At 56.9% G+C, this 57,671-nt stretch carries 45 protein-coding genes and 3 pseudogenes (2 of these 48 cut by a window edge); 16 read left to right on the top strand and 32 right to left on the bottom strand.

What is annotated here, in order from left to right:
• The 3 genes from RBB80_RS22070 to RBB80_RS22060 form a co-directional block, all read right to left on the bottom strand.
• On the bottom strand, positions 1-506 hold the 5' portion of the coding sequence (locus tag RBB80_RS22070) for a carboxypeptidase-like regulatory domain-containing protein (RefSeq protein WP_433964519.1). 187 nt of this gene lie to the left of the window's left edge; only the first 506 of its 693 coding nucleotides appear in the window; its start codon is at positions 504-506; the stop codon falls past the left edge of the window.
• A gap of 188 nt (positions 507-694) precedes the next feature.
• Positions 695-1,000, bottom strand: a complete 306-nt coding sequence (locus RBB80_RS22065) for a hypothetical protein (protein ID WP_433964518.1) — start codon at positions 998-1,000, stop codon at positions 695-697.
• Positions 1,001-1,185: 185 nt separating this feature from the next.
• Positions 1,186-2,994 (bottom strand): sigma 54-interacting transcriptional regulator, encoded by a 1,809-nt coding sequence (locus tag RBB80_RS22060; protein ID WP_433964517.1) that lies wholly within the window; start codon positions 2,992-2,994, stop codon positions 1,186-1,188.
• Between the two features lie 781 nt (positions 2,995-3,775).
• Here RBB80_RS22060 and RBB80_RS22055 point away from each other — a divergent pair.
• The 5 genes from RBB80_RS22055 to RBB80_RS22035 all read left to right on the top strand — a co-directional run bounded on the left by RBB80_RS22055 (position 3,776) and on the right by RBB80_RS22035 (position 12,123).
• Positions 3,776-5,062 carry a radical SAM protein gene (locus RBB80_RS22055; RefSeq protein WP_433964516.1) on the top strand — a complete coding sequence of 429 codons (1,287 nt, stop codon included), beginning with the start codon at positions 3,776-3,778 and terminating at the stop codon, positions 5,060-5,062.
• A 61-nt stretch (positions 5,063-5,123) separates the two neighbouring features.
• A complete protein-coding gene (locus tag RBB80_RS22050) occupies positions 5,124-6,908 on the top strand; it encodes a hypothetical protein (RefSeq protein ID WP_433964515.1) in 1,785 nt (594 codons plus the stop codon).
• A gap of 45 nt (positions 6,909-6,953) precedes the next feature.
• Entirely contained in the window at positions 6,954-10,667 is a 3,714-nt protein-coding gene (locus RBB80_RS22045; protein ID WP_433964514.1) for a BadF/BadG/BcrA/BcrD ATPase family protein, read from the top strand.
• Positions 10,668-10,885: 218 nt separating this feature from the next.
• Positions 10,886-11,695 (top strand): hypothetical protein, encoded by an 810-nt coding sequence (locus tag RBB80_RS22040; RefSeq protein WP_433964513.1) that lies wholly within the window; start codon positions 10,886-10,888, stop codon positions 11,693-11,695.
• Positions 11,650-12,123: a hypothetical protein gene (locus RBB80_RS22035; protein WP_433964512.1), complete on the top strand. Its 474-nt coding sequence runs from the start codon at positions 11,650-11,652 to the stop codon at positions 12,121-12,123. The genes RBB80_RS22040 and RBB80_RS22035 overlap by 46 nt, the downstream gene beginning before the upstream one ends.
• A gap of 284 nt (positions 12,124-12,407) precedes the next feature.
• Here the strand turns inward: RBB80_RS22035 and RBB80_RS22030 are convergent, their stop codons facing one another.
• Positions 12,408-15,230: a TonB-dependent receptor domain-containing protein gene (locus RBB80_RS22030; protein ID WP_433964511.1), complete on the bottom strand. Its 2,823-nt coding sequence runs from the start codon at positions 15,228-15,230 to the stop codon at positions 12,408-12,410.
• Positions 15,185-16,090, bottom strand: coding sequence for a carboxypeptidase regulatory-like domain-containing protein (locus tag RBB80_RS22025; RefSeq protein WP_433964510.1), 906 nt, complete (start codon positions 16,088-16,090; stop codon positions 15,185-15,187). Before RBB80_RS22025 ends, RBB80_RS22030 begins: the two co-directional genes overlap by 46 nt.
• Before the next feature lie 858 nt (positions 16,091-16,948).
• On the opposite strand from RBB80_RS22025, the gene RBB80_RS22020 reads away from it, so the two are divergent.
• The 4 genes from RBB80_RS22020 to RBB80_RS22005 all read left to right on the top strand — a co-directional run bounded on the left by RBB80_RS22020 (position 16,949) and on the right by RBB80_RS22005 (position 21,529).
• Positions 16,949-18,091: a tetratricopeptide repeat protein gene (locus RBB80_RS22020; RefSeq protein ID WP_433964509.1), complete on the top strand. Its 1,143-nt coding sequence runs from the start codon at positions 16,949-16,951 to the stop codon at positions 18,089-18,091.
• 375 nt (positions 18,092-18,466) lie between these two features.
• The gene (locus tag RBB80_RS22015; protein ID WP_433964508.1) at positions 18,467-19,072 is read left to right on the top strand and encodes a sensor histidine kinase; all 606 of its coding nucleotides are present in this window, start codon (positions 18,467-18,469) and stop codon (positions 19,070-19,072) included.
• 226 nt (positions 19,073-19,298) lie between these two features.
• A complete protein-coding gene (locus tag RBB80_RS22010) occupies positions 19,299-20,057 on the top strand; it encodes a LytR/AlgR family response regulator transcription factor (RefSeq protein WP_433964507.1) in 759 nt (252 codons plus the stop codon).
• A 383-nt stretch (positions 20,058-20,440) separates the two neighbouring features.
• Positions 20,441-21,529, top strand: a complete 1,089-nt coding sequence (locus RBB80_RS22005) for an oxidoreductase (protein ID WP_433964506.1) — start codon at positions 20,441-20,443, stop codon at positions 21,527-21,529.
• Between the two features lie 501 nt (positions 21,530-22,030).
• Here the strand turns inward: RBB80_RS22005 and RBB80_RS22000 are convergent.
• From RBB80_RS22000 to RBB80_RS21990, 3 genes and pseudogenes are all read right to left on the bottom strand, one after another.
• Positions 22,031-24,339, bottom strand: a pseudogene (locus tag RBB80_RS22000) (GH92 family glycosyl hydrolase).
• A gap of 101 nt (positions 24,340-24,440) precedes the next feature.
• A complete protein-coding gene (locus tag RBB80_RS21995) occupies positions 24,441-27,968 on the bottom strand; it encodes a carboxypeptidase regulatory-like domain-containing protein (protein ID WP_433964505.1) in 3,528 nt (1,175 codons plus the stop codon).
• A 109-nt stretch (positions 27,969-28,077) separates the two neighbouring features.
• Positions 28,078-29,253, bottom strand: a complete 1,176-nt coding sequence (locus RBB80_RS21990) for a phosphatidylinositol-specific phospholipase C1-like protein (protein ID WP_433964504.1) — start codon at positions 29,251-29,253, stop codon at positions 28,078-28,080.
• A gap of 326 nt (positions 29,254-29,579) precedes the next feature.
• On the opposite strand from RBB80_RS21990, the gene RBB80_RS21985 reads away from it, so the two are divergent.
• The 3 genes from RBB80_RS21985 (at position 29,580) to RBB80_RS21975 (ending at position 32,736) form a co-directional block, all read left to right on the top strand.
• Complete coding sequence (locus RBB80_RS21985) at positions 29,580-30,980, top strand: hypothetical protein (protein WP_433964503.1); 1,401 nt, start codon at positions 29,580-29,582, stop codon at positions 30,978-30,980.
• A gap of 309 nt (positions 30,981-31,289) precedes the next feature.
• The gene (locus RBB80_RS21980) at positions 31,290-31,787 is read left to right on the top strand and encodes a hypothetical protein (RefSeq protein WP_433964502.1); all 498 of its coding nucleotides are present in this window, start codon (positions 31,290-31,292) and stop codon (positions 31,785-31,787) included.
• Positions 31,788-31,884: 97 nt separating this feature from the next.
• Entirely contained in the window at positions 31,885-32,736 is an 852-nt protein-coding gene (locus RBB80_RS21975) for a hypothetical protein (protein ID WP_433964501.1), read from the top strand.
• A gap of 207 nt (positions 32,737-32,943) precedes the next feature.
• Here RBB80_RS21975 and RBB80_RS21970 read toward each other — a convergent pair whose 3' ends face one another.
• Positions 32,944-33,519 (bottom strand): TetR/AcrR family transcriptional regulator, encoded by a 576-nt coding sequence (locus RBB80_RS21970; RefSeq protein ID WP_433964500.1) that lies wholly within the window; start codon positions 33,517-33,519, stop codon positions 32,944-32,946.
• Positions 33,520-33,639: 120 nt separating this feature from the next.
• Here RBB80_RS21970 and RBB80_RS21965 point away from each other — a divergent pair, with 120 nt between their 5' ends.
• Both RBB80_RS21965 and RBB80_RS21960 read left to right on the top strand, forming a co-directional pair.
• Positions 33,640-34,077, top strand: coding sequence for a hypothetical protein (locus RBB80_RS21965; RefSeq protein ID WP_433964499.1), 438 nt, complete (start codon positions 33,640-33,642; stop codon positions 34,075-34,077).
• Positions 34,078-34,233: 156 nt separating this feature from the next.
• Positions 34,234-35,151, top strand: a complete 918-nt coding sequence (locus tag RBB80_RS21960; RefSeq protein WP_433964498.1) for an NAD(P)H-binding protein — start codon at positions 34,234-34,236, stop codon at positions 35,149-35,151.
• 735 nt (positions 35,152-35,886) lie between these two features.
• Here RBB80_RS21960 and RBB80_RS21955 read toward each other — a convergent pair.
• The 7 genes from RBB80_RS21955 to RBB80_RS21925 all read right to left on the bottom strand — a co-directional run bounded on the left by RBB80_RS21955 (position 35,887) and on the right by RBB80_RS21925 (position 41,028).
• Entirely contained in the window at positions 35,887-36,366 is a 480-nt protein-coding gene (locus tag RBB80_RS21955) for an SPOR domain-containing protein (RefSeq protein WP_433969812.1), read from the bottom strand.
• A gap of 108 nt (positions 36,367-36,474) precedes the next feature.
• Complete coding sequence (locus RBB80_RS21950) at positions 36,475-36,630, bottom strand: PAAR-like protein (RefSeq protein ID WP_433964497.1); 156 nt, start codon at positions 36,628-36,630, stop codon at positions 36,475-36,477.
• Complete coding sequence (locus RBB80_RS21945; protein WP_433964496.1) at positions 36,579-36,860, bottom strand: DUF4280 domain-containing protein; 282 nt, start codon at positions 36,858-36,860, stop codon at positions 36,579-36,581. The genes RBB80_RS21950 and RBB80_RS21945 overlap by 52 nt, the downstream gene beginning before the upstream one ends.
• A 33-nt stretch (positions 36,861-36,893) precedes the next feature.
• Positions 36,894-37,505: a toxin-antitoxin system YwqK family antitoxin gene (locus RBB80_RS21940; RefSeq protein ID WP_433964495.1), complete on the bottom strand. Its 612-nt coding sequence runs from the start codon at positions 37,503-37,505 to the stop codon at positions 36,894-36,896.
• Between the two features lies 1 nt (position 37,506).
• Positions 37,507-39,402 (bottom strand): type VI secretion system Vgr family protein, encoded by a 1,896-nt coding sequence (locus RBB80_RS21935; RefSeq protein WP_433964494.1) that lies wholly within the window; start codon positions 39,400-39,402, stop codon positions 37,507-37,509.
• A 56-nt stretch (positions 39,403-39,458) separates the two neighbouring features.
• Positions 39,459-40,553, bottom strand: coding sequence for a type VI secretion system baseplate subunit TssG (tssG, locus tag RBB80_RS21930; protein WP_433964493.1), 1,095 nt, complete (start codon positions 40,551-40,553; stop codon positions 39,459-39,461).
• Between the two features lie 16 nt (positions 40,554-40,569).
• Positions 40,570-41,028 (bottom strand): eCIS core domain-containing protein, encoded by a 459-nt coding sequence (locus tag RBB80_RS21925; protein ID WP_433964492.1) that lies wholly within the window; start codon positions 41,026-41,028, stop codon positions 40,570-40,572.
• A gap of 202 nt (positions 41,029-41,230) precedes the next feature.
• Here RBB80_RS21925 and RBB80_RS21920 point away from each other — a divergent pair, with 202 nt between their 5' ends.
• Positions 41,231-41,833, top strand: coding sequence for a hypothetical protein (locus RBB80_RS21920; RefSeq protein ID WP_433964491.1), 603 nt, complete (start codon positions 41,231-41,233; stop codon positions 41,831-41,833).
• 22 nt (positions 41,834-41,855) lie between these two features.
• On the opposite strand, the pseudogene tssF reads toward RBB80_RS21920, so the two are convergent.
• The 12 genes and pseudogenes from tssF to RBB80_RS21860 form a co-directional block, all read right to left on the bottom strand.
• Positions 41,856-43,608: pseudogene (tssF, locus tag RBB80_RS21915) on the bottom strand (type VI secretion system baseplate subunit TssF).
• Positions 43,601-44,128, bottom strand: a complete 528-nt coding sequence (gene tssE / locus RBB80_RS21910) for a type VI secretion system baseplate subunit TssE (RefSeq protein WP_433964490.1) — start codon at positions 44,126-44,128, stop codon at positions 43,601-43,603. The pseudogene tssF and the gene tssE overlap by 8 nt, the downstream one beginning before the upstream one ends.
• On the bottom strand, positions 44,098-44,580 hold the full coding sequence (locus RBB80_RS21905) for an Hcp family type VI secretion system effector (RefSeq protein WP_433964489.1): 483 nt from the start codon (positions 44,578-44,580) through the stop codon (positions 44,098-44,100). Before RBB80_RS21905 ends, tssE begins: the two co-directional genes overlap by 31 nt.
• An 86-nt stretch (positions 44,581-44,666) precedes the next feature.
• Positions 44,667-46,139 (bottom strand): type VI secretion system contractile sheath large subunit, encoded by a 1,473-nt coding sequence (tssC, locus tag RBB80_RS21900; RefSeq protein ID WP_433964488.1) that lies wholly within the window; start codon positions 46,137-46,139, stop codon positions 44,667-44,669.
• Positions 46,132-46,644 (bottom strand): type VI secretion system contractile sheath small subunit, encoded by a 513-nt coding sequence (gene tssB, locus RBB80_RS21895; RefSeq protein ID WP_433964487.1) that lies wholly within the window; start codon positions 46,642-46,644, stop codon positions 46,132-46,134. Before tssB ends, tssC begins: the two co-directional genes overlap by 8 nt.
• Before the next feature lie 15 nt (positions 46,645-46,659).
• On the bottom strand, positions 46,660-47,817 hold the full coding sequence (gene tssA / locus RBB80_RS21890) for a type VI secretion system protein TssA (RefSeq protein ID WP_433964486.1): 1,158 nt from the start codon (positions 47,815-47,817) through the stop codon (positions 46,660-46,662).
• Positions 47,814-50,735, bottom strand: a complete 2,922-nt coding sequence (locus RBB80_RS21885) for a hypothetical protein (protein ID WP_433964485.1) — start codon at positions 50,733-50,735, stop codon at positions 47,814-47,816. Before RBB80_RS21885 ends, tssA begins: the two co-directional genes overlap by 4 nt.
• 35 nt (positions 50,736-50,770) lie before the next feature.
• Positions 50,771-52,018: a type VI secretion system protein gene (locus tag RBB80_RS21880; protein ID WP_433964484.1), complete on the bottom strand. Its 1,248-nt coding sequence runs from the start codon at positions 52,016-52,018 to the stop codon at positions 50,771-50,773.
• Positions 52,015-52,773 (bottom strand): DotU family type IV/VI secretion system protein, encoded by a 759-nt coding sequence (locus RBB80_RS21875; RefSeq protein WP_433964483.1) that lies wholly within the window; start codon positions 52,771-52,773, stop codon positions 52,015-52,017. Before RBB80_RS21875 ends, RBB80_RS21880 begins: the two co-directional genes overlap by 4 nt.
• A 25-nt stretch (positions 52,774-52,798) precedes the next feature.
• Positions 52,799-53,734 carry a type VI secretion system baseplate subunit TssK gene (tssK, locus tag RBB80_RS21870; RefSeq protein ID WP_433964482.1) on the bottom strand — a complete coding sequence of 312 codons (936 nt, stop codon included), beginning with the start codon at positions 53,732-53,734 and terminating at the stop codon, positions 52,799-52,801.
• Positions 53,735-53,853: 119 nt separating this feature from the next.
• A pseudogene (tssK, locus tag RBB80_RS21865) lies at positions 53,854-54,099 on the bottom strand (type VI secretion system baseplate subunit TssK); the annotation flags it as partial.
• Between the two features lie 105 nt (positions 54,100-54,204).
• Positions 54,205-54,612, bottom strand: a complete 408-nt coding sequence (locus RBB80_RS21860; RefSeq protein WP_433964481.1) for a hypothetical protein — start codon at positions 54,610-54,612, stop codon at positions 54,205-54,207.
• A gap of 199 nt (positions 54,613-54,811) precedes the next feature.
• Between RBB80_RS21860 and RBB80_RS21855 the strand changes: the two genes are divergently transcribed.
• The gene (locus RBB80_RS21855; protein WP_433964480.1) at positions 54,812-55,339 is read left to right on the top strand and encodes a hypothetical protein; all 528 of its coding nucleotides are present in this window, start codon (positions 54,812-54,814) and stop codon (positions 55,337-55,339) included.
• Here the strand turns inward: RBB80_RS21855 and RBB80_RS21850 are convergent.
• The 4 genes in view from RBB80_RS21850 to RBB80_RS21835 are tightly spaced (at most 7 nt apart) and all read right to left on the bottom strand, a layout consistent with a single transcriptional unit that may run on beyond the window.
• Positions 55,326-55,874, bottom strand: coding sequence for a Mov34/MPN/PAD-1 family protein (locus RBB80_RS21850; protein ID WP_433964479.1), 549 nt, complete (start codon positions 55,872-55,874; stop codon positions 55,326-55,328). The two genes, RBB80_RS21855 and RBB80_RS21850, sit on opposite strands and share 14 nt — an antisense overlap.
• Positions 55,867-56,361, bottom strand: a complete 495-nt coding sequence (locus RBB80_RS21845; protein ID WP_433964478.1) for a ubiquitin-conjugating enzyme E2 — start codon at positions 56,359-56,361, stop codon at positions 55,867-55,869. The genes RBB80_RS21850 and RBB80_RS21845 overlap by 8 nt, the downstream gene beginning before the upstream one ends.
• Before the next feature lie 5 nt (positions 56,362-56,366).
• A complete protein-coding gene (locus RBB80_RS21840; protein WP_433964477.1) occupies positions 56,367-56,615 on the bottom strand; it encodes a ubiquitin-like domain-containing protein in 249 nt (82 codons plus the stop codon).
• Between the two features lie 7 nt (positions 56,616-56,622).
• Positions 56,623-57,671, bottom strand: partial view of a HesA/MoeB/ThiF family protein gene (locus RBB80_RS21835; protein WP_433964476.1) — the 3' portion only. The gene runs 148 nt beyond the window's last position; the window shows 1,049 of its 1,197 coding nt (coding positions 149-1,197); the start codon falls outside the window, past its right edge; the stop codon is at positions 56,623-56,625.

The following is a 57,671-nucleotide window of genomic DNA, read 5'->3' as shown; positions in this document are numbered from 1 at the left end:
CCCGAATCGTCGTACACGCTTCTCATCGCATTCACCGAAATATTTGGAAGCGGGGTTCCATCGGGAGCCAGCACCACGCCGGTAAGCAGCGCTTCCGGATAGATTCGAAGCTCAAGCGGAGCTGCTAGTTCGGGGGATTGTAGATAAAGATTACCGAGGTCGCCATACTCCGGACTCACATAAAACCCGGGCTTGGTAATCAGAATGTTCACGCTGCCCTCTTCGGTCTGTTCGAACCGAAACCTCCCTTCGCCATCCGTCAATACTGCTCGGTTATTCAACCGAACCAAGGCTCTCCTAACCGGTTGATCAATGGCAGCATTTATGACCGTGCCCGACACAAGGTCTGGAGCCCCTGAACTCGTATTTCGGCGCGCCTGCCCCTGTAGCGCCCCCACTTTGGCGCGGCAAGGCGCCTGCTGACCGAGCAAGGTAGAAACCAGAATCACAAAGAAAAGCATCGAATCGTTGCGTCGATCAGGGCAGACCATTCGGTTTGTGGACACGAAATGTCACCTCACCAAAAATAAGACGTCTCAGATTCCTATTAGTGAGAACGGAACCCTTATGCTGAATCCGTGCCTGAGCCCGAAAAGATCCAGTCCAGACCCACGCAACTATCGAGCCCTGGCGCCAGCCATGAATTTTGGATTCTGCTGAAGGCAGTTCGAACACCCGACATCTCACCCTCTGCTTACGCTTTTTTGGACTCGATCTGAGAGTTCGCGCTGCTTTTTGAAAGTGATTCCAGCAGGTGCTTGGTATACAACCCGCTTGCTACGAACCTTGCTCCATCCCCAATCATCATGAGGAGGACCTGTTCACCGTCTTTATCGATGCACGTAACCTCGTCAAGATCAACAACACGGTTCAAAGTCGGCCGACGATCTCGATTGGCGCGCCAACTTGCTATCAGTTCTTGAAGAAACGATGCTGTCAGCCGACCTTGAAGCACCCACCGCTGCTCCGACTTGTCCTCGGTCATCGTGATTCGTAACATCTTGCTCGTCCTTACAACCCGATGTGTCGGTGAGTATCTTCCAGATTCACTACATCACTAATTCTCCGATCCGGATTGCATGCCCGAGAGTTGGCGGCGTCCTGACACACCTGGTTTTTCCCGATCTCGCAGGTCATACCTTGCATCTCCCTGTAAGCAATCCGCATACCTAAAATGCGATCACTCTATTGATGTTGGCAGTTGAGGCGATTACTAACAAATCGACATGTCGAACGATCCCGGGCAGATGCCGATACGTCGGCACGATGCCAGATCGTTGGCACGCGTTTCACGGGCTTCTTTCGTCCCAACTTCAAAGTGTCAGAGCTTTCTAGGGCGAGTGATTCCCAACTTTTGCATCCGAAATTGGAGCGTGGGACGCTTAATTCAAGTCGTGCGGCAGCTCCGTTCGGACCCGCAAAGACCCAATTAGTCTGCTCTAGGATCGACAAGATATGCTTTCTTTCAATCTCTTCCAGGGTCATAGCGCCATTCGCCTGACCGTTCGCATCGACCGTTTTCGTCTTCAGTCCCGCGAGCGGGACCTGAAGTTCAGGCCCCTTCGATAGAATGACCGCCCGCTCGATGACGTTCTGGAGTTCACGTATATTCCCGGGCCACGGATAACTAACCATCGAATTCATCGTCTCGGTCGAGATCGTATCGATCTCCTTGGACATATTGCGAGCAAAATGCTGGGCAAAGTGCCTGACGAGAAAAGGGATATCTTCCTTACGCTCTCTAAGTGGCGGAACATTGATCGGGAACACATTCAACCGGTAGAACAAGTCGGATCGAAAACTTTGTTCTTCCACCATCGCATTTAGATCGCGGTTCGTAGCTGCAATGAGACGGGCATCGGTGCGCAGGGTGCGTGAGTTTCCTAACCGTTCGAACTCCCGCTCCTGCAGGACACGCAAGAGCTTTGGCTGAAGGTCGAGCGGGATCTCACTTACTTCATCGAGAAAGATCGTCCCTTGCGACGCCAGTTCGAAACGGCCCATCCTTTGAGCGATGGCGCCCGTGAATGCTCCCTTCTCATGCCCGAAGAGTTCGCTCTCGAGCAAACCGGTCGGAATGGCAGCGCAGTTCAGCTTCACAAAGGGATGGGCGCGACGGCGACTAAGGTTGTGGACGGCACGAGCGATCAGTTCCTTTCCGCTTCCCGTCTCTCCTTGGATAAGAACCGTTGAGTTAGTTGGCGCAACTGCTTCAACCTGGCGTAACACCTGTCGTAGCACAGCACTATTCCCAATAATCTCCTCAAAGTTGAGTTCGCTGCGGATCTCATCTTCAAGGTAAAGCTTTTCCTGAGTGAGTTTGTCTGAAAGCTCGGTAATGCGTTGATAGGCAAATGCATTGTCGATGGCAATAGCCACCTGGCCTGCGATCTGCGAGAGAAATTCAGTATCTTCCCTCGTAAATCCGTTCTTCTGGGCCCTCACCAAACAGAGGACGCCCAATACATTCTTGCAACGGATTAGCGGGATCATGCAGATGGTCACCCTGCCATCGCCCAGGCTGGACCTGTTCTCAGAACCAGATCCGTTCCACTCTTCAATGCCCCCTACCCACAGCTTTCCAGAACGAAAGACCTGTCCCGCGGGGGAGCTTTCGAGCGCCCCCGACATGTGCTGGAAAAGATTCTCTTTACTATCTGAAAAATCCGCGGCATAGATTTGAAGATGTTCCTGTGCAGTATCGGGCAGCATTACAGCTACGCCCTCCAACCGCATGGTTTTGCGAATATTCGGCGAAACCGACCGAAGCACTTCTCCCAGTTCCAGGTTGGAAACTACGCTGTTATTCAGATCGAGAATGAGCTTAAGCTTGGTCTGTTCGCTCTCCAATTGTGCCCGAAAGGTCTCCGAATGTGCCAGATTGAGCCTGTCATCAATCGCCAAACCAACATAGTCCGCTAAGAAAGTGAGGAGGCCAACCTCTCTTTCCGAGAAGCCATTAGGTTCCTTTCTTGCAAAACAGAGCGCCCCCATGCGAGCGAGTACCTTATTCAGAGGAAGTACACAAAGCGATTGGTTTCCCTGCATGCGGAAGAATCCAACGATCCCTGGAAATCTCGCCTCCCCGTCAAGAGACGCGATGACGACGGGCTTCGGATGCGCGGTCAAAAACTCCCTGATCTCATCTCGCCATTGCGGTAGCTCGGGTTCCACACCAATTGCAGACCTCTCACCGTCTACCGTGTGCCAGGAAGGATCCGCACCGGTCATCTGAATCAAGACGGTCGTATTAGAGACCACAATGGACGATAGTTCCGCAGGCAGGGAACGCAGAAGTCGATCTGGATCGCGATAAGCATCCAGGTTGTGCGCGAAGCGTAAAAGATCCCCTGTTTGTTCGACGTTTGTAGCGATATCGACCGGGGAAACATGGTGAAGAGCCGAACTCCTCATAACCGACTGATAACCTCCCTCCTTCCATCGATCTCTGATAGATGAAAATCAAAGGATTAAGGTGGCAAAGCATTGATAGATCCGGGACTTTCCGTTTGCGTTGATTAACAGCGTAGCTCAGATCCGCTCATCGCTGCCAATTGATTGGCACCCAGTCAACAGGCTGGCATACATCGCAGGATCCCCGCGTAATACATAGACTGCGATGGACGTTCTCTCTTTTTTATCAAGAGCTTACGGTAGAAACAAAATTGCAGACCCTTCTGGCCCTGCGGTTGCTCTGGGGTGGGTCAAGCTACGCATGAGCACTTCATCTCTCAGTATCTAGAACTAGTGTCTCTATTTTTTCAAGGGGGCCCGGATGCACCTCGAGGAACACACCGAACCACCACCGAGCTTTCGACTCGATGTCCCGCTGCACGACCTACTCACCAAATCCAATGCAAACACACCGGGTCTTCAGCCTATTGGAACACCACAAACTTTTCCCGACCCTGTGTTTCCGCAGCATCCTCAACTCCTCGCGCCAGTCGATTGGAGTGATGGGTGGGTCGCACCGGAAAAGAGACAATGGGCTCCAGGGCAGATCTACCACGCAATGCAGGGTTGGCTCTTTCCCTATATCCGTTCGAGGGTGACCGCAGGCGACTTCCATCCACTCATTGCATACCTCTTCACCGAGTTTAAGTGCAATCTCGATTGCCACTATTGCTGGGCCTTCGACAATCAGGTGAAGGGAATGACGGAAGATACGGCGAAGCGATCCGTGGACTGGCTTCACGGTACAGGGTGCAGAGTACTTGCCTTCATGGGGGGCGAGCCTCTTCTCCGGCCCGACTTGATTCACCGCATTACCTACTACGCGGCCAAGAAGAACTTCTGGATCTATCTTCCCACCAACGCGCGTCTGTTGCGCACCGATGTGATCGACAAGTTGGCCGACGCCGGCATGTCGACGTTTAACATCGCCGTCGACGCAGTCGACCTAAAACAAGGACTGCCGAAGGCGCTTGCCCCGATTCGCAAGCAGTTTGACTACCTGGTGCGAAAGCAGTACGGGTACGGATACTCCGTCTTCCTCAACATGAACATCTGCCGCAACAATCTGGACGATGTTCGGGAATTGACCGAGATAGCTCATGACAACGGTATAGCGACCGACTATCACATCAACGAGTCTCCCCTCCTTGAACAGGACGAGCACTTCAAGCACGCGGCCAACAATGTGACCTACATCACCAAGGACGACTGGTCGGCTGTTGAAGAGACGATTCAGTGGTTGACCCAGAAGCAGGACGCTGGGTACAAGATGGTCAACTCCAACTCACGTCTCTGGCAGATGGTCGACTTCATGAAAGGTAACCACTTTCCCTGGAACTGCCGCGCCGGTCAAAACTCAATGATCATTCGCGTCGACGGGACGTTGGCTCCATGTTTCCCGATGTACACAGCGAGCTATGACTGGGGCGTGGTCGGTAATCACAAATTCGAAACCAAGCAACTCGATCATCAAAAAGAGACCTGCCAGACGCACTGCTTCTCAACTCTCAATCACATCCTGGGCTGGTGTTACAACGACCAGCGTGTCATCAAATATTTCTTCAAACAGCTAGCCCATGGATTCCAAGGAGTGAAAGGCCAGATGTAACGCCCAACGAATCCCGAGATCCGACCGTATCGAAAACAAATGCAAGTATAAGGAGACGCAAATGCCGGGAACCGAAGAGATCGTTCAAACCGACTTCGAAGTAGAGATCCAGGCTCGTATCGACGCCGAACGTGCCCGTCTTCGTGCCGAAGCTGGATTGGCGCGCATGCGCGAGTTCAAGAAGCCGACAGAGCGCACGTTTAAGGCGGACGAACGCGACTATGTCACGATTCTCTTTGGAGGACTTACGTGGAAGCATGAGGAGATGATCAAGGCCGTCTTCCATGGCAGCGGCTATCGCTGCGAGAACATTCCCACCCCGGTCGTCGCTGATTTTCAGGCAGGGAAAGAGTTCGGCAACAACGGCCAATGCAATCCGACCTACTTCACCGTAGGCAATCTGGTGCGCTATCTTCAAATGCTGGAACAGCAAGGCCAGACGCGCAAACAGATTATCGATAACTATGTCTTCTTCACGGCTGGTTCCTGCGGACCGTGTCGCTTCGGTATGTATGAAGCGGAGTACCGATTTGCTCTGCAGAACGCAGGCTTCGATGGGTTCCGCGTATTGCTGTTCCAACAGACCGACGGCATCAAGGCCGCAAGCGGAGAGCCGGGCCTAAAATTTTCAGTCGACTTCGGGATGGGAATGTTGAATGCGCTCAATCTCGGAGACGTAATCAACGAACTGGTCTATCAGGTCCGCCCCTTCGAAGTGAATAAAGGTGAGACCGACCGCGTCATACATGATTCGGTGAAGGTATTAACCGATACGCTGCGTGACCGCAAGCGCTGGCACATCATGGAGGCGGCCCCAGCGTGGGCAAGACCGTACATCGAGAAGAATAAGATGCTATCCGGCATTGGCTGCACTCTTGGGAAGGTCGGTCATAATCTATATGGAAAAGAATATGTCGACGCCCTCCACACATGCCGCGACAGCATCAACGCAATCGAAGTAGACCGCCTTCGCGTAAAGCCAGTCATCAAGATTACCGGCGAGTTCTGGGCTCAGACCACCGAGGGGGACGGCAACTTCAATATGTTTGCCTTCCTCGAAAAAGAAGGCGCACAGGTGTTGGTCGAACCCATCGCCACCTGGATCGCTTACATGATGTACGTCGCCAAAGAAGGAGCGAAGGCCCGCGCGGACGCCGAGGCTCCCTACCGCGACCCCAAGTGGTACGAGCTTAAAAACGTCTCGCAAACGACTTCAAAGTATTCAAAAAACAGGAGGCCTCAGCGCCGGCAGCGCCATGTGGACCTTCTTCTATCATCGCACCATCAAACATCTGGGAGACACGGCCCATCATCTGATTCCGCAAAAGAACTCTCGCGCCTGGCACATCCCTTCTACCATCAGCTCGCTCGCGGTGGAGAGGGCTACATGGAAGTCGGCAAGAACGTCTACTACACCGTGAATCACCTGTGCCACATGGTCCTCGCTTTGAAACCCTTCGGTTGCATGCCCTCCACACAATCCGACGGGGTTCAATCCAGAGTCGTGAACAAGTACAAAGACATGATCTTCCTGCCGATAGAAACCTCAGGTGAGGGCGAAGTGAACGCGCACAGCCGAGTTCAAATGGCGCTCGCCGAAGCTAAGGCTAAAGCACGCGCTGAATTCGACGGCGTTCTGGAGCAGACAGGGAAATCCCTCGAAGAACTGCGAGCCTACGTTGAGCATCATCCCATCCTGAAGCAAGCACTCTATAAGGTTCCGCATCGGAACGGCATCGCGGGGACTGCAGCCCAGTTTGCCTGGCACGTCAGCGACCTCATCGACAAAGACAGCGCTTATCGCCGAACGGCTCGCACGTCTGCGCCACTGCGGCAAGTGGCGTAAGCAGTCTAGCTTTCCATTCGAAGAATCGTCACTAAGGAGAAGAGAATGGACCAGTTTCTGGTTGGCCTGGACGTAGGTTCTACAACCGTTAAGGCGATTGTGGTTGATGCCGCGTCTGACAAGACCATCTGGCAGGACTACCAGCGTCACGAGACGCGCCAACCAGAAAAGGTCCTCGAGTTCCTGCGCCGCATGGAAGCGGACACCGGAATCTCACCGGGTAATACACGCATCTTCATCACAGGATCTGGTGGGGGAACAATCGCCGAGATGATCGGCGCCAAGTTCGTCCAGGAGGTCCATGCTGTCTCACTCGCCGTCGAAAAACTTCATCCCGAGGTGTACTCCGTCATCGAGTTAGGCGGACAGGACGCGAAGATCATTGTCTTCAAAGACGACGAAGAGACGGGCCGCAAGAAGAAGATCCCATCGATGAACGACAAATGCGCCGGCGGCACAGGAGCGGTCATCGACAAGATCAACGCCAAGCTGAAAATTCCTGCAGCAGAGCTAGCGAATCAGGGATACCACGATATCAAGCTGCACAAGGTAGCAGGGAAGTGTGGTGTCTTCGCAGAAACCGACATCAATGGCCTGCAGAAAACCGGCACCCCTTCGGACGAACTGATGGCCTCGCTCTTTGAAGCCATCGTGCTGCAAAATCTCAGCGTCCTGACTCGAGGGCACACGCTTCGTCCGCACGTCCTTCTGCTTGGCGGCCCGAACGGCTTTATCCGCGGCATGCGCGAAGCGTGGCAGACCAACATTCCGCGCATGTGGAAGGAGCGCAAAGTCGAGATTCCCGACGGCATGACTCCCGAAGAGTTGATCAAAGTCCCTGAAAACGCCCAATACTTCGCGGCTCTGGGGTCGGTCGAGTTCGGTAAAGAGGAAGAGCCAGAGGTAGGACAATATGTTGGCGCCGACAAGCTTGTCTATTACATCGACTACGGTCGCGCAGAAGAGAAGGCCATATCAGGAGGAAAGGGCCTCGTCGCAGAGGACGCAGAACTCGTTGCCTTCAAGTCCGAGTACAAGAGAAAGAAGTTCACCCCGGCGGAGTTTCTGCCAGGTCAAGTCGTCTCCGGATTCGTCGGAATCGATGGCGGTTCCACTTCGACCAAGGCAGTCGTACTCGGTACGGATGGAGAGATTCTCTGCAAGACCTACCAGCTTTCAAACGGCAATCCGATTCAGGATACGATCGAGATGTTTGAGAACCTGCGAGAGCAGATCGAGAGCAAAGGTGCCACCCTCGAGGTGCTCGGCGTCGGCTCAACCGGCTACGCAAAGGACATCATCAAGGATGTGTTAAACGCAGATGTGGCGCTCGTCGAAACCGTGGCCCATACAGAATCAGCGCTGAAATTCTATGACGATCCCCACGTCATCGTGGATGTGGGGGGCCAGGACATCAAACTCATCGTCCTAAAAGACGGTCGCGTAAAAGACTTCAAACTAAACACTCAGTGCTCAGCAGGGAACGGATACTTTCTGCAATCGACTGTCGAGGGATTCGGCATGAAAGTCGAGGACTTCGCCGATCTGGCCTTCTCCGCAAAATCGATGCCATCCTTCGGCTACGGTTGCGCTGTCTTCATGCAGTCGGACATCGTTAACTTCCAACGTCAAGGCTGGCGCTCGGAGGAGATCCTCGCAGGTCTAGCAGATGTGCTACCCAAAAATGTCTTTCTATATGTCGCCAGCATCCCAAATCTGGCAGCTCTCGGTTCACGTTTCGTGCTTCAAGGCGGAACGCAAAATAATCTTGCCGTAGTCAAAGCCGAAGTGGACTTCATCAAATCAAGCTTCCGCGCCAACGGCAAAGAGCCGGAGATCATAGTCCACGAGCACTGTGGCGAATCCGGCGCAATCGGCGCGGCCCAGGAGTCTCTGCGTCTCTGGCGCAACGGTCGGCAAACCTCATTCGTCGGCCTCGAGGCTGTCGCGAATATTCGCTACCGCACTACGCGCAACGAAGAAACACGCTGCTACTTCTGTAAAAACAACTGCCTTCGCACCTTCATCGACGTCGATGTGACCGGACAACAAAACTCCGAACACTCTCACGCCCATGCTGTCCATGAAGATCGCGCCGCCACTCCGGCAGAAGTTGCGGTAGTCATGAACACTCTGCCGACGCTCGAACAAATCGAAGCCAATCTCCCTCCCGTCGAGTCTCACGGGTCATGCAGCACAAGTGGAAGCCACAGTTCTCCATCTGTGTTCAAGGCAAAGATCGAGCCGCTCGTTCAGATCCAACTTGCGCCTGGATCAAGCAAAGTGGTCGAACTACCAAAGCCCGCAGAATTCCAGCATCGTAAAACCAAAGTTCCTCTACGAAAAGGTGAACAGCGTCTGATCATCGCAACCTGCGAAAAGGGAACCGTCGAAGACCTCGACGAGATGAAGGACATCAAAGCCGACATCGACGAGATCAAAGCCGTCAATCCGAACTACGTCGACATCGCGGCCCACGATGTCTTCCGTCAACGTGATGTTGAAGTTGTCTCGGATCCATTGCCGTCCACCAAAGGTTTGTTCATCTCAAAGGCCACTAAGGAACGTGCCACCCGAATGACGCAGCGCAAAGACTTCCGTGTGGGCATCCCACGTCTTTTGAACACCTACACCTACGCGCCATTCTTCAACGCATACTTCACTAGCCTCGGGCTGAAATCCGAAAACATAATCTATTCCGATTACACAACGCCAGAGCTTTACCGCGCGGGCGCAAGCCGCGGCGCAATCGATCCCTGCTACCCGTCGAAGATCGGGATAGCACACGTCTACAATTTACTCGTGGTCAAGCACGCAAAGAAGCCTCTTCACGCAATCTGGTTCCCAATGTACGACGTACTGCACTCCCATCTCGTAAATCTAACCGGTTCGAACGCCTGCCCGACTGTGACCGCAACACCCGAGACGGTCAAAGCTGCTTTTACCAAAGAGAGCGACATCTTCGCCGAGAACAATGTCCTTTACCTCGATCCAATCCTGAACCTCCAGGATGAAAAAATCTGCGCCGACCAGATGTTCAAAACCTGGGGACCCATCTTCGGCCTCAACCGAGAAGAGAACGAGCGGGCCATCGCCGTAGGTTTCAAATCTCTGCACGAGTGCGAAACCGACATCAGGCGACAAGCGCGTGAGACGCTCGATCAGCTCGAACGCGAAGACCGCATCGGCATCGTCATGCTGGGCCGGGTCTACCACCACGACCCAGGCCTGAACCACGAGATCATGGAAGAGTTTCAGAAGCTCGGCTACCCGGTCTTCTCACAGAGCACCTTGCCTCTCGACGAAGACCTTCTGGATCGGCTCTTCGGAGAAGAGGTTCGTGCAGGTCTGATCACGCACCCACTCGACATCAGTGATGTGTGGAAGAATCGCTACTCGACCAGCACCAACCATAAGGTATGGGCTGCGAAGTTCACAGCACGCCATCCAAATCTGGTCGCCCTCGAGGTCTCAAGCTTCAAATGCGGCCACGACGCCCCTATCTACGGGGTGATCGAAGGCATCATCGAACAATCAGGTACACCGTATTTCTCCTTCAAAGATCTAGATGAAAACAAGCCTTCCGGTTCAATCCGTATTCGTGTTGAGACGATCGACTACTTCCTGCGTCGCTATCGCGAAGACATCATCAAGCGACGGAACGCGGAGTCCAACATCGAAACGCAGTTAGCCGCCTTCGAGCAATGCCTCCGTAGTCAAACAGGGAATCACTACGAGATAGCAGTTGCGGGAGATTGATTCCGGCCAATCAACTGATCTTCAGACCGATGGCCCGCAAATTCCCCCAGAAATGAACTAAAGCGGCCTGCCCGCCGCGATTTTGCCCAGATGCGCTCGGCAGATCCTGCACCTTGCAGTAAATTTGAGGTGTTGGTTCCAGCCACATTGAAGGCGTTCTGGTCATGGCACACAGACACACATGTCGCGTCGCCCTCAGCAGGAGAGGTCTATTCCTGTTGATGGCCTCTCCCTTGATGGGGAGGGGACAGACTGCAACACCTCAAACTCCCGCTCCGAATCATGCTGTTGTCGCCAGCTCATCGTCACCCCATGCAGGAGACGACCTGGATAGCTGCTTTGTTCATCGAGTAACCAGCCTTCCAGGAAGTCATCGGTTCGCAAGTGATTTTATCGAAGCCATAGCCAGCGACCCCGATCCTGACTCCGGCGATCCCGACGTGATTTGGGGTCTCACGGCGGACCTCAGCAGCGAGGTCCCGTCCCAGGATCGAGCCATGTACATCTCGAAATCTACCAATGGCGGCGCGACATGGACTCAGATCGCACGAGTGGACTCCAGATACTTCGATGCGCGCATCGGTGAGGGGCTGCGTAACGGCTTCGTAGTGTCTCCCGGCGGAACGTACTTTGTGATCACAACGCAACGGGGAGCCTTTCAGGTATTTCCTCAACCAGATGCCTCTGAGACTCTGGTAAAACCTATCGCCGGTCCTCGCGTTCCCGACGCACCTCCCAAGACTCCCATCCCCAAGAAGGCAGGTGACCCCGTAAGAGCAAACGTGGTCGAACTAACGGCCGACGGAAATCATCTCATCATCGGTTACGGCTACTTTGACCGCGAGCCCCAGCTCCTCCAATACCACAAAGACAACGACGGCTCATGGATCGAAGATGGGCCCATCCTTCATCTGCCAACCGAGATGGATCTTCTCTCCGTCCAGTTTGATGATTCCAAAAACTCAATCCAGGCTTCCTCTATGTGGGAACCGGCGATCAGGTCTACCTCCTCAACCTCCACTCCATGAAATGGAGCCGCGTCGATGGAGTCGGCCCGGATTCGGCGATACATGGAATGAGTGTTGTGGGCGGTCTCCATTTGGCTGCGTGCTGGGGAGTCTATAACCCTTCAGGCCCGGGCACCGTAAGAAGAGTAACCAACGCAAGGTTTCTCCTGCACAGAACTACAGATGAAACAGGTTCCAACGTTCGGGCCTACAGCATAGAGGTCGACCCGTCAAAACCAAACCGAGAGGTCGTGACCTCGCTCACAGGCGTCTACACAAGCCAGGACAGCGGCGAAAGCTGGAGGAGGCTCAACGATCTTCCAGAAGAGGAGTTCCGCTCCGCACATTTCAACTCCGACGGAACCATCCTTGTCTCTGGAATCGCAGGTACGTTCCTGGTCAATCCATTCTCAGAAGCTTGCTCGCCCCATCTTAAGATCCGACAATAAACAGCCCTATCGCGTTGCTCGCCTTCGAATCATCAGTTTCGCTTTCACAAGCAACATCTCAGCAAACAGAACACGGACCCTCCGGGTTCGATACACTTCGCGGTATAAAGATGCACTAGATGGGCAGCCTCTACAAAGCGCTTGGTGACAGATACCCAGGCTAAAATCATCTGCCAGAGTCCCGGGAGCATCCAGAATAGTGCGGGGATAAATCGCACGAGAGCGCGATGGTGATCAGCAGTCCACGTCAACTGCAGGGAAGAACTGCTCAACCGCCATACGGATCATCTCATTCGACAGACCAGAATGCATTCGACGGGGTTATCGAAGAATGCCAGGGGCCTGCTACATCGCTCTATCCTCAATGCTGATTTCCGGATCTCGACCGGCATGGCGCTTGTTCGGATCATGGCCTGGTGATCAGCGGTGCTTGGAGATTGCCGTGGAGGCCAAGGCGTCTCAGAGGAGAATGCCTCAGAACTTAACCTTGAGAGCAAACTGACCGAAACGACGCTCATCGTTCGCACCACCATTGACGCCACCTTTTTTGCCTGAATAGGGATGGTTGCGCCATCATAGCCGTAGTTGGCAACGTCGTTATTAGACTCAGTAATGTAGAGGTTATGGTGGTTGAAGATATCAAAGCCTTCTGCTCTCAGTTCGACCTCGATACCTTCTCTGATCAGAAGGCTTTTACTGGCCGCAAGGTCAAAGTTCCACGCGCCGGGGCCGGAAAACGCGTTCCGATGGGTCATTGCAGAGGGATATGGCCCGAAGTCGGATATTCCACCGAGACCCGGATTCCCGTAGCTTACGGCTGCGGGAAGAGAGACAAGGTCGTAGAGGTTCGCGCCGGAGCCATTCTTATCTATCGCTTTAGTGAAACTATAGTTCGAGATGGTTGTGCCCGGCGTATAGCGTGGTATGCCGACCCCGGCGCTGCGATTCAGCGAGTTGCTGCTATCTGAGACCGAGAATGGCGTTCCAGTGCGGACAGTGTAAATACCAGTGACCTCATATCCTCCCAGGAGTCTCCCGGCGAAGGAGTGGCTATTTTTAAACCACTGGGTTCTGTAAATCGGTGCAAGAACGAATCGCTGGCGAATGTCGAAGTCCGAAGCCCCATGGTCCAGCCCAGGATTGAAGGGATCGAGATAACCAAGATTGCCAATGCCATTGACCGAGCTATTGCTCTCAGAGAACGTCGAGCTCAGATTGTCTGTCGAGTGCGCGACAGTATAGTTCGCTGTGATAATGAGCCCCGTGCGTTCGAGATCTGTCATCTGAAAGCCGAGGTTCAAGCCGTTGTAGTAAGAATCTCCCTCGCTGCCGCGGTTATTGATCGACCCGTATTGATTGTTAAGCCGCGAGTAGATGAAGTTGCCGCTAGCATCCAGAACGGGGTCGCCGAGATAGACGTTCCCGGCGCCAAGCATGTTATATCCCTTCACGTCGTAAAGATGTGTCCCCCGTGAACCGACATAAGCGATGGATGCAACCATGTTATTCGCAACCTGCCTCTCGACGGTCAGGCTATAGAACTGCGTTGCCGCCGTACGAATATTTTCGTCTACATTTCTCAAGCTGGTTGGCGGAAGCGGGACCGTTCCACTGGAGCCGCCAATAGGACCAGCGTTGTTCGTCGTTATAGGTGACGGTGTCGTGATCTGGACCACAGCATAGTTGGGCGGATTCTGGATAACATTGAACGTTACATTTCCAAAGTTCCTCTCGTAGGCTATTCCGTATCCACCACGAAGACTTGTCTTGCCATCACCGTTGATGTCGTAAGCAAAGCCGACGCGAGGTCCAACAGTGCCGTACTGCGGATTCCACAATTTACCGATGGGACTATTAGGAACCGTGAACACCTGGCCATTGCGAATCTGCGCTTGAAGCGATGCACCTGGCCCGTAGTAGAAGTTGGCGTCGAGGTCCTGCTTATTATTGTGCTGGATCCCGTAGTACTCGTAGCGCACGCCATAGTTGAGCGTGAAGCGCGGAGTGAGCTTCCACGCATCCTGCGCGTACACCGCCCAATCCTTGAACCGGTCGCTGCGGGCAAAGTTGGGTTGCGACGCAGGCAGAGTGATCTGGCATTGCGGCGTCTGTACGAGATTCCCCGTCGCGTAGTCTCGTACACAAGGCAGCGCTCCTTGTGGGTCAACGGCGCCCTCAAAGATCGAGAGCGTGCCGTTCAAAAAGTTATCCAGGCCCGTTGGCGCGCTAGTACCGATTCCCTCAACTGCCTGCGCATAGGCGCCATAGGTGATGTTGTTCTGGATATAGAGCAATTGAGTACCGGCCTTGAACGAGTGTTGACCCTTCGTCCAATCAATGTCTTGGCTGATCTGAACAGTATTCTGTGGCCCTCCGGATGGAAGTCCTCCCGTTCCTTCAAACTGGCTGTAAAAGCCAGGAAACTGAACCAGATTCCCGCCGATCGTCGCATTGTTATAAAGAAACAGGGTAGGGGTGTTTTGTTGCGACGTATCGAACGGTTGACTTAACGTGTGACGAGTAAAGCTCAACTTCGTGCTGGACACCAGGGAGCCGGAAAACTCGTGGGTCAGGCCGAAGAGTGCGGCGTTGTCTCGCTCGGAAGCACCAACGTTATATTGCGAGTACGGTGTACTGAACATGGAGCCGTTTTCATCGAGCTCGTTGTAAAAGACATATCGCCCGTACATCTGAGTTCTTGGGGTCAGGTTGAAATCCACACGTCCAATCAAGTAGTAGGTATTCTGCGGATCGCCGCCCCCGGCGTTCGTCGGAGAAGTGAATGGAGCTATACCTAATACCGGTGTGTTGCCAGGCAACAGATCGAACGGTCCACCCGGAGTTGGAGTGACTCCCGAAGCCACGACGTCGTCCTTACTCAATGTCTGGGTAAAAGTTGGAGCTGGAGACCCATACTGCGTGAAGAAAGCCTGCGTCGCCGAATTGGATGCCGCCAGATACTGCGGCGTAGGCACCAGCGAGATCTGATTGCCCGCGCTACGCACCCTCACCCACTCTGTACTCTGGAAGAAGAACAGCCGGTCTTTCAAGATTGGTCCACCTACATCGTAGCCAAACTGGTTGCGCGTGTAGCCGCCCTTCGGCACACCACTTTGCGCATTCTGAACTGTATTGGCCGTATAGGCCGCGAGGCGATTAAACTCCCACGCTCCCCGTGAAATCGATTGGTCCCCGATTTGGTTACGACGCTGACGACACCGCCTGACGCACGGCCATACTGTGGCTCAAAGTTGCTGGTCGTAATGCGATACTCCTGCACCGCATCGATCGGCACCGTGACCTCAGGCCCGGTCACGTAGGAGTCGACATTCTCAACCCCATCCAACAAGATCTCTGTGCCACTCGACCGTTGACCATTGAGCGAATATCCAACGCCGCGCGTCGTGTCGTTCTGGTCGCCGGTAGTCTTTGTCGCGCCACTCTGCGCTACTTTGTCTCCAGAGCTTATGTTGCCGGAGATCGAGACAAAATCGTAGGGGTTACGAGTGAGGCTAGGCAGCTCCGAGACCTGGACACTGCTCACGATCTGCGACACCTCCTGAGTCTGCGTATTGACGGCCGTCCCGCCCTGATCGATCACGGTCACCGTCTGTTGCGCACCACTGAGAGCGAACTTTATCGGAACCGATGCGTGCCCACCAACCGTGACTTCGACCCGCGCCTCGAACCGCTGAAAGCCCGGAGCGTCCGCCCTGACCGTATAAATGCCGGCAGCCACAGGGGGAAACGTGTACTCGCCGCTATGATTCGTGGTCACCGTTCGTTCAGCGTTTGTCCCCGTATTCGTGAGCGTTACCGTCGCATCGGAGACGAGGGCCCCGCTTTGATCGACCGCTAATCCCGACACAATGCCGGAATCGGTCTGTGCTGTTAGCAGAGTTAGAGAAACAGGCAGAAAAAGCAGGACGAAAAGAATCGACGCGTGAACTGAAATGTTTCTGAGCATGACTGGACTCCCTTCAAGTGTTGATGCGCAGGCGACCTTCTGTTCCGACTCCGAATCATCGACATATGGAAAGCCTGAAGGCCCTCGTCCCGTTGACTTCAAGTCACACTTGAGTCACTCGTAGCGAAGGCAGTTACTGCTCGTGCCGCGTACTGTTCTGCACTCTCCGGGAGCATTGATCGTCTTGCAAAACAAACAGATTTACAACCCGCAGCCCGGTGCAGTGCATTATGTGCCGACACTTCCGCGGCCAACAACAGCGTTGTGACGAGCGTCGCGCAGAATGTGACAAACGGCAGAATCCGCGTGTCGATTTACGGGTGACGAATCTCCGCTCCGAGGACTGATGACCGATGGAAGACGTCGCCGAGAAAGGATTCAGTAGTTAATCTTGTAACTCGCCCCAGGTGCGTCATCTCTGATCCACTTCTTCCCGGGCTTGGCTAGCTTCGTCACTCCGCGCCGCTATCCGTCACATGTCCACTAGTCAACACACATTCCGGATGTATGGTTGCACCGTAAGTTCCTGTGTCGAGGCCAGTGACTTATTGTTAGCAAAATTATTTGGCGGAGCCGATAACTAATGTTCCGCCTCGCAGCGAAATTGCCAAGTAGACAAGGAGCGGCTCGATTGCATAGTTCCAATTATGTGACGAGTTGCTCCTTGGTGATGATCAACAGCATTCCAACGTCGTTGCAGTGCTCTTTACACGTGACGAGACCCCAATAATCGTCGGAACTGCGCCGATCACTTGCCCGTAATCCTGCAAGTCTACGTAGCGCCGGCTACGCTCCATGGGATCTAGTTAGTTGAAAGACCCCAGAGACATGGCCAGATCCCACAAGCTGGAGGAAATCATGGTTCGAATAACTCGTACCCCACTCCTGGTCTCCGGAAAACTCGTAAGAGCCCTGTTACTGGCTGTCGGCGTAATCCTACTTGCAGTTTACGTGGCTTCAGCAGAGGGAACAGATATCACTCAGCTCAAGGCAGATGCTCAAAAGGGCCACGCCCCTCAACAAATTGAACTGGCCGCGGCTTACTTCACAGGCAATGGAGTAACCCAGGATGCGAAGCAGGCCGCATACTGGTATCAAAAAGCCGCCGAAGCCGGAGATCCTGAGGCGCAAAATGAGATCGGCTTCTTCTATCAGGCGGGCATAGGTGTTCCGGTCGATCGGGCACGCGCTTTTCACTGGTACCAACTCGCCGCCGCCTCCGGCCTCACCAGAGCCAAAGTGAACCTCGGCGTAGTGTACGTATGGGGCCTCGGCGTCGCCAAAGATGAGGAGCTGGCCATGCAATTATTTCACGAAGCGGCCAGCAAAGGAGACGGAGCCGCCGCGGGCTATCTCGGCGACCTCTACTACTTCGGGATCGGTGTGAAGCAGGACAAAGCCGCAGCCGAAACCTGGTACAAAACCGGCGCGCAGCTGCACGATCCTGTCGCCGCTTACAACATCGGCACACTCTTCTCGGTGGATACAGACCACCGACACGATCTACGTAAAGCGGAGGCATATCTTCGCTCATCCGCTGCCGACGGATACATACCAGCAATTCATTCGCTCGGACTGCTCCTGGTCAACCATCCTGACCTTGCAACGTCTCCACAGGAGGGACCATCCCTGTTGGAAACCTCATCGAGCGCAGGCTACTGGAGATCTTCAGTGGTACTAGGCGCCCTCGCACGAGACGGTAAAGGGGTTCCCGTAGACAGCAAAGCCGCCTACCTCCACTTCCGAACCGCCGCTCTGCAGGGAGGAGAATCTGCAATGAGCTTGGTCAGATACGACATCGCGGCACTCACAAAAAAGCTGGGCGCTCAGCAGATCGGAGCTCTCGACTCGGACGCAAATACCTGGTATCGGGAACACCGCACGCCTCTCCTCTTCGTCTATAAAGATGGCGACAGGCGGCAACGCTTTCCCGCATCAGCACTTGCAGTCTCGGCGGCTGATCTGCACGCTGGTCAATTGCTCTATGTGCCAGTCTCCTGACGAGGTAGGAATAGAATGTGTGGTTGCATTCCTATTTCGTCCGTAAAGGAAGAAGGCCGAGGATGATTCCCTGAACCTTCCGCCGATAAGTCGCACGCTCACACAACCATTCTTCATGCATCCGGCGATCTTTGTGGGCGCGTCGGTCCTGCTGGGCACCTTGTTCGCCTTACAGGAGTTGATGACTATGCGCCTATGGAGTTATCGCATGGGCATAGGGATCCTTTTGCAGCATGGTGGGCGCAATACTTTTTGTGGGGTGTCATCTGCTGGTTGCTGTGGAGATGGTGCGGGCCCTGGATTCAACGAGCAAACGCATTCTGCATCTTCACGCAAGTACTTCCACTCAGCATAGTTACCAGTGTTGTGGAAGAGATGATCTGGGTCGCTTTCTTTCCGAATCTCCCACTCAATCGCCCGCACATGACGTATTGGCATAGGCTGGCGTTTCATTTGGACGCGGAGTTCGTCGACAACCTGGTCCTCTTCTGGTGTGCAGTCGCCTTGTTTCGCGGCATAGGGTACTACCAGAAATTCCGTGAAAAAGAGGCTGCGGCCGCTCAATTGTCGGTGCAACTGGTCCAGGCCCAGATCGCCACTCTCCGCATGCAATTGAATCCGCACTTCCTTTTCAACACTATGAACAGCATCTCCAGCCTCATGCGGACCGACGTCGCCGCAGCCGACACAATGCTGGAACAACTCGGCAGCCTCTTGCGTATCACCCTCGAGCGCGGCGAAGTGCAGTTCATTCGTCTCAATGACGAAATGGAGTTTGTGGAGATGTATCTCGCGATGCAGGAGCGCAGATTCACCGGCCGTGTACACCAGCAACTATGGGTACATCCGGAGTTGCATGATGCTCTTGTGCCTGCAATGATTCTCCAGCCGCTCATCGAAAACGCCTACACTCATGGCCTCTCCAGACTCGACCGCAATGGCCTGCTCCACATCGAGGCATCAAAAAAGATTCGCACCTGACGCTGAGTGTTCTCAATAACGGCGCAGGTTTGAATTCAAATCCGCCCAAATCCTCTGACGGCCAAGGCGTTGGTCTGGCCAACATTAAAAGCCGCCTGCAACTGCACTACGGAGATCAACACACATTTTGTATACGCGAGGTCGCACGAGATCAGGTCGAGGTAACCATAACGCTCCCACTTCAGTTCTCTGGTAGTCCAACAGAGACACTGACAAGGTTTGGTGCATGATGATCCAGGCTATCTTAGCCGACGACGAAGTCTTAGCGAGACATAAGCTGCGCCAGTTGCTTCGCGACGAGCCTGAGATCGAAATTGTCGGTGAAGGAGCGTCAGCTTCTGAAACGATCGACCTGGTACGGGCTACCGGACCGGAGTTACTTTTTCTCGATATTCGAATGCCAGGCATGGACGGCTTCGATATTATCGGCAAGCTCTCTGTCGGCAGCGACTCCGTTGTGCCCCGCATCATCTTCACCACCGCATACGACTGCTATGCGTTGCGTGCGTTCGAGATACACGCTGTCGACTATCTGCTCAAGCCCTTCACCTCCGAACGTTTGCATTCGGCAGTGCAACGTGCGTGTGAAGAGATCAACGCCTCAAAGCAAAATGCCGGGCGAAGCAACGGCCGCACTCAGAATCCACCCGCTTACACGACACGCATCGTTTTCAAATCTCGCGGCCGTATCCTGTTTCTTCCCGTCTCGGATATCCGTTGGATTGCAGCCGAAGAGAACTATGCGCGCATCTGTACGGGAGCAGAAAAGCACCTGCTGCGCGAGACGATGAGCCATCTGGAAGAAAAGCTTGATCCGCAGATGTTCCTGCGTGTGCATCGTTCCGCCATCGTTAATTTGCAGTATCTGAAGGAAGTGCGGACCGAACCTAGCGGAGAGTTCACGGTCGTGCTGGTGGATGGTCAAAAAATCGCGATGAGCCGCAGCTTTCACGCTCGCATTAGCGAATGGCTGGCTCGTAGTTGAGTGGCCTCGGAATTTTGTGCGGGACGGACGTTTTGCTCGAATTGAATTCGAACGATAACCATCCCACATCTAGCTCGGCCGAGGGAATACTTGCCCCCGAACAAGCTCTCAATCCGACCGAAGAGCTGACCGGATTGGCCGTATAAGTCAACAGTTGCTTCTACAGGAACTTCCGACGAAATACAACCCGTCCGGAAGCTATCCTAGCGCTGGGGTTTGTTATAAAGGTTATCGACCTTCTACGAAAACGAAGGTAGCGGCACTTTTCGCCCGCTGACGTCAACCGACGCCCCGAAGTAGCCGTAAACGTCACGTCACAGGCACAAGGGTAGTTAGCGAGAGCAGTGCCCGATACCTCCAAGAGGTCTGAACTTAAAGGTGAGATGAGCAAAGATTCAAAAGGGATCCGCGTCGGTCTTATAGGGTATGGATATGCAGGAAAGACTTTTCACGCCCCATTGATTCGCGCAACTCCGGGGCTTACATTGTCTATGGTTGGTTCGAGCCGGCCTGAGGTCGTGCTGATGGAGTTGGGCGGGGTAAGAGTGTGTTCTGCCGTCGAGGCGGCGATACATCCCGATGTCGATCTTGTCGTAGTCGCAACCCCTAATTACAGCCACTATCCACTTGCGGCGTCTGCGTTGTACGCGGGGAAGGATGTTGTTGTCGACAAGCCGTTCACTGTCACGCTTGCGGAAGCACGGTCTTTGGCAGAGATCGCGAAAGAACACGGCAGGATGCTATCGGTCTTTCACAACCGCCGCTGGGAGAGTGAGGTTCAGGCCACGCGCGAAGTACTCCAGTCAGGCGTACTGGGGCTAGTCTCACACTACGAGTGCCACATGGATCGTTATCGACCTCATGTTCGGCAGCGATGGCGAGAGAACGAAGGACCAGGCGCAGGGCTATGGTTCGACCTTGGCCCTCATCTTCTTGACCAGGCCCTGTATCTTTTCGGTCTGCCGCGGTCGATCAGCGCGAGCTTGGCAACCCTGCGCAAGAGCGGGAAAACCGATGATTGGGCTCATGTTCAGCTGAACTATGAGAGCATGCGTGTCATTCTTCATGCCTCGTTGCTGGTCTCGGGAGGTGGTCCGCGGTCTATCGTTCATGGAACGCGAGCAAGTTGGGCGAAGTTTGATGCCGATGTTCAGGAGACGCAGCTGAAGGCAGGCATGACGCCTCGCAGTCCTGGTTTCGGCTACGACCCGAATCCCGGAGTTCTGTACGACGGCGAAACGGGCGACCGCACGGAGATTCCGGTGCCGGTGGGAAACCAGCAGATGTACTATGCACAGATCAGAGACACGATATTGGGAAAACAGCAGTCGTCGATTCCAACCATCGATGCAATCGCAGTGATGGCCGCACTGGAAACAACCTTTCACTCCGCGGAGCAGGGGAGAGTGCTGCCGCTTCCGATGACTGCAAGCGAGGTTGCGCAATGGCGTCGAGCACATCCGGATCTTTAGATCACTCCTATAGAGCCCTAGACAACGCAAGGTGGCTGGAGTTGCGATGCTGAGCACGCTGCGAAATCACTCTCAAATACGGAAGGATCGTATACGACCTCAACGGAATCAGTGCCACACTGTGGACAGCAAAACCTGGTCTCAACGAAAGAGAGCGTACCGATCGGCACCTTCGCCCTGCGCCCCCACGCTAGACCAAGTACAGATACTGAACGTTAAATGTTTCAATGTTGGGTGATTTCCCAGCTTGCGCTTTCTAAGATTGGCACCGCCAGGATGCTATTGGGGCGACTTCGATGGCGTTGGCAATTAAATCAGGATTGGTCAGCGCGTCACACCTCAGAAGGCGATCCATCAATCGTGGTGCGGTCCTCAATCACGTGCTCATCGGTTGTCGGTTTTACAGCGTGGCGAGGTGCGAATTTGAAGCGGAACGAACCGCTCGCGTCGGTTCCACGAAGACACCTTTTGCAACTCAGCTTCACCCTTGTTCCATAACACTTAGTACCCCGTCGATGACGTTGGGTTGGCGGATGTGTCCTTAATTCCAGTTTCGGAGCAGACGTGGGTGTTGTGATCGCTCATGGACGGTGGCGGAGTCGTTGTCCCCCAGGTGGAGGGAGCGGAGCCCATAGTGAGTATTAGAGTTGCTCCGTCTTTGATCTGGGCATGGCGGAACCAGGCGTTCGGGAGGTCCGCTCCATTGAGCGTGGCGGATTGGACGTAGCGGTTGAGGCCGTTGGGGTCGAGGTTCTTGGCGATGATGCGGAGCTTTTTGCCGTTGGCGAAAGCGAGTGATGCGTCGGGGGTGCTGGGGGTGCTGATGAGGTAGACGTCCTGACCGGCGACGGGGAAGAGGCCGAGGGTGGAGAAGATGAGCCAGCTGGACATGGCGCCGGAGTCGTCGTTGCCGGGGATGCCGGCGCGGGTGTCGGTGAAGGCTTTTTCGAGGAGGAGATGGACGATGTCGGCGGTCTTGTCGGGGCGGAGGGCGTAGTTGTAGAGGACGGGGATGAGGAAGCCGGGCTCGTTGGTGACGTCGAAGTGGCGGCGGACGAAGATGTTGTCGAGGCGGTGGACGAAGGTCCTCGTTGCCGCCGGCCATGTCGATGAGGCGGCGCATGTCTTGCGGGGCGTAGATGGAGTAGGTCCAGATGTCGCCCTCGTAGAAGAAGTCGGGCCAGGTGCCGCGGACCACGAGGTAGGGTCGGCCCAGGTGCCGTCAGGGTTGCGAGGGCGGAGGAAGCCGTGGAAGCCTTCGGCGGTCATGTCCCTGTCCCAAAGATGCTCGAAGTTGTGCGTGCGGCTGGCGTAGAGGGCGGCCTCTTTTGGTGGCCGAGACCGCAGGCAACTTCGGAGATAGCGAAGTCGTCGTAGCTGTACTCGGCGATGCGGGAGCCGGAGCGTTCGTCCGCGAGGGTGATGTAGCCTTTTTCGTTGTAGTCCTTGAGGCCGCCGCGACCTTCTTTTTGTGCGTTGGCGGGAGGGACTTCGGCGTCGTGGACCATGGCGGCGAATGCGATCTCGTAGTCGATGCCTTTGAGGCCCTTGACGTAGGCATCGGCTACGACGACGTTGGCGTTGGAGCCGCCCTGGGTGCGGCCGTTGTCGTTGCCGCTGCGGGCGTCAGGCATGTAGCCGGTGTGACGATAGATATCGATGAGGGAGCGGATGATGTCGCGCTGGCGGTCGGGGGAGATGAGGGTTAGGAGTGGGCTGGAGCTGCGGTAGGTGTCCCAGATGGCGTAGTAGTCGTCGTAGTAGGGCTCGGTGGATTGCCAGTCGGGGTTTTCACCGGTGCGATCGGTGGGCATCAGCATGATGTGATACATCGCGGTGTAGAGCTGGCGACGCTGGGAGTCAGTCTCGCCGGTGAGGCTGAGCTTTGCTAGCTCGGTGTTCCAGAGGGCGGTCGCGGCGGAGTGGGTGACGGCGAAGTTCCAGGTGGGGATCTCTTGTTGGACGTTTTGTTTTGCTTGGTCGGCGCTGATGAAGGAGATGCCGACTTTTGCCTGGATGATTTGGTTGGCGTGAGTGGCGAAGTTGAAGGTGGCGCCGATGGGTGTGTCGGTAGTGACGATAGCGTCCTGCGCGGTGGTGAGGGTCGTGCCTGTCCAGGTTTGTGTGGTGGTAGCTGGCGTGTCGAGGACCATATAGTAGTAGACCTTGTACTCGCCGCCCTTGTTCCAGCCGCCCGTGAAGCGGGCGATGCCTTGCGCTTCGTGATTGCTGGTCAGGTGAATCTCGGCGCCGAGGAAGCGCTGGGACTCGGAGCCGGGGCCGAGGTCGAGCGCGTGGGCTACGTTGATGGTGAGGTGGGATTGCCGTGAGGCGGGGAAGGTGTAGCGATGGAAGCCGACCCGGCGGCTGCTGGTGAGTTCGGCTTTGATCTTGTAACGCGATAGGTTCGCGGCGTAATAGCCGACCTGGTTGACCTCGTCGGTACGAGGGGACTTGATGTCGTCGAGGCTGAGCGGGCCGGTGACGGGGGCGACGAGGATGTTGCCGTATTTGCCCTGCGCGCCGCTGAGGTGGAGATGGGAGAAGCCGAGGATGACGCCGTTGCTGGAGTAGCCGAAGCCGGAGCGGCGGCCGTCGAAGGTCTCCATGTCGGGACCGAGTTTGACGAGGCCGTAGGGGATCGCAGAACCGACGAAGGTGTTGCCGCCCCAGTCGACACCGATGAAGGGATCGACGTCGTGAGTGTAGTCGGGCGTAATTTTTTGCGCGACGAGTGGGACTGCAAGCAAAAGTGCGGTGAGGAAGAGGTGGATCGAACGCCGGATGATGGAGTGCACTGCTGCTTGCATAAGGATCGGTCCCTTGAATGTCTCAACTGCGCGTAAAGATTTGTTAGGCGAGTGGGATCTGCTGGCTGGCCCACTCGCGTCCTGCTGTAATGGTAGAGCGCTTAGAAGGAGTAGCGAAGGCTGGCCTGCATTGCTCGCTGACCGGTCTTGCTGGTGACTTTGCCGAAGGTGGCGTCGGTGTAGGTTGAGTCCGGTGCGGCCCAGTTGGGGTGGTTGGGGAAGTTGAAGGCATCGAAGCGGAAGGAGAGTGCTTGACCTTCAAAAGTAGCGAAGCGCTTTTGCAGACTTGCGTTGAAGCTCGCCTGACCGGGACCGTAGATCAGGTTGCGATTGTGCTGCGAAGTGAACGTTCCGGCTCCCGGAAGTGAGAAGGCGCTGGCGTTGAACCACGAGTTGTTGTCTTTGCCAACTGAGAACTTTCCGTTGCCGTGGAGCGTGGCGCCGGGAGCGATCTGAAGGAACTGTCCCTGAAAGCCTGCGCCGACGCCAGCGATGTCCTGGCTGGTTGCGACGTTGAAGGGCCCGCCGGTCTGGAACTGATAGGCCTGAGAGAGCTGCCAACCGCCGAGAGCTTCGTTGGCGAAACGGCTGCTGCTGCGGAAGGGGATATGGTAGACGGAGTTGAGGACGAGGACCTGACGTAGATCATAGTCCGCCGTGCCGCAGAGGCCCTTCGGATCGTCTGCGTTGGGCAGGATGTTTTTCTGGAATGAGCCGCAGTCGCGGGAGTGAGCGTAGGTGTACGCGACTCCGAAGCCGAGGCTGTGACTGAAGCGATGATTTATGTCGATCTGCAGTCCCTGGTAGAAGGCCGTGTCGCCTTGATAGACCTCAGTGATGGCAGCGTAACCGAGATAGGGACGATGAGCGTTGACACCGTTCGTGCCGAAGGCCTGCGCGGTTCCGATGGGCGCTTGGTTCACGTCGGATTCAAACTGCTGATGTAAAGAGTGGCGTCCTACGTAGGAGACGTCGGCTACTGTATCAAAACCGAGATCTCGCTCGACGGATACGTTCCAGATATAGGCTTCGGGCTGCGGGGATTGCTGGCTGATGTCGCCGGAGAGCGTTGGGAAGGAGCCGGTGCCAATTGCAGTGCCGGCGGGATTGTCTACGCTGCCGCCTGTGATTGAGACCACCTGCTGCAACGGTGCGAAGCCGCCGAGAAATACGTTGTCGGAGGTACCCTGACGGCTGGTGTAGCGTCCGAAGCCAGTGCGAAGAACCGTCTTGTTGTTGAGCGAATACGCCACGCCGACGCGTGGCTGGAAGAGGAACTTCTGCACGTGAACGTAGCCGCGCGGCAGATTGTGGAAGAGGTTGTTGTACTGTCCAGTCACGGCGATGGGAACGTGTGCGTTTGCGCTGGCGGGGAAGCCGTTGCCAAAGAGAACGGTTCCGTTGAGCGGGTCGCCGCTGCCAGCTATCGGATCACCCGTTGTTGGGTTCACCTTTACTGCAGTAGTAGAGTTGTAGAAGGCGGGGTCGAAGGTTCCGGCGTTGTTCCAGATGCTGTAGAAGGGGTGAATGCTGGTATATCGCATGCCGAACTCGAGGTGCAGTTTCGACGTAGCCTTCCAAGAGTCCTGCGCGAAGAACTCGAACATGTTGGCTCGGCTAGGAGTCTCGTTGCGTGGACCAATCTCAGAGTAGGTGTTGAAGATACCGAGGGCCGCGTCGGCAAGATCGTAGCCGGTGCCATTGGTGTTGGTGCTGGAGAAGTCGAACTTGCCGTTCTGGTTGTTGGTCTGTCCGGGAGTGGAGTTGGCGAAGGCGATCTGGTCGTCATCGTTTTCGCCAGCCCGCTCAAAGAGGGCGCCCCCGCGCACCGTGTGGTTGCCGATGATGCGTGTGAAGGTATCGGCGAAGTCAAAGATCTCGCCCTGAGAGTGAGAGGGGTAGGTGCTGCCATCGAGTGTGGTGATGCCAGTCGTATCAAACGCGATGGTGGGAATCTTGTTTGGGAGATCTTTGCCTGCAGGAAAGAGGTACGGATAGTTGATGCCGTATGCCGTACGGTTGTAGGTGCCCGTCGACGTGTCGATGCTGAGGCGGGCGGCGTCGTGGCTGGCGGTGAAGAGAAATTCGTTGGTGGTGCTGGGACCAAAAGTGTGCACATAGTCGAGCGAGCCGGTCTGGTTGGGACGGCTGTAGATGCGCGGAACGATGTCGTAGTTCGAGGTCGCGAATGGGTTCACCTCATGATAGTAGAAGTGAATGAGGCGGAAGCGGATGTAGTCTTTCTCGGTTGGTAGGATGTCGAGATTGCCGCTGTCGATCTGCTGCTGGATGGGATAGTGCGCTGTCTCGAGCAGGTTGGCTGCACCGAGTTGAAAGCCTGGCGTCGGCGTGGGGAAGGCATTGAGCAGACCTACGCCATTTGGGCTGAGACGATTTTTGGGGATGATGTTGCCGGGAAAACAGCCGGGGCCGCCGGCCTTCCAATCGCATGGAAGACCGGACATGGGGTCTTTGATGTGCTGCGCGACGGAGCTGAAGTCGCCGTTTCGGAAGGCTGCGTTGGGGACGGTATCGGTTTCGGTGGAGAGCGAAGGATCGCGCACGAAGGCCTCGGAGTAGAGGAAGAAGACCTTGCCCTTGAGCAGAACGTGCGGGATGTAGAGAGGGCCGTCCAAGACAAAGCCGAACTGGTTGTAGGTAAAGGGCGCGACCTTGTTTGTTTTGAGGGCTTCGGGGTAGTTAGGGTTTGCGTTGTTGGCGTTCGCGTTGCGGACCCACGTGTTGGCGTTGAGGACAGGGTTCTGAAAGTACTCGTAGGCGCTGCCGTGGAAGTGATCGGTGCCGCTTTTGGTGATGATGCGGATCTGACCTCCGATGGAACGGCCGTACTCTGCAGGGTAGTTGGTTGAGAGGACCTGGACCTCTTCAACGGCGTCGAGGTCCGGTGTGCCAACGGAGTCGCCACTGGCGCGGATGCGGACGGCGACGGCGCCGTCGTAGGTGAGAAGGTTGTCGCGCTCGCGGGCTCCGTTGATGTTGATGGCGCCGAGGCCGGTGCTGAAGTTTGAGGAGGAGACGGTGCTGGTAGTACTGGTGATGCCAGCCTTGGTGAGTGCGAGATAGATTGGGTTGCGGCCGTTGAGCGGAAGATTGTCGGCCTGGCTGCTGGTGATGACGCGGCCGAGGGTGGAGCTGTCGGCCTGCAGAGCCGTCTCGTTCGCGGTGATTTCGATCGACTCGTTGTCTTTGCCGACGACGAGGGAAATGTTGACCGTTGCAGTGATCGCGGGGTCGAGGTTGTTGTTCGTTCTGGAGACCGTGTCAAAGCCCGGCGCCACCACCTTCACGGTGTATTTGCCCGGTGCAAGACCAGCGATGGTGTAGAAGCCGGATTTGTTGCTGATGGTCTGGTGCTCGGCGCCGGTCTGCTCGCTCAATACGGTGATGGCTGCTGCACCGACGGCTGCTCCGGAGGGATCGGTGATGACGCCTGCGATCGAGGAGTTGTCGGACTGGGCGAGTAGTATCGCCGGGCTGATGGCTGCGATGCCGATGAGTAGTGCGATAAGCAGCAGACGGGAGGCACCGGCGAGATTGGGTGCGAACCTCGTCAACCTTGAAGGTGTCGATTCGTTAGGAGTGGATGATGTAGCTTGCGTTTTTGACACACGTGCCTCCTGGCGAGAACGTAAGAGTCTGTTGAATTAGAGCGTTAGGGGAGCGGCCTCCCAACTGGCGCGGGAGGGGAAGGCAAATAGTTTGCTAAAATTCAGCGTCTTATTTCATTGAAGGCTCAAGCAGCGAATCGACACATTCAGGTGGCGCGGTTATTGGATTACAGCGAGCGACCACACCATGCCGGAGGCCGACGAAGAATCCAATCCAACGCGAGGGCTCGGAAGATGGGTAGTCGGTGCTCAACATCTGTGCGCCGCTGGAGAGAGCGATGTCCGCTCGGGTGTGGTCGTTGGTGCGCGCGGCTTCGGTCCCGTCGTCGGTGCGGGTGCGGATGAGATATCCCTGGCGGGCTAGGACGTCGATCTCGGCCTTCGTACCATCATTTTCTTCGGTGAAGGCTGCGTCCGGTGAACCAGGTGCGGCGTTTGTGAAGATGAGGCGACCACGAAGAGAAGCATGTCCCTGTGTGTATACCGGGCCTACGTTGCGTTGGTCCATAAGAAAGATAACCTTGCCGCGAGAGTTTAAGAGCGTTGGCCAGCCGCCGGTCTTCTTGTTGGAAGCGGATGGAGCAGGGCTGGTGGCTTGAACGGCTTCGAGCAGTGTGTCGTAGCTGCCACGAACCTGGTCTGGTGTGATCATCTCGTCGGAAGAGAAGACGGAGCGGATTTCGGCGTCGAGCGCGTCGAAGGTCTCAGAGGTGAACGGCTCCGGCATGTGGGCTTGCGGTGCTGATCCTTCACGGCCCTGCTTGGTTTCGACCAGAATGAAGATGGGTAGATGCTGCGGATGCTGTTGCGACCAGCCTCGAATCATCGTGAGGCAGGCGATGAAGGTGTGGCAGGAGCTGCGCTGGTCGACATCCATGACATGCATCACTTTGAAGCCGGGCTTGTCCATCTCATGGTGCGGATCGAAGTCGGGATCGGCCGGAAGTCCCGCCTCTGCAACTTTGCCGACGATGGCTGGATGCGAGTAGCGGCCGCCCTTCGAGTCGGCGTAGATGTCGATCTCAAGCTGACGCACGCCGCCGGTCATTTGATCGGTCAAGGGAGCATGAGCATAGTCGAGCGCACGCATCGCCTTCGGGTTCTGCTGCTCGATGAGCTTGCGTTCGCTGGGGGCGATGCCAGAGTGGTAGCTGTTATGACTCCCGATCACCTGAATCTGATTGATACTCAGCTTTCGATCCTGCTCGACAACAGTATTTTGTTGTGCGAGGACGCTCAGTGGAAGCACGATCATGAGTGGAAGTGCCGCTCGAAAATTTGTCATCTTGTCTTACATCCTTCTACGACGGTCGGAGAGCAGGCTGCCCGATGATACGGAATCGGGGATAGCATGTGGCACTGGCCGCCGGTCCATTGATTCTTTTCCTTGTTGAGATTTCATCTTCCTCTGCCTCTAGGTTCTTCGTCAGGGGGATCCACGGTGTAAAGGACGGAGTACACATGGAGGTGATAACTCTCATCTGACAGAAAACAAATTGCCTACAAGAAGGCGCTCGATGAGAATTTGATGCTGCTGTAATCTTTGATATCTCATATATCTTATGGTTTCATAGAGCAGTAACAAAAAGCTAGTCCTGTCGATGTCTACTAATGACAGTGGAAGATGCTTTGATAAGCACGGGGCGAGGGTCCGCCGAAGCGGAACGTCTGACAGAGACGGCGATTGCAGACCATTTTGTGCGGCTTGAAGAGGATCCGCGCTGGGGCGTCGCAAGGCGAGTCGCCGCGAGCAAAGGATTCGCCAAATCAAAATATCTGATCAGCTTCATTCTCTATATTTGCGAGAAGCACCTGCTCGGTCAGACGGGCGAGATCACCGAGCAGTTGATCGGCGAACATGTCTTTCGACGTCCACAGGGATACAACCCTGGCGAAGACAATATTGTGCGCAACTATGCGCGTCTGCTGCGGCAGAGACTCGATGAGTATTTCAGCAGCGAAGGCATCGATGAGACGATCCGCATCGCTGTTCCGCGGGGCGGCTATGTGCCGATTTTTATTGAAGAAGATAAAGCCGTCGGGGAGAGAAGACCGCAACCTGCGCAGGTGGGATTGATCGGAGTCGTTGGGAGCGACTCATCGCAACAACAACCGGAAGAGACAGTTGAGCGGGCGGTGAAGGACCCGGTGCGGCCAGGTCGGCAAGTCTGGGGGCTCAGAGCCTTATGTGCTGCGTTGTTTATTGCTCTTGTCTTCGTGATGGCGCGTGACATCCATATTAAGTCGCCGCAGCAGAATGTTTCGGACCGGTTCTGGAGCGTCTTCTTCTCGTCGACACGAGACACACTGCTCGTACCGGCCGACAGCGGGTTGGTGATCTACCAGGATCTCACCAATAGAAGGATCCCCTTGGCAGAATACGCAGCCGGAGAGTATCAAAAGCACACGTCCGCCACTTCCGGTATAGATTCAGCGATGGTGAACGAACTGGGCGGACGGCGCTACACCAGTGTCGTGGATCTGCATGTCGTCTCAGCTATCTCTCAGCTTCCAGCAGTAGTGAAGAACCGGTTCAAAGTGCGATATGCGCGCGAGGTGACGTTGGATGATTTGAAACAGTCCAACGTCATTCTGCTAGGGTCCTTCGATTCCAATCCCTGGGTGGATCTCTTTCAAAGAGACCTGAACTTTCAGTTCGAACATCAGCCAAAGGTCGACGACGTCGTCATTCACAATCTTCACCCGCTGGCAGGGGAGAGTGAGTATTACAAGACAAACCAGAGCGACTCCGCACGCAGCACCTTTGGTCTGATTGTCGTTACTCCGAATCTGGATGGCACGGGCCACGTTCTTCTGATTGAGGGAATCAACATGGCTGGCACGGAGGCCGCAGCAGACTATCTTTTCAGCGATGCTTCGGCGCCGCTGTTGAGCAAGATCTTCGATTCGAAGGGTAATATACTGCCGTTTGAAGTTCTGCTGGAGACCGGTAACATCGGTGCGAACGCTCCACGTCCACGAATCATCTCGCAGCGCATTCTTCAGAGATGAACCCATCGCGCGTCTTGTGCCGAAACGCCCAATGCATGAGTCATTTCAACACCGGAAATGATCAGTTGGTTAGCCTGACTACCGCGCAGGTATGGCGAAGACGATGAGCGCTAAGGGAGTCTTCGCTGATCATGTCCACGAGAAATTTGGGCAGGGAAGCGGCCCTCTTCTGAAATGTCTTAGCGATTCGAGCGGGCGAGAGTAGGTCTCGGTTCTTCGAACTGATCAGAAATGTACGGTCTGGCTTCCGCGGTGCTCGTTTCGTGTTAGCCTCATCAGGCTCGAGTCCGGGGTTAACGGGGTGAAGTGATGATGAAGCGCGGGATTCTAAGGGCCGGATTGTGGGCCTCGGCGGTCGTTGTCCTGTTCGTCGGAGCGGCCGGAGTGCTCGCACTCTGCATGCTTCACAAATTCAATCCCGATCCGCCGTCTAACGATTTTCCCAACCCTGCCAACGCGCTCGAAATGCAACAGCAGGACATTGAGCAATTTTCGCGCTTGCTTGCCATGGATCGGGCGTTGTCGCCCGCAGCCCGTATCGAAGCCAACCGCCAGATCATCGAACTGAAAGCCGAACGCGTACCGCTCGACAGGGGAAGATTCCATGTTGCGCTGCTGCGCATCACAGCGCTTGCCGACAACGGTCACACAAACCTTTACTACGGTAAAGGCGGCCCGCAGAACTTCATCCCCTGCGTCTGGTGCTGTTTGCTGACGGACTTTATGTCCTGCGGGCAAAATCGGCGTATGCGGATCTTCTGGGCGCGCGCGTCGAAAGCATCGAAGACTGGCCGACACGCGACGTGATCGCAGCGCTCGAACAGCTGCATGGGGGACTGAAGGCTGGCGGCGCACCTATGCCGCGATCTACGTCCAGTCGCCCGAAATCCTATACGGGGACGCCATGAGTTCGCGCCCCGACCAAACGCTTTGGACGTTTCGTCTGCCGAATGGCAGCGACGTGACGCGCACGCTGCCAGGTGAAAGCTCCGACGAGAACGAGCCACACGCAGAGATGACGCGCTGGCTGTCGCCACAAAAGATGAAAGGAGAAACCTCGAACTGGGGTGCGCTGATTCCCAATGACGCGGACTTGCCACTGTCGCTGCGCGACTTCGACAGCACTTTCCGCCGCGCATGGATCGACCATAGTTGCACACTTTTTATACAGCTCAAGGCGATCGCGGATACGGACCAGCAGCATATCGGCGACTTCCTCAGCGCCACGGTGGATGAGATGCACGCACATCCGCCCTGCAACATCATTCTCGATCTGCGATTCAATACCGGAGGCGGCTATACGAAGGCGGCTCGTTTTGCATCGCACCTGCCGGATTTCGTGCCTCCAAGTGGATTAATCTATCTTTTGACGGGCCCGCAGACCTTTTCCGCCGCGATTACGACGACATCCTTCGTGAAGCAGGCGGCGGGATCTCGCGCAATCATTCTTGGTGAACCCGTCGGCGATCTGCTTACCTTTTACGGTGAGGGCAATGCAGGGTGTCTTCCCCATGAAAACCTTTGCCTGCACTTCGCAACCGGGATGCATGACTATGGGCATCGCTGTAACGATTGGGACCGGTGCTATTGGCTGAATTGGATCTTTCCGGTGCCGGTCAAATCGCTGGCTCCGGACGAGACGATCAAGATGACCTTCGCCGACTACACGGCGCGGCGCGATCCGGTGTTCGAGCGGGCAGTCGTTCTGGCGGCCGATTCGTCCCGGCGAGTACCATCGCGCACCCCATCAACATGAAGTTCAAGACCAGAAGTGTTTCGGATTAATCTCCGATAAGCGGGTTATCCAAACCCGTCAGGGGCACTGGGCAAATCGTGGATCTCATCGGAAAGGGCGGTCATGTCGGCACGTTCCGGCGCCGCTTGGGCTAAAGGCCGCTGTCGACAGATGGACAGCGGCAGCGAATGCGTTGGCGTCTGTACCACTGCCAATTCGACCCAAAAATCAAAAGCTCCGCAAGAGAAGGTCTCTTGCGTTTGCCAGCACTTTCTCTCGCATCACGGGCTGTGGCAGCATCCGCGCGATTTCAATCGCCCCGACCATCGTTGAAAAGATGGAAAAGAAAGCGCGCTCTTTGTCGGCAGTTCGTCGGCCGGGCATAAACGGAAGCATTCGACTCCTATATTTCTTCAGTTCCTCAAAGATTCGGGGCTTCATCGCCTCATCGACCCTCGCCAACTCGGGCGCAAGAGCCGGCAAGGGACATCCGTAATCGACGCGGTCGCAATATTCCAGGCTCAGGTAGGTCTTCACTATCGCCTTCCACGCAGCCTCGGGTTGGGCCTGCTCGCCCGCCTGAGCAAGGCGGTCGGATATGTCCTGGAATGCCTCGCTCAGCGACTCCATCAGCAACTCATCCTTGCTTCCGAAATGCTTGTAAAAACCTCCGTGGGTCAAGCCGGCGTCCCGCATAACGGCTGAAACTGCAGCGCCTGTTATCCCTTCGGTGCGAATGCGCCGCGAGGCGTCTTTGACAATCTTCTGATGGATTTCGACTTTGTGTTCGGGCCGGTAACGCATAGCTCAATTATAGGATGCTGGCGATCATCTCACGGTGCAGTCCGTCTGGACCCCATCCGTCAGAAAATCTGAATCCATAGGATTATGAAAATAATCCTATGGATTACAAGGAGACCCCAAATGTTGCCGCAAACTATCTTCCTAATGCATCTCGTTTTAGGTTATGTCGCGTGCCTGCTTTACTTCGGCGTGTATGTTCTGCCCAAGCTCAAGTCGATGGAACAGATTGAAGCGCAACGCGTCATCGCTACTGTGCACAGCTTCCGTTTCTTCGGGCTGGTCTTTATTCTTTCAGGTGTCGTCGGCCCCAATCTGCCAGTTGGCTTCGCCAACTTCGCCGCTTATGGCGACTTTGTAACCGGACTCCTGGCGATCTTCGCCCTTGTTACGGTGAGGGTACGTCCACTCTTTTGGTTCTTCGTCGTCGCCTTCAATCTCGTGGGGACGGTCGACATCATCCTCGACTACTATCACGCGGTCAGGCTCGGTCTCCTGCGTTGGCCGGGCAGTTGGGTGCCGCATACGCGATTCCGATTCTCTATGTGCCGGTGCTCATGATCACGCACCTCGTTGCTTTCTATTGGCTGGTGCGTCCTCACCGCAAGACGGCCCCGGTCCTCATCGACAAGGCAACCGAACTCTGATTTCAGACTAGGCCACATCATCAACCGTTTTTTTAACGCTCATGGCCACATTTCATCAAGGAGAAGAACAATGTCTGAACCTATACTCGTCACGGGTGCGGCTGGCGGATCCCAAGGCTCTACAGGACGCCGGATAACAGCCCTTCTGCTAGAAAGAAGTATTCCGGTTCGTGCCTTCGTCCACAAGTTGGATGCAAGGTCCGATGCTCTCCGGGAGCTCGGTGCGGAAGTTGTGCGAGGGGACCTGTTGGACCCAGACTCCGTTCGCGCTGCTCTCAGAGGGATAAAACGGGCCTACTTTACCTACTCGGTGACTGATGGGCTGCTGGAGGCTACAACGATCTTCGCTATGGCCGCACGTGAAGTGGAGACCGAGCTTGTCGTCAATAATTCGCAACTCCAGGGCGCACGCAAAGCGCCGAGTTTTCGCAATATGCAACATCGACTGGCCGATCACATCTTCGATTGGTCGGAGGTGGGAGCCGTTCATCTGCATGCGCCGCCGTATTATGAAAACTTGCAGGCGCTAGTGAGAAAGAGTGTCGCCGAACAGAGCGCAGTGTTCCTGCCATGGGGCGACGGGAGCGCCTCAATTTCGCTGGTAGGGGCAGAGGACGTGTCTCGCGTGGCGGCAACGCTGCTGGCTGCTTCAGAGACGCCTTCCGCAAGCTCATATGATCTGATCGGTGCAATACCCACAGTGAGGGAGATAGTCGACACACTGAGCACGGTGCTTCAATATCCGATACGGTATGTCGGCATCACGGATGAACAGTGGGTCGAGGCTATGAGAGGTCACATTAATCCTCACGCACTCGATCATCTGTCGCATCTCTGGCGATACTTTCGATCAACTGAAAGACGTAGCGAAGAGGCTCGCGACGTTACCGATACAATTCTCACCCTCACGGGAAGCCGTGCTCAGACGCTGGAGGACTTTTTCAGAGCCGACAGGGCAGAATTCGGAAGTGTTGCCGCTGCGATCTGAATCGGCCAACAGCCATGTCCATCCTCCTTGGGAGGATTCGTTGCCGCTCTGGAGGTGTTGATCAGCCCGTTCGGGCGCCGGAGTCGTTAGGTACCGACAGCGGACCGATCTTCAGCATTGCGTATTTTCGAGAGGTCATCGAGGGGTCTGGATCCAGAGATTACATCTCTGGGTACGGAGCTATGTCATGCCGGAGGTGGAGAATTTGAAAAGAAATGGTTCAAGAAGCAGGAGGAGATTGCTGATGCAAAACGTCCAACGGCAGCCGGGCCAAACCAGCAAAATGATCATGTCTGATTCTAGGTACTTCCGGACGTGTTGCGTCAAATTATGTGTTTGATTCTAAATGTAGTTTTTGGCGGAGAAGCCCGAAGCTTTGTTGCTCGCGCCTTTTGGCGGGTTTTGTTGCGCTACGAATAAGGCACGCAAGCAACACTTAGCGCATCGCGAACCGTCAGCTGCACTTGCTGCGACCTGTTCGAGCGTTACCCTGTTGGAGAATCGCCACTAGGCCGTATCGACATATTTGCTAAGGTGCAGCCATCAGCGTGCGAGGACGACGAGTGTCTTTGAAGTTTGTGGTTGATTGCAGTAGAATCGCGTGTCGAGAGCCGCCGGAGGTGCCAGCGTTCGATGCTATTGCGTTGCTTATAGAGTTTCGCGACTGTAGGTTTTGCTGGACGTTACAGTATCGGCGGCTCGGGATCATCGCGGTTGACCCGAGCCCTTCGATTTCTACAGAGACTGAGCTGGGCGTACGATGACGAAGTCACTGGTCGTTGCGCTCATCGCTCGCGCGGCTTTGGTGGCGGACGACAGGTCGGGGAAGGTGCCGGCGCGGACGGCGAACCATGTGATACCGGCAGCGTCCGTTGTGTTCAGGATCGTAGCTGAGACGCCTTGATCTTTGAGGGTCTTCACCCTTGCTTCTGCGTTCGCCTTCGAGTGAAAGGCTCCGATCTGCAGGCTGAATTGCGGCGATGAAGGAGACTTGCGATTGAGTGCAGGTGACGGCTGCTCGTTCGATACATCGCCTGCACCGGCAACTGGTACGGGGTCGGTGCCGACGTTGATCGATCTGGCTGGAGCGGGCGGAGTGGAGACCGGTCTCTCCATGGTTGGCTGCAGGAGAGGAGCCGGTTTTGGCTTGGGGATCGAAGCCTGTGGCGCGATGTGCTGGATGCCGAGAAGATAGCCTGCCCAGACGAGCAGCATGGCGATCACAAAGACACATGCGGCGAGGAGAACTGCGTTCTTTTTTCAAAGCTGAAGTCGTAGCTCATCGGGTGGGGCTCTGCAGAAAGAAGATGGGCGGTACTGAAGTCAGGGTACCGCAACGGTGAGCTGTCCGGCCATAGTGATCTGGATGAGACCGCCCCACATGCACATCAGCTTGGATTGATCGTCAAGCGCGGGCAGGTTGCCGATCAGGACGGTGGGCGATCCGGGAAGCCAGGGGGCACGGTGGCGGGGACACACGGCATCGGCGTGAGGACTCCCAGAGCAGCAGCGGTCGCGGCGATTACGACAGGGTTCGATGGAGATGAGCACATGCCGAAGGAAGGAATGTTGACGAGAGGGGCGGAATCTATGATGGTGGCCGCAGGAGTGCCGGTGAGGACGCGGTTGACGGGCAGGACGGAGAGTGGACCGGGGGCAGCGCCGAAGCTGCACTGCAGCAGCGCTCCCATACAGACGAGTTGCGCCATGAAGATCTCCTCATGAAAAGATCGGGCATCGCATCAGCGACGTTTTTGAAGTGGAGGCGGCGTGAGTGACGGCGCTGCCTTCGACGCGGCGCCTGCTGCTGGTGCGAGCAGTTTGCCTTCAGCGTAGAGAATGCGTTTGGTGATGGTTCCGTCGGGCGAGAACCACTTGCTCTCTCCGTGCAGCAGGTCGTTGGCGTAGGGTTCGCTGGCGAGGATGGTTCCGCTTGGGTAGAACGTGGACGATTCGCCGTGCAGCTTTCCGTCGACGTACAGCATGCGTTTGGCCGGTTTGCCGTCTTCGGTGTAGTGAACAGCCTCGCCGTGCAACAGACCATCGACGTAGGGAAGCTTCGCGGCTGGAACGCCGTTCTTGTGATGGAGCAGCGTGTCGCCGTGCTGGATGCCATTGCGATAGTGTGCAACGGTGTGGAGGCGCCCTGCGACGAAGATGTTCCGAATGCCTTCGAGCTTGCCATGGACGTGGTTTTCCTGCAGGGAGACTCGTGCGTACGCGTCGTAGAGCGTGAGAGGGCCATGGAGCGAGCCTTGCTGGATCGTGGCCTGCTGGCGGAGGGTTCCGGCTTCGTCGTGCTTCAGCCATGGCCCGTCGGATGGTGGTTGAGAGGTGATGGAGTTGTCTGCCATATCAGTTGATCTGGACCAGCGCACCTTTGAGTTCGAGGATGCCGGAGCTTTCGATGGAGTGTTGGGCGCTCGCCTTGCTGGAGATCGAGACCTGGGCTTCATTGGTCATGGAGGTGCCGGCCTGGTTGGTGAGCGAGGTGCCGGATTTGCTGGTGAGGGCGGTGCCTGCCTCAATGTCGAAGGTGGTGCCGGACTGGATGCTGACGGCTCCCGAGACCTGGATCTTGAGATTGCCGCTAATGTTGAGGACGTAGTCGCTGCTGACGGTATGGGTGAACTTCGCGCTGCTGGTGTGGGTCTCGTCGCCGGTGATGGTAAGGTCGCGCTTGCCGCCTACGCTATGGGTCTCGTTGCCCTGGGTGACGTCCAGGGTGCGGTTGTTGGCGACTGTAGTGGCCTGGTCGCCGAGGACGTTGACGTTCATATCTTTCTGCGCCTGCAGGAAGAACTCCTCCGATCCCTGCTTGTCTTCGAAGCGCAGTTCGTTGAAGCCGGAGCCGCCTTTAGACGAACTACTCTTAATGGTCGACTTGGTCTGCTCGTCGGGAAGGCTGTAGGGCGTGGTCTGCTGGCCGTTGTAGACCGAACCGGTGATGATGGGGCGGTCGGGATTGCCGTCGAGGAAGCTGACAATGACCTCCTGACCGATGCGCGGGAGGAAAAATCCGCCCCACTGTTGGCCTGCCCATGGCTGAGTGACACGAATCCAGCAGGAGCTTGTCTCGTCCATTGCCGCGGATTGGTCCCAATGGAACTTGACCTTGACGCGTCCGTACTGGTCGGTCCAGATCTCTTCGCCGCTTTTGCCGACGACGATGGCGGTCTGAGCACCTCGAATCGTCGCTTGTGGGGTGAGTCGGGGAGGTCGGAACTCGGAGGACGTGGGAAACGCGACGAAGCGATTGGTATAGTGGGCGGTCGAGACAACGAAATGGTGACTGACGGAGCGGAGGACATATGAGGTATTAGCGGCGGGGTTGAAGTGGCCTGTGAGGGTGAACTTTGCACCCGCCTGAAAGGCGCGGCACATGCTGCTGCCGTGAAGCTCCTTGCGTTCAACCTCGGAGCTGGTGAGTTGAAGGCTGGTGATTGCTTCGCCGTCGGACTTTGCAGTGAAGAGGCCGGGATAGTTGTAGACGGAGAGAACGCTGGCAAAGGTTCCGCCGCCGGAGCCTTCGGAGACGGCGAAGAGGTCGGTGGCGGGAGTGATGAAGTTGAAGTCGTCGGTGGCGACTTTGACCGGAGCGAGGTGCTGCTCGAGACTGCCTCCGATCATGGCGTCGATGGTCTCCCACGAGCGGCCGGTCTGGTTGAAGCGGATGGTGTCGATGCCGGGCAACGCAGGGAAGGCGCTGGCGTCATCGGCGAGGACGAGAGTATGGGCACTGGCGGTGTGGGTGAAGAAGTAGAAGATGCCTTCGCTCTCCATGAGGCGAGAGAGAAAGTCGAAGGTAGTTTCGCCGTACTGCACGCAGTAGTCGCGAGCAGTGTAGGAGGCAGTGAGGGAGTTCTTGTAGTCGGAGAGGCCTAGGTTGCTGAAGACCTTGGCGATGATGTCGGGTACAGTCTGGTTTTGAAAGATGCGCTGGTCGGTGTTCATGCGCAGAAGTGCGAACCAGGGTTCGATGCGAGCGAGATAGGTGATCGATCCGTTCTCGGACTGGGCTCCCTGACCGAAGGAGGTGACGATGCCATGAAGGATCTGCGACTGGCCGCCGGGCAGGTTAAAGGTGACCGCGATGGCTTTGGTGAGGGCCTGGCTGAGATCGAGCGAAGCGTTAGAGGAAGAGAGTTCCAGACGAAAGGAGAAGGTAGTCGATAGGCCCTCCTCGCCTTCGATCGACACAAGGCTGAGCGTGTCGCTGATGGGAGTGGCAATTGAGACGTCGAGGGGCATGAGAGTGTGTCCGTAGGGTAAGAGTTACGCGATGGTACGGAAGCGGCACACCTGAACTAGAGGCGTCGAAGCGTGACCGTGGGGAGTTGCGAGATGGGTTTGGTCTTTAGCCACGAGGTCCAGCCAAGCCGGGAGCGGCTAAGGCGGGTTGCGGGGATGGCTGCAGGAGTGAGGCGCAGATGCACGCATACGTCGAGCAGGTCTCCGGCGTAGAAGCGGACGAGAGCGCGGAGGCGGCGGTGGGCGGGGCCTCCGGGCAGAAGTCTCTGAAAGTCGTGGAGGGAGAGTGGACCCAGGATGAGGGCGAAGCGGCCCTGAGGGTTCCAGGTTCGGGCGCCCAGGACGGAGGTGCGTCCCAGCGCGTTGTTGCGGCTGTGCGAGAAGAGCGGCAGCCGGTCTGAGGAACGGCGAGGACCGAGGCGCGTGCGATCTTCGGGCTCGATGCGATGCCAGGAGCCGACGAGACGCTGGCTTGCGACCTGGACGTTCAGTGCGTGCTGAAGGATGCGCTCGAGCCCAACCATGGATCGGGGACGCTGCCAGAGGAGGCCTGCATAGGGAAGAAGCTCGTCGTCGCTGATGGAGAGCCGGTTCTGAAGTTCGGGGAGGCCAAGACCGGCGAAGGACAGGAGGTACTGGGACATCTTGTTTCGGGCGCGGACTGAGGTGAAGGCAACCTCTGCGTTCCGCATCTGGACGGGTTCGAGCCATGGGCGATGATGCAGAGAGACGCGGTACAGGAGCGATAAGAGACGGTGATGGAAGAGGTCGAAGAAGTCGCGAAGGGCGTGATCGCCGGTGCGGATTTGTAGTTGAAGCAACTCGGCAACCCAGTCGGGAAGAGGCGAGGCTCCGCCAGCGAGAGCATAGAGATTGACAACGAGCTCGGGTGGCTGGTGAGAGTCAGGCGATGCGCGGAGAGAGCGGAGTTCGCTCGGGGAGAAGTCGAATCCGACGTGAGAGCGCAAGTGGACGGCCTCGCGGGCGGAGTCGGGACCAAGCGCGAGGGGAACAGGAGATTTGGAGTCGGAGGGGGTGGAGAGGGCAAACTGTTCGAGGAGACGAACTGCCTGGAGAAACTCGAAGCGATAGGGCTCTGCGTAGAGCCATTGCCGGATTGAAGGCGCTTCGCGCCAGCCGTAAGTGGTCATCTGCGGGCCAGGGAGGCTAGGTGAGGGAAGGGCGCCAGCTGGCGGCTACTTGACCCATGCGGTCGGCCTCAGACTCGAGAGCTTGATCCTGCACGACGGCGACGCCAGAGCCAAATGGATTCGCAACCCGTCCGGCACGCTGCTGCACCACATGCTGCAACTCATGACCGAGGAGGAACTGGCCGTGGGGAGTATGGGGACTGTATTGGCCGTGGGCGAAGTGGATCTCCGAACCCCAGGTGAAGGCGAGTGCGCCGATGGAGGAGGCTTCGGAGCCGACGTGGATGCGAACATCTGCAAAGCTCGCGCCCAGAGCGCTCTCCATTTTGGCTTGAACGTCGCGAGGCAGCGGCCAGCCACCGGACTTGGGCCGGAGATCGACCTGGAAGGATTCGACGCCGGGACGGGAGATGCTCGGCTTGGCCTGGGCTGATGTGCCGGCGCGTGCGAGTGGAGCAGGCCGCCCACGGAACATTCCCTGCACGGCACGACTGGAGCATGGACGGGCCGGACTGAGGGAGGGCGCAAAGTTCGGGCGATATGGTTTGGGAGCAGACACCATGATTCCCGCAATTGTACCCCAGCGTACATTGGTACGGAATATTTTTCTGCTCCGTAAAATGTTTACGTAGAATGTGTTGCAGACTTATTCGCGCTTCGACCGAGGTTTATTTTCGTTGAGTTTCTTTGGACAGACGCGTGTGTATCACAACCTGAACCCATCGGCGGCGGTTCCTGTGGACCGGGAGCAGATATTCTCCCTGAGCAGTTTTGCCGACAACTACCGCATGCGGCGGGCTAAAGAGCACGGGCAATATGTTCCGAACGCGAAGTTTACGTTTGTGAAGCTGACGAGCGGTGAGACGCTGCTGCACCAGCGGTTTCGGCATCCTGTGCTGGCCGAAGGACGACCGGTTCTGTATGCGGGCGAGGCCAACTTCAACAATGGCCGTCTGGAGTGGTGGAGCAATGGAAGCGGGAACTACCGTCCGGATGCGGACCATGCGGCACAGGCGGGCTTGCCGACGGATCAGTTCTTTACCCATGACCAGATTTTGAAGGGTGTGCACAGGCAGACGAAAGTTCAACCGGTACGCGAAGCAGGCAGACCTGCGGCTGGAGTGCAGGCGAAGTTTGGGCCGCGACAGTCGGTGATCGCAGGACGCATCGGATTGCCCCTGCCACGCGTCGGTGTTGCTCCGCAGTGCTTTGTACCGTCTAGCTCGAGACAAATTGACTTCAACTCTAGATTGTTTGGAGACATTCGGAGACCGTATTGATGAAACTAGTTCAAGGATCGTCTTAGAGGGACTTTCCCGGACCGCTGATGCGGGTGGTGACGAAGGAGTTGATGCCCGCATAGAGATTGAAAATCTCCTGCAATACTTTGGCGAAGAGAAGACCGGCGTTTCCCGCCGGAGAGTCTGGAGTCAAGCGAAGATTTACCTCATAACCCTGCTGAAAGCTCTTCCATGGGTGAGTTCCGCGGCGACGGGTGACCTTGCGAACGGTCATTTTTTCTATGCTGTCGATCTGGCGCTGGGTCGAGTGTGAGTTCGAGAGGCTGTAGAGGGAGAGGATTTTTTGAAGGCTTCGAGCGAGGCGGGATCGTTCGAGAGCGACAGCGAGTTGAGGGTGAGATTGGAGACGAGCGCCCAACGGCTGAGGCCACCCAGAGGTGGATAACCGCTGGGTGTGGGCTTGAGCAGACATTGGATGTACGAGATGGGGCCGGGCTCCTCGGTCTGGAGGCGGGCGTTCTCGGGAAGCTGTCGGGCCAGGTCCCGGTTGGTGCAGAGCAGGTGTGCAAAGACGGTTTCGGTCGGGGGAAGGTTGGGATTGAAGCCGAGATCGACGAAGGAGAGCAGAACGTCGGTGCCGGAGAGACCAGCGCGCTCAGTGAGCATACGGCGGGCGTACCAGAAGGCGTCGCCGGGCGAGGTGCTGCCGGAGGTGCTGTAGAAAGGCCTTAGTCTGCGAGACTCATCGGCGGGGTTCGCAGAGGAGGAGACCGCTAGGATCGAGTGGACTTCGGTCGTGGGCTCGCGACGTGCATCGGCGACGACGCGATAGTCGGTGCGGGTGTGATCGAGACGGATGGGCTCGCTGGTCCGGGCGAACAGGTTGACGATCGGCGTACAACCGAGAGCGAAGGTATCGAGGCTGAGCGGTAGGTGATTGCGTGGTGTGGTGTCAAGGAGAAAGAGAATGTCTAGATCGACGATCGACGGGTTGCGCTCGAGGCCAACGAGATCGAAGAAGAGAAACTTCTCCGGCAGCCAGAAGTACTCCTGCAGGAGGCGATAGGCAGGGTGGGACTGCATGGGATATGGGATCACGTCCTCATCCCCCCGAAGCCTACGGACTTCAGACTCGACAGCGGCAGAGAGACGAAGCGGCTAGTGACTCGGTTGTGAAGAACGATGCCAGTACAGTGCTGGAAGAGCAGTTGGTAGAGCGTCCCGGTGATATAGCCTGTGCCGTTGAGATGGAAACGAAGTCGTGTGAGTTCGAGGTCGGAGAACGTGGCTCCTTGGGACTCGAGGCGCAGGCGAAGAACGCTGGAGGTCTGAGCGCTGGTATCGAGAAAGTTGAACCGGGCCTTGGGCACGAAGTCGGCTTCGACGACCTGCAAGGGCCAAAGGGTGGTTGGATAGGCAGTGCGGAAGCGACAGCTGAGACCGCTGGAGGTCTGAGCGAACATCTCTGTATGGCTTGGCACCGTGTAGCCCGCTGTGAGTTTGCCGCGACCGGGGTCGGCGACGATGCGGGCTATCGTCATCGGTGGAATGGGATCGATCAGATTGGGGTAGAGTAGGCCAAGAAGAGCGGTTGTGAACTCGGGAAACTCGCCATCGAGACGGCGTTGAATACGTGCAGTGAGGAAGGCGAAGGACTCGATGAGGCGTTCGACGTGGGGGTCCGAGGAGCCGTCACGCGAGAGTTCGAGGCGCTCCGCGACCTTGGGATGCTGGTGGGCGAAGCTCTGGCCGGCGATGCGAAGGTAGTCAAGTTCCTCGCGATAAGCGGCGAGAGCTGCGAAGCGTTCATCCATGAGGGTGTGAGGGAAGAATTTCGGGAGCGATCACTTCGACTTCGCCGCTGGTGGTATGGCGAAGGACCGAGAAGGTGACGGGTTCGATGTGGGTACCGAGGCGGACTTTTCCGGCGATGGAGGCGAGAAGTTGTAGTGCGCTGCTGTGATCGCGGGCGAAGGTGACGACGACCTCTTCGAGGCGTGGCTCAAAGTTCTGGATGGCTTGACGGATGGTCTCGGCAAGACCGCGCTGGGCGAGTTCGTCGGAGGCCGCGATGTGTGAAAAGTCGGGAATCCCGTAGTCGAGCACCGTCATCTGAGGGGTTATAGCGGGAAGGTTGCTGCGAGTGTTCAGCAGGCGGCCGAGATCGCGGGCGATGGAGGCAAAGAGTGCTTCTCTGCCGTAGATGCGAAGCGGAGTGTGCTCCTTCCGTACCTCCGGGGCGCTGTCGACCAGACGGTCGAAGAGCGGTACCCGGAGGCCCAGAACGGGTTTTGGCTGGATGCTCAAGCGGTGGCGTTGGTGGCGAGATTCCACTTGGCCGCGCCGACTCCTTTGTCGCCGGCTGCAGCGGTCTGGACCTTATAGTCCCAACTGATGGCAGTGTAGTTGAAGGTGACCGTCTCTTGCGGTTTGCCGCCGCCCCCGCCCCCGATAGAGACGGAGGAGATCAGAGCATTGGTCAGAGTGTAGGTCATGAATTGGTTAACCTTTCCTCCCTCGTTCTGGCCGACGATCAATTTGACGGTGGGGAGAATCGTAGCCTGGTTGCAGTAGTCGATCAGGCTGGCAGTGGCGAGATCGAGGTACTTGGTGATGGTGAAGTCCTGGTGGTTTGGTTTGCCAGAGGTGCGCTTTTGATTGCTTTGATCGCCGGTGATCTGCTGCGCGACTCCATGGCTGTAGGAGAGAATTTCGATCTTCTGGGCGAAGTCGATGAGCGTGCATTCGCCGTTTATGGCGCCACAGTCGAGAATGAGTACGTCCATGAATGCTCCTCTTGGTAATGAATTGTCTTGCGGTAGGGAGGACAGCCGACTCTACTGTTCACGAAGCAAAGCCGGCTGGCAGATAGTTAGGCAACAGGGGCTGGAAGTTCTGCTACGAGACGGATGGATACGGTCAGCTCGTCGAGCTGGAAGTGCGGCTTGAGGAAGACGACGGCGTTGTAGCTGCCGGGCTTGCCGGGGATATCGAAGACGTCCACACGACCCTCACGGAGCGGGTAGGCGGCTTTGACGTTCTGGGGCGCATTGTCGTTGAGGAGAACGTAATCGGAGAGCCAGGTGTTGAGATACTTCTGCACGTTTTCCCTGGTCATAAAGCTGCCGATCTTATCGCGCATGATGACCTTGAGATAGTGGGCGAAGCGTGAGGACGCCAGCATGTACGGAAGCATGCTGGAGATGCGCGCGTTCGCGTTCGCCTCCGGGGTGTTGTAGACCTTGGGTTTGTTGGTGGTCTGGCCGCCGAAGAACGCTGCCTGATCACTGTTCTTGCGGTGGCAGACGGCGAGGAACCCGAGGTTGTTCAGTTCGTTCTCGCGGCGGTCGGTGATGGAGACCTCGGTGGGACACTTAAGGGCGAGATCTCCTTCGTCAGTTTGGAAGATGTGCGCGGGAAGACCTTCGATCAACCCGCCGCCCTCGACACCGCGGATGGCGGCGCACCACTTGTACTTGGCGAAGGCATCGGTGATGCGCTGGGCGAGTGCGTACGCGGAGTTTCCCCAGAGATATTTGTCATGATCCTTACCGTCTACGCTTTCGACAAATTCAAACTCGTCGACCGGTACCGTCTTCGGACCGTAGGGTAGCCGAAGCAGAACACGGGGGAGAGTAAGAGTGACGTAGCGCGAGTCTTCCGAGTCGCGGAAGGCGCGCCACTTGATGAGTTCGGTGGACTCGAACTGCTTGGCGAGATCGCGGGGGATGGAGAGCTCTGTAAATCTGTCCATATCGAACAGACCGGGGCTTGCGGCGGTGAGAAAAGGCGCGTGGGCGGCGGCGGCGACGTGAGAGATCTGATCGAGCATGGCCACGTCCTGTGGACTGCGACCGAAGTGGTAGTCGCCAACCAGGACACTGAAAGGGTTACCGCCGAAGGTGCCGTACTCCTCTTCGTAGATTTTCTTGAAGAGAGCGCTCTGATCGAACTCGGTTGCCTTTTCGAGATCGGCCAGGAGTTCTTTCTTCGAGGCGCTCAGCAGACGCAGCTTGAGCATGGTGCCGGTCTCGGAGTTCATGACGAGATAGTGCAGGCCGCGCCATGCTGCCTCCAGGGCCTGGAAGGCTTCGGAGTGCATGATCGTGTTGAGCTGATCGCTGACGGTCTTATCAATCTCGGCGATGCGCTGCTTGATGCCGGCGAGGGCGCTCTGCTTGTTGACGGTCATGCCCTCATCGAGAACCTGAGTAGCGTACTCGGAGACGAGAGTCATGGCGTAGGGCCGCTGAGAGTCGTCGCGGACGATGTGGCCCTGATCGATGATCCGGTCCATGACGGTGACGGGAACGGCGGCTGTTTTGGTTTCGGGGGTGTTAGCCATTGTTGACCTCCTCTGTGGATGTGTTGCTGGCTTTGAGCTGCTTGAGATCTTCCGGCTTGCCGACGACGTCGAGCAGCGCCGAGTTCAATTCGTCGTTGCCGTCGAGTTTGGCAAGAAGATCGTTGAGGCGGCGACGCGAGGCGAGCAGCTTGCGCAGGCCATCGACTTGCTCGACCAGATTGGCGGGGTTGAAGTCCTCGATGGTCTGGAAGCTGAGCCTGACAGGTAACGAGGAGGCGTTCTTGTCGATGTGATTTTCGACGGAGACGGAGACGGTCGGCGCAATGGACTTCATGACGTCATTGAAGTTGTCGCGGTCGATTTCGACGAACTTGCGGTCCTTGAGTGGCGTGGCGTTGATGGTTGCACCGGTGAGATCGGACATGATGCCTACAACCAGGGGCAGCTCCTTCTTCTGAATGGCTCCGCCAATTTCAACGTCGTAGGTGATCTGAACTCGGGGTGGGCGAACGCGGTCGAGCTTGTGCTGTGTACTCTCTGCCATGACTTCCTCCGTGGGCTACTTGTCGATCGAATATGCGTCGGCTTCCTCAAAACGAAGCAGATGCCCTACATCTTTCAATGCAGCCTGGTCATGCAACAGCTCCGGAAGAAGTTCCTTCAGGCTCATGCCTCCCCACGCGATGGCGCGATGCAGCAGGTAGGGGACGGGACTGTGCGGCTCGAGACGAGCTAGAAAATTGGCGATGCGGGTGAGGGTCTCATAGGCCTGCTCGCGGGTTTCAATCTCTGTATCAGCGTAGAGATCGTTGAAACGCGCTGGTGTAGATGGCTCGCGATACGCGGAGACAGGATCACTGTGTATGTCAGGCATAGTAAAAACCTCCTCCTCGCATGATGCAAGCTTCTCTTCGGGAATCGCCGAAGAGATGGCAAGGGCCATGTCATGCAGAACGGAACGAATGCGGAGAAGACCGCTATTGGTGGGACCGTAATAGCGGTCCAGGGCAAGGCCAAGCAGGTCGATGACTTCGACAGCGTGATGAAGGTCGTCCCAGGTTTGGCGAAGAAACTGAGGCGGCGTCAGTTGAAGGCTGCGAGCGAACTGAGCGTCTCCAGAGACAACCTCCTGCGGGGATCCGTGGCGCCGGGCAGCTCGTTGATTGTGCAGCGCTGCTTCGATGTCGGCGAGAGAGATGGCAGGAGCTTCGCTGCCGTCGACAGGCGCCGTGAGAGGGAGAAACTTGATTTCGGTGGAGAGCTTCTCGTTCATCCACTGCAGCATGTTGAGACGATGTTCTATGGCCGGGTCAGCACTGTCGAGCGGGAGCGGAGTGTTCGCTTCGAGGATCTGCTGCGCCGACTCGGGCGACGGAATCAGTTCGACGAGGTATAGCTCGTGCAGGTTGGCGATGAGCTTGCAGCCATTCGTAAAGCCAGCCAGTCCGAAGAGGTGCAGCCAGGCCTCGGTAAGCCAGACAGCAATCTGAAGGTCCTTGGAACGGGTGGCGAGGGCGTCACGACACAACTCTTCGACGAGAGGCCAGTCGGCCTGCTGTGTGGCACGTTGCCAGACGCCTTGCGGCAGGGCAGGCTCCTGTCGACGGGCAGAGACGATGCTGTCGTAGACGGAGTCGTAGCGAAGCGATTCGCCCGCGGGCGAATCGGGCGTGATGGGCTGCACCAGAAGTTCATGATCCAAGGCAAAGGGTGTCATCGTTTCTCTCCAGCAGGGCGTCGCTCGGACGAAGTGCCTTCAGGCGGGGACAATGTTTTTTCGTTTAAAACCGATGGCGACGCGAGCGCGGGAGCGCTTGTGGGAAAGAGGTCCTCATGGATGTTCTGTTTCTCGCCTGGGACGGAGATCTGGAGATGAAGGAAAACGAGAGCACGGCTCGTGGGAGCGGGCTGCAGTCTTGCGTTGCTGGCCGAGGCTGGTATCTCTGGAATCGAAAGAGCCAGGGTGAATGGCTCGGACGAATTCAGACCGTCGGAACTTCTCATGGACGGAGCAAACGTACGGATCATACGAAGTAGGGCCCAGGAATCTTTGAAGATGTAGCTAACTGTGTTTCCAAAAACAATAAGATCATACCCTGAATGCGGTTGGCTGCCGATTGCTGCTGGCTGGTAAGGTGCATCTTTGGCCCAGCGGAGAGAGAGTTGAACCGGATCGCCCACGCTCCAGTGAAGTTTGCGTGGAGGGTCGGTGGCGTGAACGACGTCGGTTCCAACCTGAAAGGACCAATCGATGATCTGGTTGCCCGCAATCTCCTGGTCGCGATTGACCCGGAAGGTCGGGATAACCTCGAGCGAAGGGAGCTGTCCGGCGGTTGCGGTGCTGAGCAGAGAGGCGAACCAGGGACGCGTGGACTGCAACTGCGAGAGGAAGATTTGAGCTTCGAGGGAAGAGTTGGCATTGGCGTCCATAAGATCGCCAAAGGCATCATGCTGGCGTAAGACGCTGGCGATGAGCTGCGGCTCGGCTTCGAGCAGATCTGAGGATTCGAGCGGCGCGAAGGAAAACGTCCGGCAAGATCGCGGTTGAAACGATCGGCGAGCTGGGCGTAACTGTGGTTGAATCCTTCTGAGTAGAGGGCCTGGCAGCGGAGAACCAGTTCGCGGTGAAGCTGCGAGTTTAGAAGCGAGAAGTAGTCGACCTGGCGTGACGTAGGGAGGCGAACGGCGTCGCAGGACTTCGACGCTGCAAACTTGTCGGCACCTGAGGCGATGAAGTCTTCGAGGGCCTGAAGAGAGTTGCCGGGGCGCTTCGACTTGTACTGATCGACGGCGGTAGTGAGTCCCTGCCAGCGAACGAGGGCGCGGCCGATGCGCGGAGAAAGCGAGTTGCGATTTGTCCGGAGATAGTCGACCAGGGGTGCGGCGGAGGCAGTCAAGCCTTCGACCGTGCTGCGTTGAGACGCGAGATATGCCTCGATAGCGTCGGAGGTCGGAGCGTCGAAGATTTGAGCCGAGGGCTTGCCCTCGATCGTCCAGCTGCTGAACGCTTCCGAGGAGACGCCATAGGGACGTTCGGCGTCGAGAGCGCGGTCGAAGCCTAGCAGAAGTTCGCCTGCCTGGCGGATCGAAGACTGGGTGAGCTGTGTGAGCGGCGCGTGGAGATTCGATTGTTGAAGGACGGCGGACAGCGAGGTGACGGTTCCTTCGACGTCTGCAAAGTCCTGAGCCTGCTGGTTGAGGTCGGCGAAACGTGAGTCGTTGCCGAGGGGGAGCGGGCTGCATGGCTTGATCAAGCGCGAGCACCAGGGTGTGCGAGAGTTGCTCGGAGGCGATGCGGCTGAACGCGCCACGAAGAGTGACGGGCGCCTGATCGAGGTCTTCGTTGAGATAGCGCTGATAGATGGCTGGGAGAGTGGTGGCGGCCTCGAGCGAGGCCTTATTCCATATGAAGGAACGCGGTGGCGAGGAGTCGGCAACTGAGTCGCCGGCATAGTTGAAGTTGGACATGAAGCTAAGGTTCAGGAGGTTTTCCAGGGCTATCTGCATCTGCTGCGCATGATCGCTGAGTTGCAACTTCCCGTCCTCCACCTTGACGAGGGTGCCAGTGAGGGAGGTTTGCGCCTCGTCAGTTGCGGCCGCGAATCGGGCAAAGCTATCAGTGGCGAAGGCGAGCATCTCTGCGTGCAGCGTGGGAACGAAGAGCCCCGAGTTGACGAAGGGATCAAGAGTAACGGCGGTTAGACTCGCGGGCATGACAAGATCCTCGGCCCCAGTCCATTGCAGGTTCGGTTCGTTGTAGATGCGGAGCGAGTTCGCGAAGGCAGCGCGCGCATCAATCAACTCCTGATAAGAGTGCCGGGAGGGTAGAGAGAGCGTGTTGATGCGACCGGCGAGCTGTTCGGTGACAGTGCGCGTCGGATTGTGTTCAATCCAGGCATCGAAGAGGTTTTCGGCGAGTGTCGATCCTTTGTTGGAAAGCTTGCGGCGCGTATCGTCGTTGAACTCGACGGGAATCCAATGAGCCTCTCGGACCGCCTGTTCGAAGTACGGATTGGAGACCTCGTTACTGGAAAGCTCGGTTTGGCGATGACGAAGGTAGCTATCGAGTTCGATGATCGAGCCTACCGGCAGACCGGACATATGTTGGGTCATCTGGTTGTAGCTGGCGACAAACTGCTGCAACTGTGAGGTCTGCTGGATGAAGGCCTGCATTTGAAGGTATTCCGGAGTTTGACCAAGTGATCCGGTTGGCGGCGCGATGTGGCCAGGCGAGATCGCGGGGAGATTGGGCAGGGGAAGGCGATTGGGATCGCACAGTTGGCGCATGCGAGTTTCGAGCCCCAGATGGAAGCGCTGGAGCACGAGGACCTGAAACGCGGGAACCATCGCCTGCTGAATGGAGGTGTTGACCTCGTCGAACCAGGAAGCCGGGATAAAGATGGAGCGGAAGCCTTCGGTTTTGAAGCCGGCCATAGCATGGATCAAGGTTTCGGCTCCGGCATGCTGCACGAACGCAGGAGTGTCGCCGTCCATACGCACCGGAGTTTGGAGGTCTGACTCGATCGTATCGAGAAGAGGGATGAGGTGTTGCTGATCGACGCTGAGACGGTGGCAGGCAAAGACAGTCCCGATCGCCAGGAAGACCGCCACCGCCGCGCTGGATATCTGCAGCATTCGACGCATGCGGTCACGAGCGGCAAAATGCCGAGCTAGAGGGGTGGCAAGGCCTTTTTCCGCAAAGATTTTTTGAGGAAGAGATCTCGAGTGAATGCGACCTGCAGGTCCGATTGAAACCAGGACTCGATCTGATTGGCTGCCCAAGAATAGTTCGTCCGCGCGTTTTCCGTTGCATCTCTTCGGCGGATACCAGTAGGTACCGACACTGGAACGAGTGTGGTAAGGGATTTGGGAACGGATCGCTGTATATCCGTCGAGCCGGAGCAGTAGATACCGCGGAGTAGCGGTGCCGGGGTATGGGCGTTGCCTCGCATGGCTCGTTCGAGCAGCAATCGCAGGCCTGGGGCGATGCCAAACAGCGCTCCGGGAAAGAAGAACATGGCTCCGCGACCAGAATCGGCTTCGTTGATGGCGAAGAGCTGGCCTTGTTTGCGTTCGAGAGAGATCCGCATGGTGTCGATGGCTTCATCGACCCAACCACTATGAAAGGCAACGGAATCATTCTGAGGCCTTGACCAGCCGAAGATCTGCTGGAGTTCCTCCGGCGCGAGTTCGGCGGTGAACTCGCTGAATCCGGGGATAGCATCGCATTTGGTCAGGACAACGTAGATCGGAAGTTGGAAGGAGAGCGTCTGCGTGATCTGCTTCAGGCGTTGCTGGATGATGGCCCCGCGTTCGACCAACTCTGAAGGAGACAGCACAGCGGGGCCGGCCAGGTCACTCGCAGGAATTGCTAGCACGATGCCATCGAGAGGGCGCGCGGGGCGGTTGTTGACAAAGAGCCGAAGCAGCCGGCGCCATGCGGATACCGCCTCGACCGTGGAGGATAGCGCCCACCCTCCGACTTCGATGACGATTCCATCGCCGAAGAAACTCCAGGTAAAGCCGCCGCCGTGTTCGAGCATGACCTGCTCTTCGAGCACATGCGAGAGGGAAGAGTCCGAGATGAGACTGCTCTTGCCGGCGTCGGTTGGGCCGAGCAAGAGGAACCACGGCACAGTGTAGCGGAAGTCCGGACCGGGCGTGCGCGAACGCAGCACATCAAGCGCGCCTGAGAAGGTCGAGGGGAGTTCCGCGGCGAGCACCGGGGTCATCCCGTAGGAGTCAGCGTGGTCCGCGACCGCCGGATCGGGATGCGGGACAGGTGCCGGCTTGGCGGCTCGACGACCGAGCCGGACGAGATAGGCGACCAGAAGAATGAGGCTGAGAAACAGCAGGACGAGACAGCCCCAGAGGAGAGGGACAACTCCGATCGCGACGAGCAGCAACGCCATCATCATCTGGAGCTTCCTCCAGTGGTCCGGATGCGTTCGACGCGAGTAGAGATACCTGTTTCAAGGTTAGTCCAGAGCAGGGTTGAGGCGAGGATCCACACGGCAACCACGCCACACAGAACGAACCACCACAGGTGCGGACTGGGGCTGCGACGTGCCTCGTCGTCGATGGCGGTCGATTCGTAGCTTCGAGGGAAGATGGGTTCGGGTTCGAGTTCGGAGACAGGATGGCCGTAGATCTTGAGGAAGAGCTGACGGCGGTAGCGGTCAATCTGATGACGCGGATCTGCGTCGCGATAGCGCCCTTTGAAGTCGAGCGCCAGGGCTTGGAAGTAGATCATGGCGAGGTCGTTCGAAGGCGAACTGCCACTAAGCAGTCGATCCAGCTTTCGGAAGAAGAGATCGCCGGAGGCATGGGTGTTAAAGAGCTCCTGCTCCAGAAGTGGCCACTGTTCGCGCCCGGACCAGTTGGCATTGAGCATGGTCTCGTCCGCGAGTACAGCCATCACATATTCGGCTTCGCGAAAGAGGCCGAAGCCGAGACTTCCGCCGATATCGCTGATGCGTTGCGACTGCTGCTCGAGCAAAACTAGAAGACTTTGGCGGACTTCCTCGATGCGGGGCTCGAACGGGTCGGAAGACAGAGATGTGTCGACAGGATCGATGCCTTCGACCATGGCTTTGAGGCGCATGAGTTCGCTGCAGAACTGGCGGAACTGCATCAGCAGCACGGAATTTTCAGTAACGTAGGTGGATCTCAATGCCTTGAGCTCAGGAGTGAAGGGTTTAGTTTGAGATCTGTTGAATATACAGAGTTACTTCTACGGGAATGTCTGACGAAAGAACGGAAGGGCCGGTGACCAGGTCGAGCGGCTCATTGGGTTGAAGGTAGTCGTGGTCTTCGTGGAGGTGGTAGAGAATGACGCCAGAGCCCGCAAAGAGCCCTCGTTCGGAGGGGATACGTGTGCGTTCGGCACCAAGTACACGGCGTTCGCGCATGCTCGATTGAAACTTTCGTGAACCGATAAGAGAGCTTTCGCACCAGGAGACCGAGCCTGCATCGTTGGTGCCTGAGCACCTTAAGGCAAGGATGAGGCGTCGCCCGGACCATTCCGGCGCGAACTGGATCGAGAAGACGTTTTGGTTGAAGGTGAACGGGATGCCAACATATTCCTTCGAGTCGCGCTCAGCGAGCACCTGATGGATGTAGGTGGTGAGTTCGGCAAAGCTCAGAGAGAGATCGTTGTGGTTATACGGGCGAAAGATAGGTGGAACAGGTTGCGCCGAAAGACCGGAGATGTGTCCGGCGAGCGAGCAGAAGCCGAGATAAAGAGAGAAGGGATGAACGCTCCCGGCGCCCAGCAGCGCCTCGCAGTACGGAAGCATCGCGACGAGATCTTTCAGAGTGGCAAGTTCACGTTCCGCATCTCCACGCTCCTTCGCCGACAGGGCGCGAAAGCGATCATAGGTGAAGATTGCAAGCTCGCGGATGCGGCGTAAGGTGTCACCGCAGCTTTGCGCAAGAGCAGAGTTGGAGACGACGCGCTCGCAGGCCGGAATATAGCGGTCGTCGAGTACCCAGATCCCATTGCGGAAGCCGACTCTCGCAATGGGAGTACTGACGTATTTGGACGAGATGCCCTGCTGCGAGGCGATGAGATGAAAGCGGGGACGAAGCCGCGGAATGGGAAGATTGTCCTCTTCTTCGCCTTCATCTGGCAATGAAGCTCCCCCTGGCGAAGAGCCTCATCGTTTTCAGTAAGGGCGATCGAGCGAAGATCGGATGTAGACAGTGCGCCAGGCTGGAGCGCGATGACGGCGAGATAGACGAGAAAGGGCTGCTGCCGAAAGCTCACATCCAGAGCGGTGAGATCGATCGAAGGTTCGGAGGGTCGCGAGTGCTGTTCGGAAGCGCTGTCCTGAGCCAGATGGATGGTCAAGCCGTCGGGAAGGCGAGCATCAAGTTGCAGCAGAGTGAAACGACCCTGCAGCAGAGCAGCTGCGTCAACGAGCAGCCGCGAGATGCCCCAGGCAAATGGCGCGGAGGAGGCATGATGCTGCAACAGCAACTCCTGTCGCGAGGTCATCTGCTCGAAGTGCTCTGGACGCAGAAGCATGCCTTCATGCCAAAGAATCGCATCGGGAATCGTGCTCAATGGAGTCTGTTGCGACACGTGCGGCTCCTAAAATGATCAGTTGGGATTGGAGAGGATCTTGAAGTCCTTTGGGCCAAACTCGATGTGTACGGTACCGCTCCTGGGGAGAACGGCGTTATGGTCGCCAGCCGTAGAGTAGTTGGCGAAGAGGAGAATACCATTGGCCGCTGCGGTTTGAGAGATTTTTATCGACGCAAGCTGCTGGCCTGGTATCCACTCCCAGGAAGAGACGTGCAAGGCGTTCGGATGCATGCGAAGGTAGTCCGTTCGTTTGTCGAACCAGGCGTGAGCGGTGAAGGTCGAGAGCTCCGCAAGGGTTTTTTTATTGTCGATCATGACCACGTCGACTGCTACTGGCATGTTCTGATTCGCATCTGGAGCGACCATGGCATCCAGGGTCATTTGTCCGCTGACATGACTTACCTTCCTGAGTGGCTGAGTCATCGCCGAGCATCCGATGATGCCGGCACAATACAAAAGGCCCACGAGCGCAGGGAGAAGGGGAGGAGGACGCATGACCGTATCTGACTATAGCCGGGCCGGAGGGGGCCGTCAATATTGAGAAGATTGAACTTGCGGGCGACACTGCCTCGTTACTTGCGAGCACGCCTGCAGCGGGACATGATGAAAGCGATAGAGGATTATGTCGTTCGCTGAGGACGTCCGAGGCTGCTGCCTGTTAGGTGATCGTGTGATTTCACTGATGATGATGGTCGATTTGTCGCTGCTGGCGTTCGCCGTGTGGTTCGCGATGCGACTGTTGCGGGCGGCACGACAGCAGGATCGCCCCTCAAGCGACGACGGCCTACACCCGGAGTTTGCCACGGTGCTCATCGACCTGGTGAGCGAGCCCGAAACGCCAGCACTCCCAGACGGTTTCGCCCTGTTCGAAGCTGAAAACCCGATGCTCACATTTGCAGCGGAAGCGAGCATCTCCTCGCTTGATCAGGCAAATCAGGATGACCTCTACGCCGACCCCATCGATGGGGTTCCATTTACCGCAGGGGAAGAGATTCATACATGTCGGTGCGGTGTGGGTTATCGGCAAGAGAGCCTGCAGTGGATAGAGGAGAATCTGTCTGGACAGTGCGTCCACTGCGGTGTCGCCATAGATGCATTACAAGTTGTCGCGGTGTGTCACTCCGGACCGATAGGTGTTAGAGCCCAGTGAATGATCTTGTATCCTCATCGAGAATGAGCATCGGTGTTCTTCGCCCCTGCGAACCGCAGAAGGCTCCGAGATCGAGCGAGACGGGGTCGAACACGAGTGCGACATGCCAGGGCTGACGAAACCACAGGGCCTGGGTTTGCAGGTCAGTCGTTGAGAGGAAGATGCTGTGTCCCGGATGGCTGTGATACCAGCCGACAAGCTGCTGCTGGTCGAAGCCGCGGGAGGATAAGCGACGCCACGCGGAGGGCCAATCATCTCGCTGCATCACAACGTGCGTAGATGATGCGAAGGCCGCGTCAAGCGGATGAGCAATCAGGATAGTCACGACAGGCGATGTGTCTGCCGCCAGTTCGACCTGACCGAAGAGCAAACCGATGTGCTCTGTCATCCGATCGCGGCTCAGATGTTCCTGAACTGCGGTCAAGGCCGTTGGAACAATTCTCACGAGAGATACGGGCGCGGCGGCAGGGGTGATCGAGGACGGATCCGTGAGCTCCCGCCATGCAACCACATCTTCTGCAAGCCGATCAGACATGATGCGGAGCGGCCGTGGCGACGGATGGGAAAGGATGGTCGAGGGGAAAGAGGTGCTGCTGCGTGCGCGCCCAGGCTGCGGCGGCATCGTCGGCCACGCTGCGCAAGTTGATGGCGGAAGGATCGTAGCAGAGGATCGAACCGATGCGCTGAAGCAGGCTGTCGAACTTCTCGTGCGGCTTCCAGGTACCGAGGCAGAGCAAACCGTTGGGCCAGATGTGCGGGTGAATGACCGGAGAGAGCATCGTAGCAAAGGGTGGCTGCGCGGGATAGGCCGCGGAGCATTGCAGCCTGACAAAATGCTGATCCGTGAAGACGGGCCCTTGGGGAGTGAGCGCAGACAGACTGCGGCAACGAAAGAGAAAAACGTAGGATTCGGGAGGGTCACCCGTCGCAGACTGCAGGACGATGCGCCCTTCACTTGCTAAGGCGACACGCTGCGCTGCGGCAAGATCACTGAGGAGGCGTCGACGACGAACCGGGTGCATGAAACTCAGCCTCCTTCGAGAATCGGGTAGATCTGGAGTTCGGCGCCGTCGCGCACACCCGCTAATCGCAGCGACTCTCCTTCGAGCAGAAGCTCATCGGAGCCGATCAGGCGAAAGACGAAGGTCGCATTTGGTAGCGACCAGCGCCGCGAACACTGGTCCATGAGGTCTCCGACAGACATGTGGGTCGGAAGGGTCACTTCGGCTCGGCGGCTGGCGTCGTAGAGGCTGATCGTGATGGTAATGGTGTCCACGTCCTTTTCAGGCTCTCACATCCGAAGCCTCCTGCAGCCGGCAACGGAGGCGATGTCCATGGTTAGTCACGAGAGAAAGATAGGCGCGGGGCGCGGTTCCAAGTTCAGAGAGTGTTCGTGTCACCAGCTCCGATTCCCGGGTGATACGACTCAACCACTCCGGTCGACGCGCTTGCTGACAGCATGGACAGTTCAGATCGGAGGCGGTGATTCGAAATGAGGGACAACAGGCAGGCTCGGCTCCGCAGGTCGGACAGTCGAAGCCAACGGCTACGTCCCAGTCGAGTTCCAGCACATCCATCCCCGTGCGCGTCAGTATCTGCTCGACCGTCATCTGGCTTGGCGATACGTCGAGGTCCAGAGAGTCAATAAGCTCGTCAGCGTGAGCCATACACGCCTGACTTCGCCTGGTATGCAGCACGGTAGTCGAATACGGAGCCAGACTGGTCATAATGCGATCCCCACTTTGGAGCACCGACCACTGCGATCTCGTTGGCACTGAAGCAAAGCGGTGGTGCAGTTGCGCCACTGCCTCGTGCACCTGCAAAGAAGAGAGCAGGGAACTGATGATTGCACTGGCGGCAATGTGCTCGGATGCGGCTTTCTGTGCGGGCAGAATGCACGAACGCTTTTCGTGGAGACGCTGCCACATGGAGGCAGTCATGGTGCACTCGTAGCAGGGACCGGTGCGGGCGTCGAAGTAAGCAATCTGCCCCGCGGACGCTTCGATACCGGCGTCGATCCAGGGAAGGCCAGCCGCGTGGCAGAGCCGATTCAGGCGCCAGCGAGCCTCGATATTGTCCAGACAGCCGAGCACGAGATCGTAGTCGGCGATAGTACCCGCGCCGAGCTCCGAAGTGAGGTCCAGATGCATCGGGATGACTTCAGTCTCAGGATTTAATTCCGTGAGACGCACGCCCGCAACCAGCGCCTTTGGCTGTCCCACATCCGTCTCGCGAAAAAGGACGCAGCGTGACAGATTGCTGACTTCGACCAGATCGACGTCAATGATTCCCAAGGTGCCAATACCGAGCAGCACCAGATTTTTGAGCGTTT

Source organism: Tunturiibacter gelidiferens, assembly GCF_051013345.1.
Taxonomy (GTDB): domain Bacteria; phylum Acidobacteriota; class Terriglobia; order Terriglobales; family Acidobacteriaceae; genus Edaphobacter; species Edaphobacter gelidiferens_A.
The sequence above is the reverse complement of the archived record's forward strand: the minus strand, read 5'-3'. Positions and strand labels throughout refer to the sequence as shown.

Excerpts from the sequence above, each read along its gene's own strand:
- RBB80_RS22025 (WP_433964510.1), bottom strand. The coding sequence starts at position 16,090 with ATGCTCAGAAACATTTCAGTTCACGCGTCGATTCTTTTCGTCCTGCTT.
- RBB80_RS21955 (WP_433969812.1), bottom strand. The coding sequence starts at position 36,366 with ATGCTGCTCGTCTGGGCAGGCTATCTTCTCGGCATCCAGCACATCGCG.
- RBB80_RS22005 (WP_433964506.1), top strand. The coding sequence starts at position 20,441 with ATGAGCAAAGATTCAAAAGGGATCCGCGTCGGTCTTATAGGGTATGGA.
- RBB80_RS21975 (WP_433964501.1), top strand. The coding sequence starts at position 31,885 with ATGAGTTCGCGCCCCGACCAAACGCTTTGGACGTTTCGTCTGCCGAAT.
- RBB80_RS21880 (WP_433964484.1), bottom strand. The coding sequence starts at position 52,018 with ATGATGATGGCGTTGCTGCTCGTCGCGATCGGAGTTGTCCCTCTCCTC.
- RBB80_RS21885 (WP_433964485.1), bottom strand. The coding sequence starts at position 50,735 with ATGCTGCAGATATCCAGCGCGGCGGTGGCGGTCTTCCTGGCGATCGGG.
- tssA (WP_433964486.1), bottom strand. The coding sequence starts at position 47,817 with ATGACACCCTTTGCCTTGGATCATGAACTTCTGGTGCAGCCCATCACG.
- RBB80_RS21990 (WP_433964504.1), bottom strand. The coding sequence starts at position 29,253 with ATGACAAATTTTCGAGCGGCACTTCCACTCATGATCGTGCTTCCACTG.
- RBB80_RS22010 (WP_433964507.1), top strand. The coding sequence starts at position 19,299 with ATGATGATCCAGGCTATCTTAGCCGACGACGAAGTCTTAGCGAGACAT.
- RBB80_RS21905 (WP_433964489.1), bottom strand. The coding sequence starts at position 44,580 with ATGGACGTACTCATTCTCGACTGTGGCGCCATAAACGGCGAATGCACG.
- tssG (WP_433964493.1), bottom strand. The coding sequence starts at position 40,553 with ATGACCACTTACGGCTGGCGCGAAGCGCCTTCAATCCGGCAATGGCTC.
- RBB80_RS21985 (WP_433964503.1), top strand. The coding sequence starts at position 29,580 with ATGACAGTGGAAGATGCTTTGATAAGCACGGGGCGAGGGTCCGCCGAA.
- RBB80_RS21945 (WP_433964496.1), bottom strand. The coding sequence starts at position 36,860 with ATGGCGCAACTCGTCTGTATGGGAGCGCTGCTGCAGTGCAGCTTCGGC.
- RBB80_RS21940 (WP_433964495.1), bottom strand. The coding sequence starts at position 37,505 with ATGGCAGACAACTCCATCACCTCTCAACCACCATCCGACGGGCCATGG.
- RBB80_RS22020 (WP_433964509.1), top strand. The coding sequence starts at position 16,949 with ATGGTTCGAATAACTCGTACCCCACTCCTGGTCTCCGGAAAACTCGTA.
- RBB80_RS21860 (WP_433964481.1), bottom strand. The coding sequence starts at position 54,612 with ATGACTCAGCCACTCAGGAAGGTAAGTCATGTCAGCGGACAAATGACC.
- RBB80_RS22050 (WP_433964515.1), top strand. The coding sequence starts at position 5,124 with ATGCCGGGAACCGAAGAGATCGTTCAAACCGACTTCGAAGTAGAGATC.
- RBB80_RS22015 (WP_433964508.1), top strand. The coding sequence starts at position 18,467 with ATGATCTGGGTCGCTTTCTTTCCGAATCTCCCACTCAATCGCCCGCAC.
- tssC (WP_433964488.1), bottom strand. The coding sequence starts at position 46,139 with ATGGCTAACACCCCCGAAACCAAAACAGCCGCCGTTCCCGTCACCGTC.
- RBB80_RS22055 (WP_433964516.1), top strand. The coding sequence starts at position 3,776 with ATGCACCTCGAGGAACACACCGAACCACCACCGAGCTTTCGACTCGAT.
- RBB80_RS22045 (WP_433964514.1), top strand. The coding sequence starts at position 6,954 with ATGGACCAGTTTCTGGTTGGCCTGGACGTAGGTTCTACAACCGTTAAG.
- RBB80_RS21935 (WP_433964494.1), bottom strand. The coding sequence starts at position 39,402 with ATGCCCCTCGACGTCTCAATTGCCACTCCCATCAGCGACACGCTCAGC.
- RBB80_RS21960 (WP_433964498.1), top strand. The coding sequence starts at position 34,234 with ATGTCTGAACCTATACTCGTCACGGGTGCGGCTGGCGGATCCCAAGGC.
- RBB80_RS21970 (WP_433964500.1), bottom strand. The coding sequence starts at position 33,519 with ATGCGTTACCGGCCCGAACACAAAGTCGAAATCCATCAGAAGATTGTC.
- RBB80_RS21965 (WP_433964499.1), top strand. The coding sequence starts at position 33,640 with ATGTTGCCGCAAACTATCTTCCTAATGCATCTCGTTTTAGGTTATGTC.
- RBB80_RS21845 (WP_433964478.1), bottom strand. The coding sequence starts at position 56,361 with ATGCACCCGGTTCGTCGTCGACGCCTCCTCAGTGATCTTGCCGCAGCG.
- RBB80_RS21850 (WP_433964479.1), bottom strand. The coding sequence starts at position 55,874 with ATGTCTGATCGGCTTGCAGAAGATGTGGTTGCATGGCGGGAGCTCACG.
- RBB80_RS22060 (WP_433964517.1), bottom strand. The coding sequence starts at position 2,994 with ATGGGGGCGCTCTGTTTTGCAAGAAAGGAACCTAATGGCTTCTCGGAA.
- RBB80_RS22065 (WP_433964518.1), bottom strand. The coding sequence starts at position 1,000 with ATGTTACGAATCACGATGACCGAGGACAAGTCGGAGCAGCGGTGGGTG.
- tssB (WP_433964487.1), bottom strand. The coding sequence starts at position 46,644 with ATGGCAGAGAGTACACAGCACAAGCTCGACCGCGTTCGCCCACCCCGA.
- RBB80_RS21925 (WP_433964492.1), bottom strand. The coding sequence starts at position 41,028 with ATGTTCCGTGGGCGGCCTGCTCCACTCGCACGCGCCGGCACATCAGCC.
- RBB80_RS21980 (WP_433964502.1), top strand. The coding sequence starts at position 31,290 with ATGATGAAGCGCGGGATTCTAAGGGCCGGATTGTGGGCCTCGGCGGTC.
- RBB80_RS21855 (WP_433964480.1), top strand. The coding sequence starts at position 54,812 with ATGTCGTTCGCTGAGGACGTCCGAGGCTGCTGCCTGTTAGGTGATCGT.